Origin of the sequence: Amycolatopsis thermalba (genome assembly GCF_003385215.1) — a bacterium.
Classification (GTDB): Bacteria; Actinomycetota; Actinomycetes; order Mycobacteriales; family Pseudonocardiaceae; genus Amycolatopsis_E; species Amycolatopsis_E thermalba.
On sequence record NZ_PQHW01000037.1, the window covers coordinates 1 to 56,026 of the forward strand.

The window sequence follows — 56,026 nt, forward strand, 5'->3', positions numbered from 1 at the left end:
CCACCGCCCGGTCCAGCCGCCGCATCGGGCCCAGCACCCACCGCGTCGCACCCAGCGCGAGCCCCGCCCCCGCCCGCGTCACCAGCGCCGCCCCGGCCAGCACCGCGAACCAGCTGCGCCGCACGTCGTCGGCGGCCCTCGTCACCGACGCCCGAAGCACCACCGCCCCCGAGACCTTCGTGCCGGTGCCCGCCGGGCGGGCCAGCAGCACCGGCGTCCGCGACCACGGCCGCACGGTCGCCGCCGGCTGGCTCGGCTGGTTCCGCAGCGCCGCGTCGATCAGCTCCGCCACCGCCGGATCCGCCGCGGCCAGGCCACCGGTCTCCGCCACCGGGGCGCGCCGGGCGGTGACCACGACGATCCCCTCGCCGTACAGCTCGGTGTACCGGGTCACCTCGGCCAGCAGCGCCGACGCGTCCCCCGCGGCCACCGCCTGGTCGGCCAGCGCCGCGAACCGGTCCACGTCGGCGGTCCGGGCGAGCAGCAGCTGCTGCGTGCGCTCGGTCGCCGTCACGCTCAGCAGCGGCAGCGCGAACCCGGCGGTCGCGAGCACGACGAAGGCCAGCAGCACGGCCAGGACGCGGGTGCGCACCTACGCGCCCAGCCGGTAGCCGAACCCGCGGATCGTCGTCAGCAGCTCCGGCCGCCGCAGCTTCGCGCGCAGCTGCGTCAGGTGCACGTCCAGCGACCGCGACACGGCCACGTACGCGTCGCCCCACACCTCGTCCATCAGCTGCTGCCGGCTCACCGCGGTGCCCGCCCGCCGGGCCAGGGCCGCCAGCACGGCGAACTCCTTCGCGGTCAGCTCGACCTCCGCGCCGCCGACCACCACCCGCCGCGCGCCCAGGTCCACCTCGATGTCGCCGACCACGACCACCTGCGGTTCCGGCCGCGCGGCCGCGGCGCGCCGGGTCACCGCCTCGATGCGGGCCAGCAGCTCGCTCAGCCGCACCGGCTTGACCAGGTAGTCGTCGGCCCCGAGCCGCAGGCCCCGGACCACCGATCGTTCGTCGCCCCGGGCGGTGAGCACGATGACCGGCAGCGCGCTCACCGCCCGCAGCTTGCGCAGCACCTCCAGGCCGTCCAGGTCGGGCAGGCCGAGGTCGAGCAGCGCCAGGTCGGCGTCCCGGTGGGCGAGCAGCGCGTCCTCGCCGCGCCGCACCCGGGTGGGCTGGTGGCCGTGCGCGCCGAGGGAGTCGACGAGGGCGCCGGCCACCCCGTCGTCGTCCTCCACCAGCAACACGCGCACGGACCACACCTTAGGAGGCGTCCATCGCCGACTCCTTGCTGGTGTCGCGCATCCGGACGTAGATGACCAGCGAGATGAACACGACCGCGGTGACGTACCAGAAGAACAGCGACTCGTGCCCGGCCTGCTTGAACCACAGCGCGACGTACTCGGCGGTGCCGCCGAACACCGCGACCGCGACCGAGTAGGGCAGCCCGACGCCCAGCGCGCGGATGTTGGTCGGGAACAGCTCCGCCTTCACCACCGCGCTGATCGAGGTGTACAGGGCGCTGATCGCCAGCGGCACCACCATCAGCACGAACGCGAACACCGGGTTGCGCGTGTGCGCCAGCAGCGTCAGCGACGGCACGGTGACCAGCGTGCCCAGCACGCCGAACCCGATCAGCAGCGGCCGGCGGCCCACCCGGTCCGACAGCGCGCCGTAGAGCGGCTGCAGCACCACGAACACCACGAGCGCGAAGAAGTTGATCCACGCCGCGTCCGGCTTGCTGATGCCGCTGGTGTTGACCATGAACTTCTGCAGGTAGGTCGTGTAGGTGTAGAAGAACAGCGTGCCGCCCATGGTCAGGCCGACCACGAGGGCGACCTCCTTCGGGTGCTTGGCCAGCGCCTTGAGCGTGCCGTGCGCGGCGCTGCCCCGCTTCGCCTTGGACGCCTCGAAGTCGGCCGACTCGTCCATGCCGCGCCGCAGCCAGAACACGATCACCGCGCCGACCGCGCCGACGCCGAACGCGATCCGCCAGCCCCAGCTGTGCAGCTGCTCGGTGGTGAGCACCTGCTGCAGCACGATCTGCACCGCCAGCGCGACCAGCTGGCCGGCGATCAGCGTGACGTACTGGTAGCTGGAGTAGTAGCCGCGCTTGCCGCGGGTGGCGACCTCCGACATGTAGGTCGCCGAGGTCGAGTACTCGCCGCCGACCGAGATGCCCTGCAGCAGCCGCGCCAGCACCAGCAGCAGCGGCGCGGCGATCCCGATCGAGCCGTAGCCCGGGGTCAGCGCGATGAGCAGCGAGCCCGCGGCCATCAGGCTGACCGACAGGGTCAGCGCCGAGCGCCGCCCGAACCGGTCGGCGTAGCGCCCGAGCAGCCAGCCGCCGAGCGGCCGCATCAGGAACCCGACGGCGAACACGCCCGCGGTGTTGAGCAGCTGCGCGGTCGAATCGCCCTTCGGGAAGAACGTCGCGGCGAAGTAGACGCTGAACGCGGTGTAGGCGTACCAGTCGTACCACTCGATCAGGTTGCCGACCGAGCCGCGGAGGATGTTGCTCACCACACGGCGGCCGGCGCGCCGGTCCTCGCCGGCGTCGATGGTTGACGTCATCGAAAACTCCCTTGTCTCATGACCGCCGACCACGTTCGGTGGCCGGGGCCGCCGCGGACAAGGGAGTGCGCCGAGAGCTAACAGTTCCTTAGGACGAAGGTCCTCGTGACCGGGCTCACCGGGTTACTTCCGCGTAGGCGGCCGGGCGGTGCTGCCCCGCTCTCCGGCCGCCGGATAACCTCACCGGGCAACTGCGGGAATCGAACGAGGAGTGTCACGTGGGACGGTCCGTACTGGTCACCGGCGGCAACCGCGGCATCGGCCTGGCCATCGCCCGGGGCCTCGCCGAGGCCGGGCACCAGGTGGCGGTGACGCACCGCGGGTCCGGCGCGCCGGAAGGGCTGTTCGGCGTGCAGGCCGACGTCACCGACAGCGAGCAGGTCGACGCGGCGTTCAAGCAGGTCGAGGAGCACCAGGGCCCGGTCGAGGTGGTCGTCTCCAACGCCGGCATCACCGACGACACGCTGCTCATGCGGATGAGCGAGGACCAGTTCACCCGGGTCGTCGACGCGAACCTCACCGGCGCCTACCGGGTCGCCAAGCGCGCCTCGCGCGGCATGCTGCGCGGCAAGTGGGGCCGGTTCATCTTCATCTCGTCGGTGGTGGGGCTCTCCGGCGGCGCCGGGCAGGTCAACTACGCGGCGAGCAAGGCGGGCCTGGTCGGCATGGCGCGGTCGCTGGCCCGCGAGCTGGGCTCGCGCAACATCACCGCGAACGTGGTGGCGCCCGGGTTCATCGTCACCGACATGACCGACGCGCTCACCGAGGACCAGCGCACCGCGGCGCTGAACCAGATCCCGGCGGGGCGTTACGGCGAGACCGCGGACATCGCCGCCGCGGTGCGCTTCCTGGCCTCCGACGAGGCGGGCTACATCAACGGTGCCGTGCTGCCGGTCGACGGCGGCCTCGGCATGGGGCACTGACTTCTTCCTCCCGAACTTCACACCGAAAGGACAGGCGTGGCCGGACTTCTCGAAGGTAAGCGACTGCTGATCACCGGCGTGATCACCGACGGCTCGATCGCGTTCCACGCGGCGAAGGCCGCGCAGGAGCAGGGCGCGCAGGTCGTGCTCACCGGCTTCGGCCGGCTCTCGCTGGTGGAGCGCATCGCCAAGCGCCTGCCGCGGGAGGCGCCGGTGATCGAGCTCGACGTGCAGAACACCGAGCACCTGGACACCCTGGCCGACCGCGTGCGCGAGCACGTCGACGGGCTGGACGGGGTGCTGCACTCGATCGGCTTCGCGCCGCAGTCCTGCCTGGGCGCGCCGTTCCTGGACGCCCCCAAGGAGGACGTGTCGGTCGCCGTCGAGGTCTCGGCGTACTCGTTCATGTCGCTGACCAAGGCGCTGCTGCCGCTGCTGTCCCGGGGTTCCTCGGTGGTGGGCATGGACTTCGACGCCCGCGTGGCGTGGCCGGCCTACAACTGGATGGGCGTGGCGAAGGCGGCGCTGGAGTCGGTCAACCGCTACCTGGCGCGCGACCTGGGGCCGCAGGGCATCCGGGTGAACCTGGTGGCGGCCGGCCCGGTCAAGACCATGGCCGCCAAGTCCATCCCGGGCTTCGGTGAGCTGGAGGGCGGCTGGGGCGACCGCGCCCCGCTGGGCTGGGACGCCGAGGACCCGACGCCGGTCGCGAAGACCATCTGCGCCGTGCTGTCGGACTGGCTGCCGGCCACCACCGGCTCGATGATCATGGTCGACGGCGGGGTGCACGCCCTCGGACAGTAGGGCCGATCCAGCGTGAAGGCGGCCACAGCGGCAGAATCGTCTACCGTGAGTTACGACGCGCTGCTGTGGCTGTCCTTCGGCGGTCCGGAGGGACCGGACGACGTCATGCCGTTCCTGGAGAACGTGACCCGGGGGCGGGGGGTGCCGCGCGAGCGCCTCCTCGAGGTCGCCGAGCACTACCAGCACTTCGGTGGCGTGTCGCCGATCAACCGGCTCAACCGCGAGGCGATCGCCGCGGTGGAGAAGGAGCTGGCCGCGCAGGGCGTCGACCTGCCGGTGTACTTCGGCAACCGCAACTGGCAGCCGATGGTGGAGGACACCGTCGCCCGGATGACGGCCGACGGGGTGCGCCGCGCGCTGGTGTTCCCGACCAGCGCCTATGGCGGCTACTCGGCGTGCCGCCAGTACGACGAGGACATCGAACGGGCCCGCGCCGCCGTCGGCGCGGGCGCGCCGGAACTGGTGAAGCTGCGGCACTTCTTCGACCACCCGCTGTTCGTCGCCGCGTTCGCCGACGCGCTGCGCGCCGGGCTGGAGCAGGTCCCCGGCGCGCGGGTCGTGTTCACCGCGCACTCGGTGCCGGAGAGCGCGGACAAGGCCGCCGGGCCGCCGGAGGAGGGTGGCCGCCGGTACTCGCGGCAGATCCACGAGGCCGCGCGGCTGGTCGCCGCGCAGGCCGGGGTCGCCGAGTACGACGTGGTGTGGCAGTCGCGGTCGGGGCCGCCGCAGGTGCCGTGGCTGGAGCCGGACATCGTCGACCACCTCGACGCGCTGCACGACCGGGACGTGACGGGTGTCGTGGTGTGCCCGGTCGGGTTCGTCTCCGACCACCTCGAGGTGATCTGGGACCTGGACAACGAGGCCGCCGAGCGCGCCGCCGAGCACGGCATGGGGTTCGCCCGCGTGGCGACGCCGAACGGGGACCCGCGGTTCGCGGAGCTGGTGGTGGAGCTGGTGCGCGAGCACCTGGCGGGAGCGCCGGTGCGGAAGCTGTCGGACTTCCCGCTCGCCGGGTGCACGGTCAACGGCGTGCCGTGCGCGGTGGGGTGCTGCGAGCCGGTGAAGCGGCCCGTCCGCGCCTGACGCTCAGTCGGCGGCGGCCACCTCGTCGAGGACTTCCCGGGCCCGGTCCAGCGCGGTGTGCCAGCCGCCCGGATCGGGCCGGGGGAAGACGTACTCCAGCTCCACGTCGCCGAAGGTCCGCCCGAGGTAGCGCTCGTCCCACTGCGCGGGCTGCCAGTAGGCCTCGATGCGGATCACCTGGTCCGCGTCCACGCCGTGGTCCGCGGCGACGCGCTCCCAGGCCTGGCGGAAGGCGTCGACGGCCTGCGCGGGCGCGGACTCCGCGAAGACCGCGCCCGTGCCGGTGGTGAACGAGATCAGGTTGCGGGCCGGGTCCACGTAGTCCACGAAGTTCCCCCGTACATCACGAAACGACGCGGGAGATCAAACCACGGAACGCGCCCGCCCGCGCGTCACGACCCGCCTTCGGTGACGAGGTCGATCGCCGTCGCGGTGACCGTCAGCAGCGCGGGGCGCAGCTCGGGCGCCTGCTGCCCGGCCGCCCGCACCTCCCGCGCGAGCCGCTCGGCGTCGGGGGTGCCGGACTGCGTGATCCACGCCTCGTCGGGGCAGAGGATGGCCACCGTCAGCTCGTCCCAGCCGTGGATGCCGGACATCCGCTCGTGGAAGTCGGGCAGCATGACCGCACCCGCGGCGCCGAACCCGTCCGGGCGGTGCACGCGGAGCAGCCGCCCGGTTTCGGTGACCGCCTCCTCCAGGACCAGGCCGGACCGCACCGAGGCCAGCGCTGTGGTGACGACCTCGGTGAAGCCGCCCGCGCCGTCGAGGTGGTCGTTCAGCACGTGCCGCATCCCGACCGTGCCGCGCGGCGTCAGCGCGGTGTAGGCGAACGTGGCGAACAGGTCGCGCCCGGCCACCGGCAGCCACGGCATGGTTTGCCGCACGACGTCGCTGCCGCCGAGCGATCCGCTGCGCAGCACCGGCAGCAGCTCACCGTTCGCCTGCTTCTCGCGGGCGCGGCGGGCTTCCTCCGCCAGTTCCCCGGCCTCCTCGGCGCGCAGGACCTCGTCGAGCACCTGCTGCGCCTTCTCCAGCGCGCTGTCCCAGCCGGCCGGCTCCGGCCGTTCGAAGAGGAACTGCAGCCCGGCATCGGCGAAGGTTGTGTCGAGGAACTCCCGGTCCGCCGCCGAGGGCTCCCAGTAGGCGGCGATCCGGGTGACCCGCCCGGCGTCGGCGCCGTGCTCGGCCACGATGCGCCGCCAGGCCCGCCGGAAGCCGTCCTCGTCCCGCGCGCCGACCGGCTCGGTGAAGAACTCGTCCGCCGGTCCGAGCGTGAACGAGATGGGGTTGGTGGTGGGGTCACCCAGATCCACGGAAGCTGTCTCCTGCCACTACGACGATGTGTGGATCAAGGAAACACGCCGGTGTCAAGCCGCCGATCAGGGCTGCCGGTCACCCTGTTCGGTGAGTTGCCGGACGGCTTCGTTGATCGCCGCGTAGCGGGCCGTGCGGACCGCCGTGCTCAGCGGGCGCAGGGCGTCGGCGCGGCGCACGGCCGCGGACGACGACAGCGCGCCGCCCGGCTCGTCGATCTCCGCGATCGCCAGGATGGCGCCCACCTCGTCGGCCCGCTGCAGCACCCGCAGCGCCCGGCCCGGCGTCCCGGCGGGCCAGTCCATGCGCGGCCGCGCCCGCAGCTTCGCCGCCAGCTCCGCCCGCACCCCCGGCCGGTCCCGCGCCACGTCCAGCGCCTGCCGCGCGCCCGCCGAATCCCGGATCGCGTCGGTCAGCCCGTGCTCGGCCTCGCTCAGCCCGACGTAGTCCGGGCTCAGCGGCACCGCGGCCCGGTGGACCGACCAGCGCACCAGCCCCTCCGCGATCGGCACCGGCACCAGGCCGAACCCGAGGTCGGGCAGCAGCACCGCCTCCCCGGCGCGCATCGCGGCCTCGGTGAACGGCCCGCCGCCGCCGAGGCCACGCGGGTCGCCGGGCGCGGGCAGCACCAGCCGGGCGGGCCCGGCGCCGTGCGCGCGCAACGCGGCGAGCAGCTGGACGGGCGTGCCGGGGAAGTCACCGGTGAGCGGGAGGTCGAGCGTCACCGCCGCTTCGGCGTCGGCGGCCACCACCTCGTGCGCCTCGCCCCACGCCAGGAGCGCGTCGAGGACGTCGTCGGACGCCGCGGCTCCGGACAGCCACGCCGAGGCCCACACGGTGAGGGTCGCACTGGGACAGCACACGGCGACCCAGAATACGGCACCCGGCCGCTGGAGTTGCTCCACGTCGACGACACCGCGGGACGTGCGTAGCGTCGTAGTCGTGACACCCGTACCCGAGAACCTCCCGCGCACAGCGGGAGAGCTGCGCGCCGCCGGGCACCTGCCGCGCAGCATCAAGACCGAGATCCACGACAACCTCCTCGCCGCGCTGCGCGAGGGCCGGAACCCGTGGCCGGGCATCGTCGGGTTCGACCGGACCGTGCTGCCCCAGTTCGAACGCGCCCTGCTGGCCGGCCACGACGTCGTGCTGCTCGGCGAGCGCGGCCAGGGCAAGACGCGGCTGCTGCGCACCCTGGCCGGGCTGCTCGACGAGTGGACCCCGGTGATCGAGGGCTCCGAGCTGGCCGAGCACCCGCTGGACCCGATCACCCCGGCCTCGCGGCGCCGCGCCGCCGAACTGGGCGACGACCTGCCGGTGACCTGGCTGCACCGCGAGGCGCGCTACACCGAGAAGCTGGCCACCCCGGACACCTCGGTCGGCGACCTGATCGGCGACGTCGACCCGGTGAAGGTGGCCGAGGGCCGCAGCCTGGGCGATCCGGAGACCATCCACTTCGGACTCGTGCCGCGCGCGCACCGCGGCATCGTGGCCATCAACGAGCTGCCCGACCTCGCCGAGCGCATCCAGGTCGCGCTGCTCAACGTGATGGAGGAACGCGACATCCAGATCCGCGGCTACACGCTGCGGCTGCCGCTGGACGTGCTGCTCGTCGCCACCGCCAACCCGGAGGACTACACCAACCGCGGGCGGATCATCACCCCGCTCAAGGACCGCTTCGGCGCCGAGATCCGCACGCACTACCCGCTGACCGTGGCCGCCGAGGTGGACGTGGTCCGGCAGGAGGCGAACCTGGTCGCGGAGGTCGGCGAGCCGCTGCTGGAGGTGCTGGCCCGGTTCGTGCGCAACCTGCGCGAATCCACCGTGGTCGACCAGCGCTCCGGCGTGTCGGCCCGGTTCGCCGTGGCCGCGGCGGAAACCGTCGCGGCGGCCGCGTTGCGCCGGGCCGCGCTGACCGGCGAGCACCCGGCCGTGGCGCGCCCGGTCGACCTGGAGGCGGTGCCGGCCGTGCTGCGCGGCAAGATCGAGTTCGAGCCGGGCGAGGAGGGCCGCGAGACCGAGCACCTGGTGCACCTGCTGCGCCGCGCGGTCGCCGAGACCGCCCGCGAGCGCTTCGGCGGGCTCAACCTGCGCCCGCTGGTCGAGGCCGTGTCCAACGGGCACCTGGTCGCCACCGGCGAGCGCGTGCCGGGCGCGGACCTGCTCGCCGCGCTGCCCGAGCTGCCGGTGCTGCACGAGGTCGCCGAGCGGGCCGGGGTGTCCGCCACCGACGAGCCGGGCCGCATCGCCGCGGCCGTCGAGCTGGCCCTGGAGTCGCTCTACCTGGCGCGGCAGCTGGCGAAGGACTCCGACGACGCGACCACGGTGTACGGGCCGTGAGCACCGCACCGCAGGGCTGGTCCTACGGCCCGTGGCACGAGGGCCCCGACCCGCTCGCCCCGCCCATCGACCTGCGCGAGGCGCTGGACGAGATCGGCCGCGAGGTCATGGACGGCGCCTCGCCGCGGTCGGCGCTGGAGGAGCTGCTGCGCCGCGGCACCCGCAACACGCGCGGGCTGGACGAGATGACCCGCCGGGTGTGGCAGCGCCGTGCCGAGATCCAGCGGCGGCACCGGCTCGACGGCACCCTGCAAGAGGTACGGCGCCTGCTCGACGAGGCGCTGGATGCCGAGAAGCGGGCGCTGTTCCCCGACCCGTCCGACGACGCCCGCTTCGCCGAGGCCCAGCTCGACGCGCTGCCGCCGGGCACCGCGGCCGCGGTGCGTGAGCTGTCGGACTACCCGTGGCGTTCGGAGGAGGGCCGCGAGAAGTACGACCAGATCCGTGACCTGCTCGGCCGCGAGATGCTCGACGCCCGTTTCGAGGGCATGAAGCAGGCGTTGCAGAGCACCAGCCCGGAGGACGTCGAGCGCGTCCACCAGATGCTGTCGGACCTGAACGCGCTGCTCGACGCCCACGCCCGTGGCGTGGACGACATCGACGAGCGGTTCGCCGAGTTCATGCGCCGCCACGGCGAGTTCTTCCCGGAGAACCCGCGCGACGTCGACGAGCTGATCGACGCGCTCGCCGCGCGGGCCGCCGCGGCGCAGCGGATGCTGAACTCGATGTCGGCCGAGCAGCGGGCGGAGCTGGCCGAGCTGGCGCGGCAGGCGTTCGGCGACCCGCGCATCGGGCAGCAGCTGGCCGGCCTGGACGCCCGGTTGCAGGCGATGCGGCCGGGGGAGGACTGGACCTCCTCGGCGCGGTTCCGCGGCCAGGACCCGCTGGGGCTGGGCGAGGGCGCGCAGGCCATGCAGGACCTGGCGGAGCTGGACGCCCTGGCGGAGCAGCTGGCCCAGTCCTATCCGGGCGCGCGGCTGGAGGACATCGACCTGGAGGCGCTGGAACGCCAGCTCGGGCCGGACGCCGGGGTGGACGCGCGGCGACTGTCCGAACTGGAGCGTGAGCTGCGGTCTCAGGGCCTGTTCGAGCGGGCGCCGGACGGCTCGCTGCGGCTGACCCCGAAGGCGTTGCGGCGCCTGGGGGAGACGGCGCTGTCGGACATCGTGCACTCGCTGCGCGGCAAGACCGGCGAGCGGCAGACCGAGTCGGCCGGGGCGGCGGGGGAGCCGACCGGGGCGAGCCGGCCGTGGCAGTTCGGCGACCGGGAACCGTGGGAGGTTTCCCGCACGGTGCGCAACGCCGTGCTGCGGACCGCGTCCACGGGCGGCGGCCGCGTGCGGCTGGACGTGTCCGATGTGGAGGTCGTGGAGACCGAGCTGCGGTCGCGGGCGGCGGTGGCGCTGTGCGTGGACACGTCGTGGTCGATGGTGTCGGAGGGGCGCTGGCTGCCGATGAAGCGCACCGCGCTGGCGCTGCACCAGCTGATCTCCACGCGCTTCCGCAACGACGCGTTGCAGCTGATCACGTTCGGCCGGTACGCGACGTCGGTGGAGCTGCCGGAGCTGGTCGGGCTGGAGGGCGTGTGGGAGCAGGGCACCAACGCGCACCACGCGCTGCTGCTGGCCGGACGGCACCTGCGGCGGCACCCGGACGCGCAGCCGGTGGTGCTGATGGTGACCGACGGCGAGCCGACCGCGCACCTGGAAGCGGACGGCACCGCGGAGTTCGACTACCCGCCCCAGCCGCGGACGCTGGTCAAGACGCTGTCCGAAGTGGACCGGCTGGCGAAGATGGGGGCGTCGGTGTCGGTGTTCCGCCTCGGCGACGACCCGCGGCTGGCGGCGTTCGTGGACCTGATCGCGCGGCGGTCCGGCGGCCGGGTGGTGGCACCCGAGGCGGACGGCCTGGGCGCGGCGGTGATCAGCGACTACCTCCGCACCCGGCGCCGCTAGGTGACGCGCGCCGCCGGCCGTGCGAGTCCCACGCTCGTGCGCGCGAGTCCCACGCTCGTGCGCGCGAGTTCCGCGCTCACGGCGGTGAGTTCCGCGTCCGGCGCCCCGCCGGTGTCAGCGGAGCCCGATCCGCAGGCCCGGGCGGCGGCGGTGCACGGTGAGGTAGGACAGGCCGCCGGGGCCCGCCTCGACGGCGCGCGCCTGGCCGCGCGTCAGCCACACCAGCGAGCCGGGGCCGGCCGCCACCGCGTCCTCCCCGGTGGTCACCGTCCCGGTGCCGGTGACCACCACCAGCAGCACGTCGAGGTCGGGCTCGGTGTGGGTGCCGATCCGCTCGCCCGCCGGCAGGTGCACGAGGTTCGCGTCGAGCTGGCGGCCCTCCTCGCGCAGCCGCCACAGGACGCCCGGCGCGTCCTCGCCCGCCGCGGCGATCCGCGTGAGGTTCGCCGGGACGGTCTCGCTCGGGATCGTGGCGCTCAAGGAAACCTGCTCTGTGAGTACGGACGGACCCGCCCAGGGTAGCCGCGCTCAGCGCCGGGGGACGACCGCGATCCGGGCGCCGCGGCCGGGCACCATCGTGATGTGCCGGGGCCTGGCGTGCTCGCCGCGGGCGCGGTCCGGCTCCAGCGCGAACCGGGTGAGCACCGCCCGCAGCACGATCGTCGCCTCCAGCAGGGAGAACCCGGCGCCCAGGCAGCGCCGCACGCCGCCGCCGAACGGGAACCACGTGCCGCTCGCCGGGCCGCCGCCGAGGAACCGCTCCGGCCGGAACGCCGCCGGGTCGTCGTGGTGCGCCGGATCCCCCTGGACCAGGGCGATCGACGGCATCACCGTGTGGCCCGCGGGGATCCGGTAGCCGCCGATCTCGATGTCCCGCGTCAGCCGCCGGGCGACCTCGGAGATCACCGGGTGCTGCCGCATCGCCTCCTTCGCCACCGCCTCCAGGTACTTCTCGTCCCCGGCGTCGGCGGCCTCGATCGCGCGCCGCTGCCGCGCCGGGTCGCGCGCCAGCTCGTGGAACGACCAGGCCAGGGCCGTCGCGGTGGTCTCGTGCCCGGCCAGCAGCAGGGTGATCAGCTGGTCGCGCAGCTCGGCGTCGGAGAGCCGGTCGTCCTCGGCGGGCACGGTCAGCAGGCGGGACAGCACATCACCGCGGCCGTCGAGGTCGTCGGCCTTGCGGCGGTCGGCGATCTCGGCGTAGAGCAGCTCGTCCACCCGGTCCTGGGCCAGGCTGTACCGCCGCCACGGGCCGACCCGGCGCAGCTTGGCGTTGTGCCAGCCGAACAGCTCCAGCACACCGATGTCGACGATGCGGGTGAGCAGCTCGCGCAGCTCGTCCAGCCGCGGCCCCTCGGCGCCGCCGAACACCACGCGCAGGATGATCTCCAGCGTCAGCGCCTGCATGCGCTCGTGCGAGCGGAACACCCGGCCCGGCGTCCAGGTCGCGACCTCGGCCTCGGCGAGCTCGGTGATCATGTCCCGGTACCCGCGCAGCGCCGCGCCGTGGAAGGCGGGCATCAGCAGTTTGCGGGCGCGCAGGTGCACGTCCTCGTCGGTGAGCAGCACCGAGTGCGGGCCCATCAGCGGCTTGAGGATGACGTTGCCCTCGCCGGCGTGGAAGACGTCGGCCGGACCGCTGAACACGGCCCTGATGTGGTCGGGGTTCGCCAGCTGCACGACGTGGCGCTCGGGGTAGAGGTTGAGCCGGATGAGGTCGCCGTAGCGGCGCCGCAGCAGGGGCATCAGCACGTGCCGGAAGTTGCCGAAGAGCACCGTCTGCACGCCCGCCGGGAGCTTCGGCCCCGGCGGCAGCGGGAGCGCGCTCGTGCGGGACGGGGTTTCGACGCTCATCGCGACCTCCTCGACGTGACCGGTGCCTCATTTATACGCACGTGTAATCCGGGTGTCCAGCTAGGGTGCCGGGTGTGGGACACCGGGAAGAGCTGCTCGCCGCCGCGCGGCGGCTGCTGGAGGAGAAGGGGTACGCGCACATCACGGCGCGGGACCTGGTCGCGGCCTCGGACACCAACCTGCACTCGATCGGGTACCACTTCGGGTCCAAGGCGGGCCTGCTCAACGCCGCGATCGGCGAGGTGTTCGAGGAGTGGACCGACAAGCTGGCCTCGATCGCGATGGCCGAACCGGCGGTCCCGCCGATCGAGCGCGGGCGGCGCGCGTGGGCGGCCATGCTGGACAGCCTGCCGGCCAGCCGGGCGCTGCTGCTGTCCTACGTCGAGGCGCTGGCGCAGGCGGAGCGGACGGAGTCGCTGCGGGAGCAGTTCGCCGGGCACTACCGCCGGTGCCGGGCCAAGGTCGCCGAGCTGGTCGCCCGGTCCCTGGCCGACGGCTCCCGGCCCGACGACCCGCGGTGCCAGGCGGTGGCCAGCTTCGTGATCGCCATCTGCGACGGGCTGGCGGTGCAATGGCTGCTCGACCCGGAGGGGGCGCCGACGTCGGAGCAGCTGACGGCCGGCCTGGAGGCGATGTGGGCCGCCTCGTTCCCGGGCGCCTGACTCACCCGATGCGGTCACGCGCCGCGCGATGACCCGGAAGTGGATCTACGGTCCGGGCGTGGCTACGAAAACGATCTTCCGGGTGGTGGCGGTGGTGACGGCCCTGGTGGCCGGGTTCGCGCCGGCGGTGGCGTCCGCGCAGCCCGCGGCGCCCCTGGCCGGGTTCGACATCAGCGCCTCGCAGGGCGTGCCGGACTTCGCCGCGGCGAAGGCGGCCGGCGCGCGGTTCGTGTTCGTCAAGGACACCGCGGGCGTCGGGTACGCCAACCCGAACTTCCTGGCCCAGTTCCGCGGCGCGAAGGCCGCCGGGTTGTACCGGTCGGCCTACCACTACGCGCGCCCGGACCAGACCGGCGGCGCCGAGCAGGCCGCCTACCTGCACACGCACGACGGCAAGTGGTTCGCCGACGGCATGACCCTGCCGCCGGCGCTGGACCTGGAGGACACGCCGGGCATTCCCGCCTGTTACGGGAGGCCGCCCGCGGACATGGTCGCGTGGATCCGCGACTTCAGCACCGAGCTGAAGCGGCGCACCGGGCACACGCCGATCATCTACACGACGGCCCGCTGGTGGACGGCGTGCACCGGGAACAGCACCGCCTTCGCCGCCGACCACCTCCTCTGGCTGGCCCGCTACGACACGACGATGGGCGAGGTGCCCGGCGGCTGGACGGCGAAGTTCTGGCAGTCCGCGGTGACCGGCCCGCTGCCCGGCGACCAGGACACGTTCTTCGGCACGCTCGGCGAACTGCGGTCACTGACCGCTTCGTGACGCGAAACGTTCCCACCGGGCGGGACGGTTCACCGCGGCGCCACCTAGGGTTGGGGTATGAAGACTTGGTCCTCGGTGCCGCTGCCCTACGTGCCGGGCACGCCCCGCCCTCTCCGGTTGTACGACACCGCCACCGGGCAGGTGCGCCCCACCGCCCCGGGCAAGACCGCGCGCATGTACGTCTGCGGCATCACCCCGTACGACGCCACGCACCTCGGTCACGCGGCGACCTACCTCGCGTTCGACCTGGTCAACCGGGTGTGGCGGGACAGCGGTCACACGGTGCACTACGTGCAGAACGTGACCGACATCGACGACCCGCTGCTGGAGCGCGCCGAGCGGGACCAGGACGACTGGGTGGTGCTCGGCCTGCGGGAGACCGCCCTGTTCCGCGAGGACATGGAGGCGCTGCGGGTGCTGCCGCCGAAGCAGTTCGTCGGCGCGGTGGAGAGCATCCCGGAGATCGTCGAGGTCATCTCGAAGCTGCTGGCGCACGGCGCGGCCTACCGGGCCGACGACCCGGAGTACCCGGACGTCTACTTCGACCGCTCGGCCACCGGCCGGTTCGGCTACGAGTCGAACTACGACGGCGAGACCATGGCGAAGTTCTTCGCCGAGCGCGGCGGCGACCCGGACCGCCCCGGCAAGCGCGACCCGCTCGACGCGCTGCTCTGGCGCGCCGCCCGGCCGGGTGAGCCGTCCTGGGAGTCCGAGCTCGGCCCCGGCCGCCCCGGCTGGCACATCGAGTGCAGCGCGATCGCGGTCAACCGGCTCGGCATGGGCTTCGACGTGCAGGGCGGCGGCTCGGACCTGATCTTCCCGCACCACGAGTACAGCGCCGCCCACGCCGAGGCGCTGTCCGGTGAGCACCCGTTCGCCCGGCACTACGTGCACGGCGGCATGATCGGCCTGAACGGCGAGAAGATGTCCAAGTCGCGCGGCAACCTCGTGTTCGTGTCGCGGCTGCGGGCCGACGGGGTCGACCCCAACGCGATCCGGCTGGCGCTGTTCGCCGGCCACTACCGCAGCGACCGCTCGTGGACCGACGACCTGCTCACCACCGCCCAGCAGCGGCTGGCCCGCTGGCGCGAGGCCGCGGCGCTGCCGTCCGGGCCGGAGGCGGACGACACGATCGCCCGCCTGCGGGACCACCTCGCCGACGACCTGGACACGATCAACGCGATGCGCGCGGTCGACGCGTGGGCCGACGAGGCGCTGCGGCAGGGCGGGCGCGACACGGGCGCGCCCGCCCTGATCCGCGTCGCCGTCGACGCGCTGCTGGGCGTCGAACTCTGATCGGCGTATAACGACCTATACGGTGCGGCCCTGGTGCAGCCGCAGGGTCGCACCGTCCCACTCCCGGCGCAGCCACCGGTCGTGGCTGGCGAGGACGACCGCGCCGGGCGCGGACCCGAGCGCGTCGAACAGCTCCTCGGCGAGCGTGAGCGAGATGTGGTTGGTCGGCTCGTCGAGCAGCAGCAGGTCCGGGGGCCGGGCGATGAGGATCGCCAGCGCGAGCCGCCGCCGCTGCCCGACCGACAGCACCCCGGCCGGGCGGTCGAGGTCCCACGGCGCGATCAGGCCCAGGTCGGTCAGCTCGGGGGAGTCCGGGCCGGCCGCCTCGGCGTAGAGCCGCCGCGGGGTCTTCGCCGGGTCGGGCAGGGTGACGTCCTGCGCGAGCATCCCGGTCCGCAGGCCCGCCCGGCGCCGCACGGCGTGCGGGGCCAGACCGCCGGCGAGCACGCTGAGCAGCGTGGACTTGCCGGCGCCGTTGCCGCCGGTGACCAGCAGCCGCGCCGACGCCGTGACGTCCAGCTCGGCCAGCTCCAGCCGTCCCGGGCCGCGGATGCCGCGGGCGGAGAGGATCAGCTCGTCCTCACCCGGCGGGGCGGTGAGCGCGCCCGCGAACCGCAGCGGCGGCGGGGGTTTGCGCACCTGGTTGGCGGCCAGCTCGTCGAGCCGCTGCTGCGCGTTGCGGACCCGCCGGGAAATCTGCTTCTGCACCCGGCCGGTCTTGAAGTCGTACAGCATCTTCGCGTTGTCCCGGGGCGGCCGGTCGTGGGCGACGGCGCGCGCGGTGACCGTGACCGATTCGGCCAGCCGCTTCAGTTCCGCCTGCTCCCCGGCGTAGCGCTGCTCCCAGCGGGCGCGTTCGATGCGCTTGTGCGCCAGGTAGTCGCGGTAGGCGCCGCCGTAGCGCACCGGCCCGCCCAGCGCCGGGTCGAGGTCGACGATCGCCGTGCACACCGCGTCCAGGAAGACCCGGTCGTGCGAGGCGAGCACCACCGTGCCGGACAGCCCGGTGAGGTGGCGTTCCAGGAACTCCATCGCCGGGTCGTCCAGGTGGTTGGTCGGCTCGTCCAGCAGCAGCGTGGCCGGCTGCCGGATGAGCAGCGCGGCGAGCCCGAGCCGGGACCGCTGGCCGCCGGACAGCTCGCCGACGGGCCGCTCGATTCCGCCCAGCCCGAGACCGTCCAGGACGATCGCGGCGCGCCGGTCGGCGTCCCAGAGGTCGTGCGCCTGGGCCCACTCCAGCGCCGCGCCGTACTCGGCGAGGGTGGCCTCGGACGGGTCGTCGGCGACGGCTTCGGTGAGCCGCTCCAGGCGCCGGGTCGCGCGGCGGATGTCGGCGAGGGCGTCCTCGACGACCGCGGACACCGGGGTGCCGGCGGGGTAGGGCAGTTCCTGGTGGAGGAAGCCCACGTCCGGTCCGGTGTGGACGGTGCCGCCGTGCGGGCGTTCGAGGCCCGCGAGGAGCTTCAGCAGCGTGGACTTGCCGGCGCCGTTCTCGCCGACCAGGCCGACGCGGTGGCCCGGGTCGGCGGCGAAGTCGAAGCGGTCGAAGACGACGCGGTCGCCGTAGGAGAAGGAGAGTTCGTGAACGCGCAAAGACATGGGACATCACCGGCCGGAGTGTGACGGCGGAACCCGCCGGGCCGGCTGGCCGCGGACGCGGGTCGGACGGGATGTCAGTTCTTCATGGCGCTTCCAGGCTAGCGCGGGCGGTCAACTCTTTTTCTCGCAGCCGGATCTTGCCGACCGGGAGGGCCGGTGCGGCGCATGACTACGGTGGAGCCGTGCCCCACCTCTACGCCACCAGCGACCTCCACGTCACCCACAACGGCAACGCGCCGCTGATCGACGAAATCCGGCCGGACTCGCCGGAGGACTGGCTGCTGGTGGCCGGCGACGTGGCCGAGAGGATCGAGGCGATCACCACCACCCTGGACACCCTCAAGCAGCGCTTCGCCGAGGTGGTGTGGGTTCCGGGCAACCACGAGCTGTGGACCGTCCCCCGGGACGGCAACGATCTGCGCGGCGAGGCCCGCTACCGGCACCTCGTGCAGCGCTGCCGCGAGCTCGGCGTCCGCACCCCCGAGGACGAGTACCTGGTCTGGCCCCACGCCGGCCGGCCGCTCACCATCGCCCCGCTGTTCCTGCTCTACGACTACAGCTGGCGCACCCCGCAGGCCGAGGACGTGTCCCTGGCCGAGGCGCTCGGCCAGGCCCGCGAGGCGAACGTGGTGTGCACCGACGAGTTCTACCTGCACCCCGACCCGCACCCCACCCGCCAGGACTGGTGCGCCCACCGGCTCAAGGTCAGCGAGCAGCGCCTGGACGCCATCCCCGCCGGCCACGGCACGGTCCTCCTGTCGCACTGGCCGCTGCACCGCCACCCGACCGCGCCGCTGCGCTGGCCGGAGTTCGCGTTGTGGTGCGGCACCACCCGCACCGAGGACTGGCACCTGCGCTACCGCGCCGAGGTCGCGGTGTTCGGGCACCTGCACATCCCGCGCACCACGTGGGCCGACGGCGTCCGCTTCGAGGAGGTCTCGCTCGGCTACCCGCGCGAGTGGCGCAAGCGCGCCCGCGGCCCGATCCCGCTACGCCGCATCCTCTGACCGCGGCCGCAGCGCCAGCAGCGGCACCGTCACCACCAGCACCCCGGCCGCGACGAGGAAACTCAGCGCCGGGCTGGCGTGGTAGAGCCCGGTGAACACGGCGGGGGAGGCGGACATCCCGAGGAACCGCAGCGCGGTGACCACCGCGATCGCGCCGCTGCGCCCGCCGCCCGCCCCGCCGAGCACCGTCGCGTTGATCCCGACCAGCACCAGCTGGCCGCACACCCCGCCGACGGCCCACGCGATCGTCACCGCGGGCAGCGACGGGAACAGCCCGATCGAGGCCATCGCGGCCGCGCCGAGCAGCAGCCCGGCGTCGAGCGCCACCCGCGGCCCGAACCGGTCCGACGCGGCGCCGACCAGCCGAGCGGCGACGAACCCGGCGATCCCGTACGCGGTCAGCACCAGCCCGCGCACCCCCGGGGTGAGGGCGAACAGGTCGTCGATCCGGAACGCCACCAGGAACGGCAGCCCGGCCAGGCACGCCCAGGCCAGGAACACCACGCCCCCGGCCCACAGCACGACCGGCCGGAACGCGTCCCGCAGCCGCGATCCCGGCTCGGCCGCCGAGTGGTCCGGCGGCAGCGGGCTCGCCGCCAGCACCAGCGCGACCACCGCGATCCCGGCGAACGCCCACCGCCAGTCGCCCTCCGCGGCCAGCCCGCCGACCAGGGGCGCCGAGGTCTGCCCGAGCGCCTGCATCGCGCCGAACGCGCCGAGCGCGCGGCCGAGCCGGTCCGCCGGGGTGATCGCCGCGAGCTTGGTCAGCAGCAGCGGGGTGGTGAACGCGTTGGCCACGCCCTGCAGCCCGCGGGTGACCTGGAACAGCCAGAACCACGGCACCACCGCGGCCAGCGCCGCCGCCAGGACGTAACCGGCGTAGGCGATCCGGATCGTGCGGACCGGCCCCCACCGCGCGCCGTAGGTGCCGGACACGAGCATCACCAGCGCGAACGGCAGCAGGTACGCGGTCAGCGAGGACGCCGCGGTCGCGGGCGACACGCCGAAGCTCGCCGACAGCTCGGGCAGCATCGACGACACCACCCCGCCCCCGAACGGGCCGAGGAGGCCACCGACGTAGAGGGCGACGCGGGCGGGCCGCCCGCTCACCGGCCTGCCGGTCCCGGCCCCTCCGCGCCCGGACGGCGCCGGCGCAGGTAGCGCTCGAACTCGGCGGCGATCTTCTCGCCGCTGGACTCCTCCAGGGTGATCGCCGTTTCGGCGTCGCCGCGCTCCTCCAGCGAGCGGACGTACTCGGCGATCTCCTCGTCCTCCTCGGCCATCTCGCTGACCGTCTGCTGCCACTCCTCGGCCTGCTCGGGCAGCGCGCCCAGCGGCACCTCGACGTCCAGGACGTCTTCGAGCTTGTGCAGCAGCGCCAGCGTCGCCTTCGGTGAGGGCGGGTGCGACACGTAGTGCGGCACCGCGGCCCAGATGGAGATCGCCGGGATGCCCGCCTGCACGCACGCGTCCTGCAGGATCCCGACGATGCCGGTGGGGCCCTGGTAGCGGCTGCGTTCCAGCCCGAACCGCGCCGCGGCCTCCGGGTCGTAGGCGGTGCCGGTGACCGGGACCGGGCGGGTGTGGGCGGTGTCGGCCAGCAGGGCGCCGAGCGTGACCACGGTGGACACGCCCAGCTCCTCGATGTGGCCGAGCAGCTCGCGGCAGAAGGCGCGCCACCGCATGTTCGGTTCCGGGCCGGTCACCAGCACGATGTCCTGGTCGTAGCCGGGCGGGTGGCAGATGGACAGGCGCGTGGTCGGCCATTCCACCCGCCGGGTGACGCCGTCCACCATCCGCACCGTCGGGCGGCTGACCTGGAAGTCGTAGTAGTCGTCCGGCTCCAGCTCCGCGAGGGGCTTGGCGTCCCAGCTGAGCTGGAGGTGCTCCAGGGCGGTGCTGGCCGCGTCACCTGCGTCGTTCCAGCCTTCGAAGGCGACGACCATGACCCGTTCCCGGGACGTGGCGCCCCCGGGGACGGACTGCTCGGGCTGCGGGATCGCGTCGGCTGGGTCACTCACCCACCCAGCCTACGACCCGCCGGGCGGTGACGAGACCGTAGCCTGGTGTCATGTCCGATCGTTTCTCGTCACCGCTGCTGGACGCCCTCGCCGCCCGTGTGGTCGTGGCGGACGGCGCGATGGGCACCGCGCTGCAGGCGCACGAGTTGTCCCTGGACGACTTCGCCGGCCTGGAGGGCTGCAACGAGATCCTGAACGTGACGCGCCCGGACGTGGTGCGGGGCATCCACCGCACCTACCTGGAGGCCGGCGCGGACGCGGTGGAGACGAACACCTTCGGCGCGAACCTGGCGAACCTGGGGGAGTACGGGATCGCCGACCGCATCACCGAGCTGGCCGAGGCCGGGGCGCGGCTGGCGCGGGAGACCGCCGACTCCTACGCCACCGCCGACCGGCCGCGGTTCGTGCTGGGCTCGGTCGGCCCGGGCACCAAGCTGCCCACCCTGGGCCACGCCCCCTACGCGCGGCTGCGGGACGCCTACGCCGAGCAGGTCACCGGTCTGCTGCACGGCGGGGTCGACGCGGTGCTGGTCGAGACCTCGCAGGACCTGCTGCAGACCAAGGCCGCGATCCTGGGCGCACGCCGGGCGATGCGGGCCGCCGGCCGCGAGGTGCCGGTGATCGCGTCCATCACGGTGGAGACGACCGGCACGATGCTGCTGGGCACCGAGGTCGCCGCCGCGCTGGCCGCGCTGGAGCCGCTGGGCATCGACGTGATCGGGCTGAACTGCGCGACCGGGCCGGCGGAGATGAGCGAGCACCTGCGCACGCTGTCGAAGTCGGCGCGGGTGCCGCTGTCGGTGATGCCGAACGCGGGCCTGCCCGAGCTGGGACCGGACGGCGCGGTGTACCCGCTCTCGCCCGAGGGTCTGGCCGAGGCGCTGTCCGGGTTCGTGCGCGAGTTCGGCGTCGGCCTGGTGGGCGGCTGCTGCGGCACCACGGGCGAGCACATCCGGCAGCTGGCCGAGGCGGTGCGCGACGCCGAGCGGGCGCCCCGCCGCCCGCGGCACGAGCCGGGCGTGTCCTCGCTGTACCAGGCGGTGCCGTTCGAGCAGGACGCCTCGGTGCTGATAGTGGGGGAGCGCACCAACGCCAACGGCTCCAAGAAGTTCCGCGAGGCCATGCTCGACGGCCGCTACGAGGACTGCGTGGAGATCGCGCGCGAGCAGACCCGCGACGGCGCGCACCTGCTGGACCTGTGCGTGGACTACGTGGGCCGGGACGGCGCCGCCGACATGGCCGAGCTGGCCGGGCGGCTGGCGACCGCGTCCACGCTGCCGATCATGCTCGACTCCACCGAACCGGCGGTGCTGCAGGCGGGGCTGGAGCGGCTGGGCGGCCGGTGCGTGGTCAACAGCGTCAACTACGAGGACGGCGACGGCCCGGACTCGCGCTTCACCAAGATCATGCGGCTGGTGTCCGAGCACGGCGCCGCGGTCGTGGTGATGTGCATCGACGAGGAGGGCCAGGCCCGCACCGCCGAGTGGAAGGTCCGCGTCGCCACCCGCACGATCGAGGACCTGGTCACCAACTGGGGCATGCGGGTCAGCGACATCATCGTCGACTGCCTGACCTTCCCGATCACCACCGGGCAGGAGGAGACCCGCCGCGACGCGCTGGAGACCATCGAGGCCATCCGCGAGCTCAAGCGCCGCTACCCGGAGGTGCAGACGACGCTGGGCATCTCCAACGTCTCCTTCGGACTGAACGCGGCCGCGCGCCAGGTGCTCAACTCGGTGTTCCTGCACGAGTGCGTCGAGGCCGGGCTGACCACCGCGATCGTGCACGCCTCGAAGATCCTGCCGATGGCGCGGATCCCGGACGAGCAGCGCGAGGTCGCGCTGGACCTGGTCTACGACCGGCGCCGCGACGGCTACGACCCGCTGCAGAAGCTGATGTCGTTGTTCGAGGGCGTGTCGGCCGCCTCCAGCCGCGCCTCCCGCGCCGAGGAGCTGGCCGCGCTGCCGCTGTTCGAGCGGCTGGAGCGGCGCATCGTCGACGGCGAGCGCACCGGGCTGGAGGCCGATCTCGACGCGGCCCTGGCGGAGAAGCCGGCGCTGGACATCGTCAACGACACCCTGCTGTCCGGCATGAAGACCGTCGGCGAGCTGTTCGGGTCCGGCCAGATGCAGCTGCCGTTCGTGCTGCAGTCCGCGGAGGTCATGAAGACCGCCGTGGCCTACCTCGAACCACACATGGACAAAACGGACTCCTCGGGCAAGGGCCGGATCGTGCTCGCCACGGTCAAGGGCGACGTGCACGACATCGGCAAGAACCTGGTGGACATCATCCTGTCCAACAACGGGTACGACGTGATCAACCTGGGTATCAAGCAGCCCGTGAACGCGATCCTGGAGGCCGCCGACGAGCACGGCGCGGACGCGATCGGCATGTCCGGGCTGCTGGTCAAGTCCACGGTGATCATGAAGGAGAACCTGGAGGAGATGAACTCCCGCGGGGTGGCCCAGCGCTGGCCGGTCCTGCTCGGCGGCGCGGCCCTGACCCGCACCTACGTGGAGAACGACCTGGCCGAGCTGTACCACGGCGACGTCCGCTACGCGCGGGACGCGTTCGAGGGCCTGCGGCTGATGGACACGATCATGGCCGCCAAGCACGGGCGGGCGCCGGAGATCAGCGCGGAGGAGGCGGCGAAGAGAGCGGAGCGCAAGGCCCGCCGCGAGCGGTCCCTGCGCATCGCCGAAGCCCGCAAGTCCGCCCGAGAGCCGGAGGCCCCGATTCCCGCCCGTTCCGATGTCGCGACCGATGTGCCCGTGCCCGTGCCGCCGTTCTGGGGCACCCGCGTGGTGAAGGGCATCCCGGTCGCCGAGTACGCCGCCCTGCTCGACGAGCGGGCCACCTTCCTCGGCCAGTGGGGCCTGCGTGGCGCCCGCGGCGGGCAGGGGCCCAGCTACGAGCAGCTGGTGGAGACCGAGGGCCGCCCGCGGCTGCGGTACTGGCTGGACCGGCTGGCCACCGACGGGGTGCTGCAGCACGCCGCCGTCGTGTACGGCTACTTCCCGGCCGTCGCCGAGGGCAACGACCTGGTGGTGCTGACCGAGGCGCACGCCGACGCGCCCGAGCGGGCCCGGTTCACCTTCCCGCGCCAGACCCGCGACCGCTACCTGTGCCTGGCCGACTTCTTCCGGCCCCGCTCCACCGGCGAGGTGGACGTGCTGCCGCTGACCCTGGTCACCATGGGCCAGCCGATCGCCGACTACGCCAACGAGCTGTTCGCGAACGACGCCTACCGCGACTACCTGGAGGTGCACGGGCTGGGCGTGCAGCTGACCGAGGCGCTGGCCGAGTACTGGCACCGCCGCGTCCGGCAGGAGCTGCACTTCACCAGCGGCCGGGCGGTCGCCGACGAGGACCCGCGCGAGCTGGAGGACTTCTTCAAGCTGGGCTACCGCGGCGCCCGTTTCTCCTTCGGCTACGGCGCCTGCCCGAACCTGGAGGACCGCGCGACGATCGTGGAGCTGCTCGACGCCGAGCGCATCGGCGTGAAGCTGTCCGAGGAGTTCCAGCTGCACCCCGAGCAGTCCACCGACGCGATCGTGGCCCACCACCCCGAGGCCAAGTACTTCAACACCTGAGCAGAGGGAGAACCACTTGACGGACGGCCTGGCTGCCGTGCTCTGGGACATGGACGGCACGCTCGTCGACTCGGAGAAGCTGTGGGACGTGGCGTTGTACGAGTGCGCCGAGTGGCTGGGCGGCACGCTCACCACCGAACAGCGGCTCACGCTCGTCGGGTCCAACATGGACGCCACCGCGGGCTACCTGCTGACCGTGACCGGGCACGAGCCGGCCGCCGCGGCGATCGCGGACACCGGCGCGTGGATCCGCGACCGGACCGCGAACCTGTTCGCCGACGAGCTGGCCGGGCGGCCGGGCGCCCGCGAGGCGCTGACCGCGGTGCGCCGCGCCGGGATCCCGTCGGCGCTGGTCACCTCCACCGAGCGGTCGCTGACCGAGCTGGCGCTGGACACGATCGGGCGGGAGTTCTTCGACGTCACCGTCTGCGGGGACGAGGTGGACGGGCTGAACAAGCCGCACCCGGAGCCGTACCTGCGCGCGGCGCGGCTGCTCGGGGTGGACCCGGCACGCTGCGTGGCCGTCGAGGACTCCCCGCCGGGCACCGAGTCGGCCGCCGCCGCGGGGTGCGTCGTGCTGGTCGTGCCCAACGACGTGACCGTCGCACCGGGGCCGCGGCGGGTGTTCCGCACCTCGCTCACCGGCGTCGACGCGGACGCGCTGCGCGCCCTGGTGTGACGCCGCCGTCAGCAGCGGCGGCCCGGATCGGATGCGGTGCGGGCCGGATGGAAGGATCTACAGACCGTGAAGACCTTCGACGAGCTGTTCGCCGAGCTCACCGACCGGGCCCGCACCCGGCCCGAGGGATCGGGCACGGTCGAGGCGCTGGACGCCGGCGTGCACGCCCAGGGCAAGAAGGTGCTCGAGGAGGCCGGTGAGGTCTGGATCGCCGCCGAGCACGAGTCCGACGACCGGCTGGCCGAGGAGATCTCCCAGCTGCTGTACCGGGTTCAGGTGCTGATGCTCGGTCGCGGGCTGACCACCGAGGACGTGTACCGCTACCTGTAGCGGGACCGGAGAACGATCGAGGAGTGAGGGCATGCTGCGGGTTGCGGTGCCGAACAAGGGAGCGCTGGCCGGGCCGGCGTCGGAGATGCTCGGCGAGGCCGGTTACCGCCAGCGGCATGAGCAGCGCGACCTGACCGTGCTCGACCCGAACAACGAGGTCGAGTTCTTCTTCCTGCGCCCCAAGGACATCCCGATCTACGTCGGCTCGGGCGAGCTGGACCTGGGCATCACCGGCCGCGACCTGGCCCTGGACTCGGGCGCCCCGGTCGAGGAGGTGCTGGCGCTGGGCTTCGGCGGCTCCACCTTCCGCTACGCGGCCCCGGCCGGGCAGGACTGGAAGCCGGCCGACCTGCACGGCAAGCGGCTGGCCACCTCCTACCCGCGGCTGGTGCGCGACGACCTGGCCCGCCAGGGGGTCGAGGCCGAGGTGATCCGGCTCGACGGCGCGGTGGAGATCTCGATCCAGCTCGGCGTCGCCGACGCGATCGCCGACGTGGTCGGCTCCGGCCGGACCCTGCGGCAGCACAACCTGGTCGCGTTCGGCGACCCGATCTGCGTGTCCGAGGCGGTGCTGGTGCAGCGCGCCGGCAGCGACGCGGCGAAGGCGAAGGCGCAGCTGACCGCGCGCCTGCAGGGCGTGGTGTTCGCGCAGCAGTACATGATGCTCGACTACGACTGCCCGCGGACGCTGCTGGACCGGGCGGTCGCGATCACGCCGGGCCTGGAGTCGCCGACGGTCGCGCCGCTGGCCGACCCGGACTGGGTCGCGGTGCGGGCGATGGTGCCGCGCAAGAAGGTCAACCAGATCATGGACGAGCTCGCCGAGGTGGGCGCGAAGGCGGTCCTCGCCTCCGACATCCGCTCCTGCCGGCTTTGACCGGCGGTGTCCTGCCGGCGTTCGCGCCGATCTGGGCACTGACCGGACTGGGGTACCTGCTCGGCCGGTTCCGCGTGCTGGGCGAGGGCGCCGAGGCGGCGCTGACGAAGTACGTCTTCGTGGTGGCGATGCCCGCGGTCCTGTTCACCACGATGCAGGACACGCCGCTGACCGCCCTGCTCAACCCGGGTGTGGTCGCGTTCCTGCTCGGCACCGTCGTGGTGGGCGCGATCGGGTTCGCGCTCGGCAAGTGGGTGTTCCGGCGCAAGCTGTCGGAGTGGGCGGTCAGCGGGATGGCCTCCTGCTACGCCAACGCCGGCAACCTCGGCATCCCGGTGCTGCTGCAGCTGTTCGGGGACTCCGCGTTCATCATCGTGGTGATCCTGCTGCAGACGCTGGTGCTGATGCCCGCCCTGCTGGCGCTGCTGGAGACCGACTCGCGGGAGCCGGGCCGCTCGCGGTGGCGGACGCTGCTGATGCTGCCGGTGCGCACCCCGGTGATCGCCGCGTCGCTGACCGGGATCCTGTTCCGGGCGAGCGGGCTGCACCTGCCGCAGCTGGTGGCGCAGCCGCTGCACCTGATCGCCTCGGCCGGGGTGGGCACCGCCCTGCTGGTGCTGGGCATGTCGCTGACCTCCGGTGGCTCCCGCGAGCCGGTGGGGACGCGGCGCGCCGAGATGGCGACGGTGGTCGGGCTGAAGCTGGTCGCCCAGCCCGCCATCACCCTCGGCATCGGGCTGCTGCTCGGCCTGCCGCACCCGGTGCTGATGATCGTGACCGTGTGCGCCGGGCTGCCCACCGCGCAGAACATCTTCATCGCGACCAGCCAGTACGCCCTGGACAGCCGGTTCGTGCGCGACTGCGTGCTCGTGTCGACCCTGGTGTCGATGGGGTCGCTGTCCCTGGTGTCCTGGCTGGTCGGCGAGTTCCTCTAGGGCTGCAGGTCCAGGGCCGCGGCGAAGGTGCCGTCCATGTGGAACGGCGTGGACTGGTGCTGGTGCGTGATGAGCCACCGGTCGCCCTCGCGGCGGAGGCACACCGTCGACCGGAACCACAGGGTGAACGGCTCCGGCTGACCGGCCGGGACGGCGGTGAGCCGGTTCAGGCTGTGGGCGTAGGCGACGTCGCCGCCCACGGTGACGTGCAGGTCGCGAACCTCGTAGTCGACGGGGCCGGAGAACCCGGCGAACCAGCCGCGCAGGGTCTCCGGATCCCGGGTTTCGGCCGGGCCGTGCAGCAGCGGCGGCGCGAGCGTGAACGCGACGATGTCCGGCGCGTACCGGGCGACCACCGCTTCGGCGTCCCCGGCCCGGATCGCGGCCGCCTGGTCCGCGATCAGCGCGCGGATCTCGTTCTGCTGGTCGATGGTGCTGGTCATCGCTGGTCCTCCCACTAAGGTGTGCTTGCACGGGGGACGTCGAAGCCGAGGTGCCGGTCTCGACATCCCCGGCGACCGGATTTCTTTTCTCGGGGGAGGGCCGATGAAGTTCCTGGTGCTGATCTACCGCAACGCCGCCTCGCAGGCGGTGTGGGAGAAGCTGGCCGACGACGAGAAAGTGCAGGGCCTGAAGGCGTACGAGGCGCTCGACCGCGACCTCGCCGAGTCGGGGGAGCTGGTGACGTCGTCCTCGCTCGCGCCGCCGGAGACCGGCAAGCGGGTCCTGGTCCGCGACGGCCAGGTGATCGCGGGCGACGGGCCGTTCGCCGAGGTCAAGGAGCAGCTGGCGGGGTTCTACGTGCTGGACTGCGACGGCCTCGACCGGGCCGTGGAGTGGGCGGCGCGGATCCCGGAGGCGGCGCTGGGCCTGGTCGAGGTGCGCCCGACGCAGGACCTGAGCGTCTTCCTGCCGTGACCGAGCTGCTGCGCGAGCTGGCGCCGCAGGTGCTCGCCGCGCTGGTGCGCCGCTACGGCGACTTCGACCTCTGCGAGGACGCGGTGCAGGAGGCGCTGCTCGCGGCCGCGACGCAGTGGCCGGCGCAGGGGATGCCGGCGAACCCGAAGGGCTGGCTGATCACCACCGCGTCCCGGCGGCGGATCGAGCTGTGGCGCGCGGAGACGGCCCGCCGCCGCCGCGAGGAGCACGTCGCGATGACGACGCCACCGGACCCCGCGCCGGTGCCCGCGGTGGACGACACGCTCACGCTGCTCATGCTGTGCTGCCACCCGTCGCTGACCCCGGCGTCGCAGGTGGCGCTGGCGCTGCGCGCGGTCGGCGGGCGCACCACCGCCGAGATCGCCCGCGCCTACCTGGTGCCGGAATCGACCATCGCGCAACGCATCAGCCGCGCCAAGCAACGCATCAAGGCCGGCGGCGCCCGGTTCCGCCCGCCGTCGCGGGAGGAGTACGGGCCGCGGCTGGCGGCCGTGCTGAACGTGCTGTACCTGATCTTCACCGAGGGCCACACGGCGAGTTCGGGGGAGTCGCTGCAGCGCGTGGACCTGACGGCCGAGGCGATCCGCCTGACCCGGCAGCTGCACGCCCGGCTGCCCGATGAGGGGGAGGTGACGGGCCTGCTCGCCCTGATGCTGCTGACCGACGCCCGCCGCGCCGCCCGCACCGGACCGGACGGCGCGATGGTCCCGCTCGCCGAGCAGGACCGGTCGCGCTGGGACCGCGCGATGATCGGCGAGGGCATCGAACTCGTCACGCGGGCGCTGACCACCGCACCGGCCGGGCCGTACCAGCTGCAGGCCGCCATCGCCGCGGTGCACGGGCAGGCCGAGCGGGCCGGGGACACCGACTGGCGCGAGATCGCCGGGCTGTACGAGCTGCTCGCGGCCGTGGCGCCCGGGCCGATGGTCACGCTGAACCGGGTCGTCGCGGTGGCCGAAGTGGACGGTCCGCGGGCCGGGTTGCGGGAGCTGGCCGCGGCGGAGCGGGACCCCGCGCTGGCCGGGCACCACCGGGTGGACGCGGTGCGCGCGCACCTGCTGGAGCGGGCGGGCGATCCGGCGTCGGCGGAGCCGGCGTACCGCCGCGCGGCGGTACGCACGCTGAACGTCCCGGAGCGGCGGTACCTGGAGGCGCGGGCCCGCGCCTGCGCCGCCCGATCCGTATAACGACCTATACGGCGCGGCTCTCAGAGCTTGGCCAGCATCATCTCCACCACGTCCAGGAGGGCAGCGCGGTCCGGCTGCACACGGCCGAGCACCCGGAGGCCGTAGTAGCTGCTCAGCACGTGGTGGGTCAGGGCGGCGGCGCTCTGGTCGCGGCTGATCTCCCCGCTGCGCTGCCCTTCGTCGAGCGCGGCGCGGACCGCCCGTTCGACGGTGGTGAAGTGCCGCCGCACCTCCTGCGCCACCTCCGGGTCGGTGCCGGCCATCTCGATCGAGGCGTTGATGATCAGGCAGCCGGGGGAGGGCGGGTCCGCGAGGTCGAGGTCGATCGCCTGCACCATGAGGTTCCGCAGCCGGTCCTTGACCGGTTCGGGCTGTGCCAGGAGTTCGGTCTGCACGGCGGTGTTGGTTTCGAAGTAGCGGCGCAGCGCGCGCAGGTACATCTGCCGCTTGTCGCCGAAGGCGTTGGACAGGCTGGACAGGCCCATGCCGGTGGACTCGGCGAGATCGCGGGTCGAGGTGGCCTCGTACCCCCGCCGCCAGAACGTGTGCATGACGGCGGTGAGAGCGTGCGTCTCGTCGAACTTCCTGGGCCTGCCCATGCCGCCAACCTATTCGTGGTGGATCAGGCGCGCCAAAACGGCCGCCGGTCCGCGATCCGCGCGACGAGCAGGGTGGCCAGCGCGCCGGCCGCGAGCAGCGCGCCGACCCACATCGGGGCGTGGTAGCCGAAGGCGTCGATGCCGAGGCCGGCCAGCCAGGTGCCGAGGGTGACGCCGGCGCAGATCGTCGCGGTGTTCATGGTGTTGACCAGCGCGCCGCTGTTGGACAGCCGCATGACGCGCGAGGCCATCGCCGGGTTCAGCGGCAGCCCGGTGAAGCCCAGCAGGAACAGGGCGACGAGGGTGAGTGCCTGGTTGCTCGCGACGAGCGCGTACAGGCCCAGCAGCACCGCCAGGACCACGCCGCCGAGCCAGAGGGTGCGCATGGTGTGCGCGTCGGCCAGGCGCCCGAGGACGACGTTGCCGATGACGGTGCCCACGCCGTACAGGACGAACAGCAGCGGGACGACGGCCGCGCCGAAGCCGGCCACCTCGGTCAGCACGGGGGACAGGTAGGCGAAGGTGGCGAACACCCCGCCGATCAGCAGGGCGTTGGTGGTGAAGGCGCCCCAGAGCCGTCCGCTGCGGAAGACCGACAGCTCCGCGCGGAGGTCCGGCCGGCCCGGGGCCGCGGGGCTGCGGACGGTGACCAGGACCAGGACGAGGCACAGGGCGACCAGGACGTCCACGGTCCAGAAGGCGGCCCGCCAGCCCATCAGCTGGTCGATGAAGGTCGCCAGGGGCAGGCCGAACACGTTGGCCACCATGAAGCCGCCGAAGACGACGGCCAGTGCGCGGCCCACCCGGTCCGGCGGCACCAGGCCGGCGCACACGGACGCGGCGAGCCCGAAGAACGCCGCGGTGGCCAGCGCCGTGAGGACGCGGGCGAGCACCATGACCCAGTAGGCGCCGGCGAGGGCGCCGAGGGTCTGTCCCGCGAGGAACAGCACCAGCATCATGATCATTGCCGGCTTGCGGGGCGCCCTCATGAGCGCCAGCGTCAGCGCCGGGCCGCCGAACACCATGCCCAGCGCGAAGACGGTGACCAGGTTGCCCGCCGCGGTGGTCGAGACGCCGAGGCCGGCCGAGAGCGACGGGAGCAGCCCGGCCACCATCACCTCGGTCGTGTGGAGGCAGAAGATGGCGAGGCCGAGGACGAAGACCGCGAGCGGCATCGCCCGGCTGTCTGCCCGGGTGTGGGACGTGGTGGGCATGCGCGGGCCTTTCCGGAGTTTTGGTTCAATTGATCTAAAACTGGCGCCAGCGTGTCACCTCGCTCGGGCCGGTGTCGAGCCGGGGGTGGGGTTACCGCGTCACGGCGGGCATGATCATCGTCACGCCGTTCGGGGACACGCAGTGTGTGCGGGAAGCGCTTTCCGGCGCGGCCGGTCAGGGTTTTCGGTCAGGGGTTTTCGGTCAGCGGTGCCGGCCGGGGCCGCCAGGGCACCGCGGCCTGGACCTCATCCGGAACTTGGCCCCGCACCTCGCTCCTGCCGCTTCGCGGCGGGCATGATCATCCGCACGCCGCGGCGCATGCGGCGTGCGAGAAAGCGTTTTCCGAAGCCGCTACTCGCGGGGTCGCTTGGGCATCAGGTCGTACAGCCGCTTCCGCGCGCCGTTGTCGTTCTCGTTGCGGGCGTGCGCCACCTGGGTGATGAAGTCCTCGAACACGAAGTCGTCCTCGGCCGGGATCGGGGGCGAGGGCTGCTGGCGGGCAAGGTGGCCGTCCAGCACCGCCGCGATCTCCCGGAACGCCACCGCCTGCGTGGTCTCCGGGGCGAACGTGGTGACCGGCATGCCGTGCGCGGCCGCCTCGTTCATCACCACCCCGAGCGGCACGTGCGCCAGCAGCGGGTAGCCGAACTGCTTGAGCTCCTCCAGCGCCGCCACCGCGTACCCGGACATCGGCCGCCGGTACAGGCCCGGCACCACCCCGAAGTAGGGGATGGGCGGGCGGTTCAGCGCGGTCTGCACGTAGTACAGCTGGTCGTTGAGCAGGCGCAGCGCCCGGATGCTGGTGCGGTCCGGCTGCACCGGCACCAGGATGCCGTGCGTCGCGGCGAGGGCGTTGTTGGTCAGCACGTCCAGCGCCGGCGGGCAGTCGATGATGACGTGGTCGTAGTTGGCGAACTGCACGACCCGCGCCAGCTGCCACCCCGGCACCCGGAACTGGTCCAGCCTGCGCACCAGGTCGAACATGCCGGGCGAGGTCGGGATGACGTCGAACGCGCCGCCCGGGCCGATGTTGCTGCGCCGGTGCGGCACGATCAGCTCCTCGACCGGCCCCTTCCACATCTTGGTCAGCGCCTTGGCCAGGCTCGGCGCCTGCGCGGGCACCTCGTCCAGGCCCAGCATCTCCGTGGTCGCGTGACCCTGCGGGTCGAGGTCGATGAGCAGCACCCGGCGGCCGCGTTCGGCCAGCGCCGCGGCGGCCCCGACGCTCAGCGCCGTCTTGCCGACGCCGCCCTTCTGGTTGACCACCGAAGTGATCTGCACTCGAGCGCTCCCAGGTCAGTCGATCCCTGGCCGCAGAGTAGTGGATCTCGTGCGGCCGGCGGGGGACGGTCACGCCCGTCAGCGTGTCCGCACCATCAGCGCCTGCGCGGCCTGGCCCACCTGGCCCTGGACGTCGGACAGCGTGCTGGTGGCCGTGCCCACCCCGGTCGGGCCCACCAGCGTGCGGGCGTCCAGGGCCGTCCACTCGCCCGCCGGCGCGCGCCGCAGGTGCACGGTCAGCTCGCTGTTGATGAACCACCACTTCGCCGGGTCGAGGAAGTTCGACGCGCCGTTGCCGGTGTCGGCGACCGCGAACAGCCGCTGCAACGGCGTCGGCTTCTCCCCGGCCACCAGCTCGACCCGCTGCCTGCCCCACACCCACGCCGGGCCCGGCTCCGCGGGCGAGCCGGCGATGATCCGCCACTCCATCGCGCCCAGGTACCCGCCACGGCCCCAGGTGTCCGGCCAGGTCGCCGGACGGCAGTCCGCCGGCGGTGGTGGCGCCGGCTCCTCGGTGGCCACCGCCGTCGTGTCGGCCTCGGCGATCCGCCACGCCGACGCCCGGGCCACCGCCCGCGTGCCGTCGTGCAGCTCGGCGCCGAGCAGCTCGACCGACCGTCCCGGCCGCTCCACCCAGGACCGCAGCGACAGCTCGGTCAGCGGCGCCGGGCCGAGGATCTCCACGGTCACCCGCGCCAGCAGCCCCGGCCGGTCGGTGGTCAGGCCCTCCAGCGCGCGGGCGAGCAGCGCCGAGGGCGGCCCGAAGTGCTGCGCCTCCGGGGTCCACGGTCCGGCCGTGTGCTCGGTCGGCTGGTAGCGGTCGCCGCCCAGCGGCAGGTAGAAAGCGTTCTCCGTCATCTCCGTCCGCCTGATCCTCAGTCCGCTCGATCCAGGGCCGTTTCCACACCCGGGTCCGGCTCCGGCCAGCCCGGGTACTCCGGTGGCGTGCCGCCGAAGGACGGGCACAGCGACTGGTGCGCGCACCAGTCGCACAGCCGGCTCGGGCTGGGCCGGAAGTCGCCGGTCTTGCCCGCCTTGAGGATCGCCTGCCAGATCGCCTCCAGCGTGCGTTCGAACCGGCGCAGCTCGGCCTCGTCCGGCGCGTAGGCCAGCGACTGCCCGTCGGTCAGGTACATCAGCTTGAGCTGGCGCGGCACGACGCCGCGCAGCCGCCACAGCACCACGGCGTAGAACTTCATCTGGAACATCGCCTTGGCCTCGCCGATCTCGCGGGGCGCGGCGCCGGTCTTGTAGTCCACCACCCGGATCTCGCCGGTGGGCGCGACGTCCAGCCGGTCGACGTACCCGCGCAGCCGGACCCCCGACTCCAGCTCCAGCTCGACGTGGAGCTCGCACGCCTCCGGGTCGAACCGGCGCGGGTCCTCCAGCTGGAAGTAGCTGTCCAGCAGCTTCGTCGCCGACTCCAGCCAGCCCTGCACGTCCTCGCCGTCGAACAGCGCGGCCCACTCGGGGTTGTCGGCCGACAGCTCGCTCCAGGTGGGCGCGAGCAGCTCGCGGGCGCGGTCCGGTTCGCGGTCGGTCTTGGGCAGCGCGAACAGCCGCTCCAGCACCGAGTGCACGAGCGTGCCGCGCAGCTGCGCCTTCGTCGGCACCTCCGGCAGCCGGTCGACCGCCCGGAAGCGGTAGAGCAACGGGCACTGCTTGAAGTCGCTGGCCCGCGAAGGGGACAGCGCGGGGCGGCGCACGCCGAGCTGGGGTTCCGTGGTCGCCGTCTGAGCCATACCCCGCACCCTAAACGAGGGGTCCGACAAGATCGCGACGCCGCGCGCACCCGCGGGTCACCGCCGCCTGACACCCCACGCTCTACCCTGACGGGCATGGCCGCGACCGGCGAGCACGGGAGGAACCAGCCGAGGCGGGTGCTGACCACCGCCGACGGCGGCCTGCTGCTGTTCCGGGTCCAGGACGTGCCGGTGCTGCTCGCCCCCTCCTGGTGGATCGGCTCGCTCGTGGTGGTCGTGCTCTACCAGCCGCTCGTCGACCGGCTCCTGCCCGGCGCCACCGCGGCCACGTCGTGGGCGCTGGCCGCGGCGTTCGCGGTGCTGCTCGGGCTGTCCGTGCTGGCCCACGAGCTGGGCCACTGCGTGGTGGCGCTGCGGATGGGCATCCCGGTGCGGCGGCTGCGGCTGTTCCTGCTCGGCGGACTGTCCGAAGTGGCCCGTACCCCGCGCGAACCCGGTCAGGAGGGGCTGATCGCGGCCGCCGGGCCGGTCGTGTCGGTCCTGCTCGCGGCGTTCGGCGGCCTGCTGCTGTTCGCGGTGCCGCCGGACGGCGCGGTGTGGCTGCTGGTCGCCGAGTGCGCGGTGGCCAACCTCGCGGTCGGCGTGTTCAACCTGCTGCCCGGCCTCCCGCTGGACGGCGGGCGCCTCCTGCGCGCCGGGGTGTGGGCCCTCACCGGGCGGCGGGCCAGCGGCACCCGCGCGGCCGTCGTGGGCGGCGGGATCGTCGCCGCCGGGCTGCTGGTGTGGGCGATGCTCGGCATGGTCTCCGGCAGCGAGGACCGCTGGCTGCGACTGGGCGTGTGCGTGGTCACGGCGTGGTTCGTCGCGATGGGCGCCGGATCGGAGCTGACCGCCGAAGCCAACCGGGGCTGGCCGGAGGGGCTGGCGGTGACCGAGCTGACCCGGCCGGTGCTGCAGCTGCCCGCGGAGAGCCCGGTGTCGGACGCGCTGGCGGCCGCGGCGGGCCGGGGAGTGGTGCTGGTGCGCGCGGACGGCGTCGCGGCCGGCCTGCTCGACGAAGGCGCCGCCGAGCGGCTCGCGGAGACCTCGCCGCAGGCCCCGGCGGAGCTGGCCGCCGAGCCGATCCGCGCCGAGACCGTGCTGCTCGCCTCGGAGCCGGGGGAGGAGATCGCCGAGCGCGTCCGCGAGACCGCCGCCTGGCAGTTCCTCGTGGTCGACGACGAGGGCCGCCCGGCCGGGGTGCTGCGCCGCGAGGACCTGCGCTCGGCCCTGTCGGCCCGCCGCGTCCGCTGACGAGCCGGTCTGGGAAGATCGAGCGCTGCGTTCGCGAGTTTCGAGGAGTTCCACAGTGCAGGTGAGCGGGCCGTTCCGCCCGGGTGACAGGGTCCGTCTGACCGATCCGAAGGGACGCAACTACACGCTGGTGCTCGCCGAGGGGGAGGAGTACCACACCCACCGCGGCGCGCTGCGGCACGACGACCTGATCGGCAAGCCGGAGGGCTCGGTGATCACCTCCGTCGGTGGCACCGCCTACCTGGCGCTGCGGCCGCGGCTGGCCGACTACGTGCTGTCCATGCCGCGCGGCGCGCAGGTGATCTACCCCAAGGACGCGGCGCAGATCGTGATGTGGGGCGACATCTTCCCGGGCGCGCGGGTGCTGGAGGCCGGCGCCGGGTCCGGCGCGCTGACCTGCTCGCTGCTGCGGGCGGTGGGCCCGGAGGGCAGCGTGCTGTCCTACGAGGTGCGCGAGGACCACGCCGAGCACGCGGTCAAGAACGTCGAGCGGTTCTTCCGGGAGCGGCCGGCGAACTGGACGCTGAAGGTCGACGACCTCGCCAGCCACGAGGGCGAGGTCGACCGGGTGATCCTGGACATGCTGGCGCCGTGGGAGGTGCTGGACACCGTCCACCGCAGCCTGGTGCCGGGCGGGGTGCTGGTCGTCTACGTGGCGACGGTGACCCAGCTGTCCCGGGTCACCGAGGCGCTGCGGGAGATGCAGGGCTGGACCGAGCCCGAGTCGTGGGAGAGCCTCGTGCGGCCCTGGCACGTGGTGGGCCTGGCGGTGCGCCCGGAACACCGGATGGTCGGGCACACCGCCTTCCTGCTCACCACGCGACGGCTGGCCGACGGGGTGACCCCGCCGCGGCCGCAGCGCAGGCCGAGCCGCGGCTGAGGTTTCCGCGTCAGTTCGTGCGGTCGCCCAGGTAGCACCACACGCCGCCCTCGTTGGCGAGGCCGAGCTCGAAGTCGTTGGTGCCGCCCGGGCCGACCGCGTGCACCGGCACGTAGGCGGTGTCGCCCACGACGTCCGGGCTGCCGGTGACCGTGACGGTGATGCCGGGCGGGATGTCCGGCACCGACTGCGGCCGGCTCGCGCACACCATCGACTGGATGGTCTCCTTGTCCCCGGTGCTGTACGCGGTGGCGATCGCCTGCGCGGTCTCCTCCGGGGTGGACTTCCCGCCCGGCGCCGCGGTGCCCTCGGGCGTGGACGTCGGGGTGCGCGAGCTGCTGGACGGAGCCTCACTGGAGGCCGGGGGAGCGGTCGCGCTCGTGCTGGGCGCGGCGCTGTTGCCGTCGCCGCCGTCGTCCTTGGTGAGGAACCAGATCAGGAACGCGGCACCGGCGATGACGATCACCGCGGCGATCGCGATGCCGACGATCAGGCCGGTCTTCTTCTTCGGCGGCTCACCGCCCGGCCCGCCCGGGTACTGCTGCCCGGCGTACGGGTCGGCGTAGGGGTCCTGGCCGAACTGCTGCGGCGCGCCGGGGAAGCCGGGCGGCGGGGTCTGCGGGTAGCCCGGCTGCCCCTGTGGGTGACCGGGCTGCTGCGGCCCGCCCTGCGGATATCCGGGCTGCTGCTGGGGGTAGCCGCCGCCCGGCTGCTGCCCGTAGGGGCCCGGCCGGCCCGGCTGGCCGTGGGGGCCTTGCTGCCCGTAGGGCCCGGGCTGTTGCGGCGGGTAGGTCATGATCGGGTTACCCCTTCGTGGATCGGTTGGCTCAGGACTCGTCGACGCACCAGTTCGAACCCTGCCGTTTGAGCGGCATCTTCGCATCCTGCCGGTCACCGTTGTAACGGAGATTGACCGGCACCTTCGCGGTGTCGCCGGTGACCTCGGCCGGGCCGGAGATGCTGGCCTGCAGCTCGCTGGCCGCGTCCCACTGGGACTGCAGCGAGGAGACCTCGCTGTCGGTGGCGCCGCCGCAGGTCAGCGCGGCGTACCGGCTGGCGCTGCGGGCGTTCATGGCGTCCACGACCTGCTGGGCCACGCTGTCCGGGCCGCCCGCGGCGCCACCCCCGGCGCCGGTGGTCGCGGACGAGGACGAGCGCCGGGACGACGGCGCGGTCGCGGTCGAGGAGTTCGCGCGCGCCGTGGGGCTCGCGCTGGAGGAGGAGCCGGCGGCGGCGACGGTGTTGCCGGTGTCCTTCTCGTCGTCGCCGCCGAGCGTGACCACCAGGGTGACGGCCACCGCGGCGACCACGACCGCGGCCGCCGCGATGCCGGCGATCAGGCCGGTCTTCTTCTTCGGCGGCTCACCGCCCGGCCCGCCGGACCCGCCCGGCGCGGCGAACTGCTGCGTCGCGCCCGGGAACCCGGGCGGAGGCGTCCGCGGCGCCCCCTGCGGGTAGCCGGGCGGCGGCCCGCCCTGGGGCTGTCCGGGCTGCTGCCCGTACGGCCCGGGCTGCCCGTAGGGGCCCTGCGGCCCGTGGGGACCCGGCTGGCCCGGGCCGTGCGGCGGGTAGGTCATGGACGGACGTCTCCTCGTTCACGTCGGGTGTCTGCCTGCCTTCGACGCGCCGAAGCGGCATCCGGTTTCCCCCGGCGCGAATCCGGGGTGTAACGCGAGCGATCGTAGCGCCGATGTCCGGCAACTCGATCTTGGCCGTCCGCCGCGGTGGACGGCGATCCGGTGTGGCGACGCGAAAATCACCCGGGTTTGAAGGAGGAGGAGAAGGGGAAGACGCCCGGTGAACGTCCTGTAAAGCCTTGGTTGGGTGGTCGTGACATGAGTGAATCGCTCACCGCCCGGATGGCCGCTGTCCGTGGCCGGGTGGATACTGTCCGTAGTTTTACGAGCGGTTCGCCGACCGCTGGGCAGGACCCTCGTGTAACGGTTCCGTCCGGCTTCGTGATGCGACGCGCCGATCCTGTGATGCGGAAAGGGCTTTTCATGTCGGTGATCGCCGGTACCGTGGGTTAAAAGCACTCCGAGGAGGTGCCGACATGCAACACGACCTTCCCGGAGGTCGGCACGAGGACGCCGACCCTTCAGAGATCAGTGGAGCTGGAACGACGCCGGACGAGCAGGCGCGGCAGGTCCGCTTCCTGGAAGAGGAAGTAGCCCTGCTGCGGCGCAAACTAACCGAATCACCCCGTCAGAACCGCGTGCTGGAGCAGCGTCTCGCCGAGGCGTCGGAACGAGTCGCCCAGCTCACGGAGCGGAACAACAAGCTCGTGGAGACCCTCCGCGAGGCGCGGGGGCAGCTCCTCGCGCTGCGCGAAGAGGTCGACCGGCTCGCCCAGCCCCCCAGCGGGTACGGCGTGTTCGTCACCGCGTACGAGGACAACACCGTCGACGTGTTCACCGCCGGCCGCAAGATGCGGGTGTCGGTGTCCCCGGCGGTGGAGGTGGAGTCCCTCCAGCGCGGTCAGGCTCTCCGCTTGAACGAGGCGCTGACCGTCGTCGAGGCGGGCGACTTCGAGCTCACCGGCGAGGTCTGCTCGCTGCGTGAGGTCCTGACGCCGGCGACCGAGGGCGGCAGCGCCCGCGCGCTCGTCGTCGGTCACGCCGACGAGGAGCGGGTGGTCTGGCTGTCCGACCCGCTGGCCGCGCAGACGCTCAAGCCGGGCGACTCGCTGCTGGTGGACTCGAAGGCGGGCTACGCCTACGAGCGGGTCCCCAAGGCCGAGGTCGAGGACCTCGTGCTGGAGGAGGTCCCGGACGTCCGCTACGAGGACATCGGTGGCCTGGGCAGGCAGATCGAGCAGATCCGCGACGCCGTGGAGCTGCCGTTCCTGCACGCCGACCTCTACCGGGAGTACGAGCTGCGGCCGCCCAAGGGCGTCCTGCTCTACGGCCCGCCCGGGTGCGGTAAGACGCTGATCGCGAAGGCGGTCGCCAACTCGCTGGCCAAGAAGGTGGCCGAGGCCCGCGGCGACGGCGACTCGAAGGACGCCAAGTCGTACTTCCTCAACATCAAGGGCCCGGAGCTGCTCAACAAGTTCGTCGGGGAGACCGAGCGGAGCATCCGCCTGATCTTCCAGCGGGCCCGCGAGAAGGCCTCCGACGGCACGCCCGTGATCGTGTTCTTCGACGAGATGGAGTCGATCTTCCGCACCCGCGGCAGTGGCGTCTCCTCGGACGTGGAGACCACGATCGTGCCGCAGCTGCTGGCCGAGATCGACGGTGTCGAGGGGCTGGAGAACGTCATCGTCATCGGCGCCTCCAACCGCGAGGACATGATCGACCCGGCGATCCTGCGGCCGGGCCGGCTGGACGTGAAGATCAAGATCGAGCGGCCGGACGCCGAGGGTGCGAAGGACATCTTCTCCAAGTACCTGACGCCGGGGCTGCCGATCCACGCCGACGACCTCGCCGAGTTCGGCGGGGACGCGCAGGCCACGATCGAGGCGATGATCCAGAACACCGTCGAGCGGATGTACGAGGAGACGGACGAGAACCGGTTCCTCGAGGTCACCTACGCCAACGGGGACAAGGAGGTCCTGTACTTCCGCGACTTCAACTCGGGCGCGATGATCCAGAACATCGTGGACCGGGCGAAGAAGGCGGCGATCAAGTCGGTGCTGGAGACCAAGCAGCCCGGTCTGCGGGTGCAGCACCTGCTCGACGCGATCGTCGACGAGTTCGCGGAGAACGAGGACCTGCCCAACACCACCAACCCGGACGACTGGGCCCGCATCTCGGGCAAGAAGGGCGAGCGGATCGTCTACATCCGCACGCTCGTCACCGGCAAGAACCAGGAGTCCGGCCGCGTCATCGACACGGCCACGAACACCGGCCAGTACCTGTAACCGCAGGCACGTCAGGGGAGGCCGCCGATCCGCCCGGGTCGGCGGCCTCCGCCGTGTGACTGGCCTCCGCCGTGTGAGTGGCCTCCGCCGTGTGAGTGGCTTCGGGCCCGCGCCGCGCGCCGCCCTGCCCAGCCGGCGAGCAGCAATCCGCCGAGGACGGCCAGCGCGCAACCGATCACCACGGGCACGTCCGGCCCCGCGCACGACACCGAATCGGCCGTGCAGCTGCGGAACGGCCCGCCCTGCCCGCTGGAGTCGTACCGCCCCACCGCGAACAGCAGCATCAGCAGGGCGGCCCCGTGCACCGGAAGCAGCGCCAGCGTCACCGCCAGCGCGGTCACCACGCCACGAACCCCGCGGACGATCTTGTCGGACACGTGGTGAGGACGCTTCCCGGCGGTTTCGGTTGCCCGGCGTGTCGCTCCGCGGTGGCCGTATAACGACCTATACTGCGCGCCATGACCGAGCCCGCCGCCGAGATCCGCGCCCCGATCACCGAAGCCGACGTCCTGGCCTGGCTCGAGGAGACCGCGCAGGCGGTCCGCGCGCACGCCGTCCCGCCCGCGGAGCTGATCCGGCTGCTGGGGGAGTTGCGGCGTGCGTCGGCGGCCTGTGCCGACGCCTCGGACTGGGTGCTGCTGGCGGCCCGGGAGGAGGGAGCGAGCCTGCGGCAGATCGCGCCGGTCTTCGGCAAGGGCTACGTGCGGGCGCCGGCGGCGCGGCTGGAGAAGCTGCACCGGCAGGCGCTGAACTCCGAGCAGTGGCTGGACATCCTCCGTCAACGAGCATCAGGCGTATAACGCCCTATACGGCGCGGCTTCCGGCGAAAACCACCGGTGGCCGGCACGCCGATACACGCTGGAAAACCCGCACGGAAAGGAAAGTCCCCTGCGCATCGGACTCGGCCTGGCGGCCCTCGGGCGGCCCGCCTACATCAACCTGGGCAGAAGCAGTGAGCTCCCGGTCCGGCGGGACGTGCGCGCCATGCGCGAGGCCACGTTCGCGGTGCTCGACGCGGCGTACGCGGCCGGTGTCCGCTGGGTCGACGTCGCGCGTTCCTACGGCCGCGCCGAGGAGTTCCTCGCCGGCTGGCTGGCCGAACGCGGTCACCGCGACCTGACGGTGTCCAGCAAATGGGGCTACACCTACGTCGGCGGCTGGCGCATGGACGCCACGATGCACGAGGTGAAGGAGCACTCCGCCGGCGTGTTCTCCCGCCAGTGGACCGAAAGCCGCTCCCTGCTGGGCAACGCCATCAACCTCTACCAGGTGCACTCGCTCACCGTGGACAGCCCGCTGTTCACCGACGAGGCGCTGCAACGGGCGCTCGCGGCGCTCAGCGACGACGGCGTGCGTGTCGGGTTCTCCACCTCCGGGCCGAGGCAGGCCGAGGTGATCCGGCGGGCGTTCGAGCTGGAAGTGGCCGGGCGCCCGGTGTTCTCCGCCGTGCAGTCCACCTGGAACCTGCTCGAACCGTCGGCGGGACCGGCGCTCGGCGAGGCACACGCCGCCGGGAACCTGGTGCTGGTCAAGGAAACCCTCGCCAACGGCAGGCTCGTGGTGAGCCCGCCGCCCGCGATCACCCGTCTGGCGCAACGCTTCGGAGTCGGCGCGGACGCCATCGCGGTCGCGGCGGTTCTGGCCCAGCCGTGGGCGGACACCGTCCTCGTCGGTCCCGCCAGCGTGCCGCAGCTGACCGCGAACCTGGCGGCGAACGGCGTCGACCTGCCACGGGGCGAACTCGCGGGACTGCGGGCGCTGGCCGAGCCGCCGGAACGGTACTGGGATCGGCGATCCTCGCTGCAATGGCAGTGAAGGCTTGGACTAATCTCAGCGCCCACAACGCAGACTGAAGGGAACGTCACCGTGCGTCATGGAGGGATGGTGGTCCTGGCCGCGGTCGTGCTGACCGGGCTGACCGGGTGCGCGGATCGCCCCAACGACCTGGAGACCTACTACGACAAGCCGGCGGGCGCGGCGACGCCGTCCGCGACGACGCCGGCGACCTCGTCCAGCGTCTCGGTCGGCCAGGCGGCGGTGAACAGCCCGGTGAACCACATCGCCGAGGACGTGGCGGCGGCGGTGCTCACCAAGAGCGACCTGGCGAACGAGGGTGTGCGGGAGGCCGCCGCCCGCGCCGCCAACGGATCCTGCTTCGACGCCGTGCCCGCGGGTGACCCGCGTGGCTCGACCTGGCTCTACACCAGTGGTTCCGCGCTGACGCAGCAGGTCACCGGCTACCTGGACCGCACCGCGGCCGAGGTGCTGGCGCAGGTCGACTGCGACGGCCAGCCGCTGACGGTCACCCGTCCCGCCGGCGCGGAGGCCGCGCGCGCCTGGTGCGACGGCACCACCTGCACGGTGCTGCTGGCGGGCGGGCACGTGCTGTCCGGTCTTCAGGTCACGGCGAGCACGCAGACCCGGGCCGCGGACGCGGTGAAGGGCCTGGCCGCGCTGGCCGCGGAGAAGCTGCCCGCCAGCTGAGGAAAGCGCTACCCCTGGCGGCGGAACCACTCGCGGATCGCGTGCCTGCCGTCGGGCACGAAAGGGCTTTCCGGGTCCCGCGCCCAGGCCCGCAGCTCGTCCAGGGGCATCCAGGCGCCGGAGACGATTTCCTCCGGCTGGTGAACGACGGGACCGTCCCAGCGCACCTCGTAGGCGAAGTAGTGGCAGCGCAACGGTGGCTGCTCGAACGTGAACGTGAACAGCGGTCGCAGGGGCACGCCGCGCACGCCCAGTTCCTCGGCCAGTTCCCGTTCCGCGCCCTCGGCGGGCGTCTCGTCCGCGGCGACCACCCCGCCCGCCCAGCAGTCGTAGAGGCCCGGGAACACGTCCTTGTCCGGTGACCGCCGGTGCACGTAGACGCGGGAGCCGTCGCCGGAGCGGACCAGGACCAGCGTCGCGGCGTGCCAGAGGCCCTGTTCGCGCATGTCGGCGCGCCGCACCCGGCCCACGACCGCGCCCGCGGCGTCGTAGTGGGCGACCATTTCCCCATCGCTGTTCACCATCGGCAGCCAGCATCGCAGATCCGGGTGCTTTACCTGGTCGCAACCGGTGGCCCGCTCACCGTGGCCGCCCGGGACCCGTAGGCTTGGGACATGCGGCGGATCATGGGAACCGAAGTCGAGTACGGCATCGCCGTGCCGGGCGACGCGACGGCGAATCCGGTACTGACCTCGACGCAGGTCGTGCTGGCCTACGCGGCGGCGGCGGACATCCCGCGGGCGCGGCGGGCGCGGTGGGACTACGAGGTCGAGTCGCCGCTGCGCGACGCCCGGGGCTTCGACCTGGCCGGCCCGGGCGGTCCGGGGCACGACCCGGACGTGGAGGACCTCGGCGCGGCCAACGTCATCCTGACCAACGGCGCCCGGCTCTACGTCGACCACGCGCACCCGGAGTACTCCGCGCCCGAGGTGACCAACCCGCGGGACGGGGTCATCTGGGACAAGGCGGGGGAGCGGGTGATGGAGGAGGCCGCGATGCGGGCGGCCACCGTGCCCGGGCAGCCGCCGTTGCAGCTGTACAAGAACAACGTCGACGGCAAGGGCGCCAGCTACGGCACCCACGAGAACTACCTGATGGCGCGGTCGACGCCGTTCACGTCGGTGATCTCCGGGCTGACGCCGTTCTTCGTGTCGCGGCAGGTGGTCACCGGCTCGGGCCGGGTGGGCATCGGGCCGCAGGGCGAGGAGGCGGGTTTCCAGCTGTCGCAGCGGTCGGACTACATCGAGGTCGAGGTCGGCCTGGAGACCACGCTGAAGCGGGGGATCATCAACACCCGCGACGAGCCGCACGCCGACGCGGACAAGTACCGGCGGCTGCACGTCATCATCGGCGACGCGAACATGGCCGAGTACTCGACCTACCTCAAGCTGGGCACCACGGCGCTGGTGCTGGACATGATCGAGGCCGGTCAGCGGTTCGACGACCTGAAGCTGGACGAGCCGGTGCGCGCGGTGCACCAGATCAGCCACGATCCGACGCTGAAGACGAAGGTGTCGCTGGCCAACGGGCGCAAGTACACCGGGCTGGACCTGCAGTTCGCCTACCACGAGCTGGCCGCGGCGCACCTGGAGCGCACCGGTGGCGACCAGGTGTCCAAGGAGGTGCTGCGGGTCTGGGGCGAGATCCTGGACGCGCTGGCCCGGGATCCGGCGGAGTGCGCGGACCGGCTGGACTGGCCGGCGAAGCTGCGGCTGTTGGAGGGCTACCGGCAGCGGGACAACCTGGGGTGGGCCGCGCCGCGGCTGCACCTGGTGGACCTGCAGTACTCCGACGTGCGGCTGCAGAAGGGCCTGTACAACCGGCTGGTGGCGCGGGGCTCGATGAAACGGCTGGTCACCGAGGAGGAGGTGCAGGCGGCGATCACGAACCCGCCGGAGGACACGCGGGCCTACTTCCGCGGGCGGGCGCTGGAGAAGTACGCGACGTCGATCGCGGCCGCGTCGTGGGACTCGGTGATCTTCGACGTGGGCAAGGAGTCGCTGGTCCGCATCCCGACGCTGGAGCCGCTGCGGGGCACGAAGGCGCACGTCGGACGGTTGCTGGACGAGTCGGAGACGGCGGAGGAACTGGTCGAGGCGCTGACGGGTTCGGACTGACCGCAGCGGGAAAACCACCGATTGTCGTGGTCTCTGGGTAGGCTAGGGACAGGACTCACCGGGAGGCGAGATGGCTCAGGAGAAGATCGAGAAGCACGGTGGCGGCGGCTCCGACGACGAGGTCGAGGGTGGTGCCCCGGCCGGCCAGGAACGCCGCGAGAAGCTGGGTGAGGACGTCGACACGATCCTGGACGAGATCGACGACGTGCTCGAGGAGAACGCCGAGGACTTCGTGCGTGCCTACGTGCAAAAGGGCGGCGAGTAACCGCTCACCGGCGGCCATTAGGGTGGTCGCACTGAGTAGCTTGTAGTGCCGGTTGTCGCGCTTCCGTGGGCTCGGAGCCCGCGGGAGCGTCACACTTCGTCGATGGGAACCACGAGCACGTATGGAACACACCTCGGGCCCCACGGGCCCCGCGCTGCCCGCTGCCTTCTTCTCGAGCACGACGTCGTCGTTCGCCGAGTTCCTCCGCATGCAGGCGCCTGACCTGCTGCCGGGCCGCCGGCAGCTGCCGGGCGCCGGTCCGGTGGACGCGCCGCACGGCACCACTATCGTGGCCGTGACGTTCGCCGGTGGCGTGCTGGTCGCCGGCGACCGCCGGGCGACGTCGGGCAACCTGATCGCGTCCCGGGACATGGAGAAGGTGCACGTCGTCGACGCCTACTCCGCGGTGGGCATCGCGGGCAGCGCCGGGATCGCGCTGGAGCTGGTGCGGCTGTACGCGGTCGAGCTGGCGCACTACGAGAAGATCGAGGGCGTTCCGCTGTCGCTGGACGGCAAGACGAACAAGCTCGCCACCATGGTCAAGGGCAACCTGGACGTGGCGATGGCGGGTCTGGCGGCGCTGCCGTTGTTCGTCGGCTACGACATCGAGGCCGACGACCCGAAGCGCGCCGGGCGGATCGTGTCCTACGACGTGACCGGTGGCCGGTACGAGGAGCGCGCGGGCTACCACGCGATCGGGTCGGGGTCGCTGTTCGCGAGGTCGGCGCTGAAGAAGCTGTACGACCCGGACGCCGACGAGGAGACCGCGGTGCGCACGGCGGTGGAGTCGCTGTACGACGCGGCCGACGACGACAGCGCGACCGGTGGGCCGGACCTGGTGCGCCGGGTCTTCCCGACGCTGGTGACGATCACCGCCGAGCGCGGCGCGGTGCGGCTGCCGGACGAGCAGGCCGCCGCGGTGGCGGAGGCGGTCGTCGCGGGGCGGGCCGAGCAGGCCACCCGCGGCCGGACGTGATCGCCGCGCCCGTGGCTGAACTTCCCCTTCCTTCGAGCATCCTTGGAGCCTGACCGTGACGCTGCCGCTGTACGCCTCTCCTGAGCAGTTGATGCGCGAGCGCTCGGAGCTCGCGCGCAAGGGCATCGCGCGCGGCCGGAGTGTGGTCGTGCTGAAGTACCGCAGCGGCGTGCTGTTCGTGGCCGAGAACCCGTCGACGACGCTGCACAAGATCTCCGAGATCTACGACCGGATCGGGTTCGCCGCGGTCGGCCGGTACAGCGAGTACGAGAACCTGCGGGTGGCCGGCATCCGGCACGCGGACCTGAAGGGCTACCAGTACGACCGCCGGGACGTGACGGCGCGGGCGCTGGCCAACGCCTACGCGGCGACGCTGGGCAGCATCTTCACCGAGCAGCTCAAGCCGTACGAGGTGGAGCTGTGCGTGGCCGAGGTGGGGTCGGCGCCGGAGGAGGACCAGCTGTTCCGGCTGACCTACGACGGTTCGATCTTCGACGAGCCGCGGTACGTGGTGACGGGTGGCCAGACGGAGCCGGTGGCGAACAAGCTGAAGGAGATCTACGAGGACGGCCTGGAGCTGCGGGACGCGCTGAAGGTGGCGCTGGACGCGCTGCGGGCGGTGAGCAACAACGGGGACAGCGCGCCGCTGAAGCTGGAGGTGGCGGTGCTGGACCGCGAGCGGCCGGGCCGCAAGTTCCGGCGCATCCAGGGCGCCGCGCTGGACGCGTTGCTGCCGGAGCAGCCGGCCGAGTCCGGCGAGACGACGCCGGAGGAGGACGAGACACCCCCGGCGAGCTGAGGTTCGCGACGGGCCCCCGGACTTCGGTCCGGGGGCCCTTTCGCATGCCCGGGGCTCGGTGCCCTCGCCTGGCCGGTGGGCAGGGGTCGCGCGGGGAGCGGCTGCTTGGTGTCTCACCGGCTCGCGCGCAGGGCGCCCCCGGGTATCGGCGCCGGGATCAGGCCCAGTGGGCCGGCCGCGTGAGCCCGTCCGGCAGGCGCGTCGCGCTGTCGCCGTGGGCGGCGGTCACCTGGGCCTGCGTGAGGAACAGGCTGCCGGTCAGGTCGGCGCCCGCGAGGTTCGCCCCGCGGAAGTCCGCTCCGATGACATCCGCCTGGCGCAGGTCGGCGTGCCGGAGGTCGGCTCCGATGAGGTACGCGCCGCGCAGGTTGGCGGCCCTGAGGTCGGCTTCGCGCAGCTTGGCGCCGATCAGGTCGGCTCCGCGGCGGTTCTTGCCGCGCTTGCCGCGGACCAGTTCGCTCGCCCGCAGCAGCAGGCCGCTCACCTTCTCCCGGTGGCCGGCCACGTCGAGCTCCACCAGCTCGGCCGGGCCGCCGCGGGCCATCCGCTCGGTCTCCGCCAGCGCCGCCCGCAGCTTGTCGTGCACTGGGCGCGCGGCGGGCAGGCCGAGCGCCTCGGTGAGGTAGAACAGCAGCTCGTGCAGCTGCCGCATCACCGGGAACGCGGCGAACATCGGCTGCCGGGTCTCGGGTGCGGTGCGCCAGTCGCGGCCGCCGAAGGTGTCCTGGGAGATGCGCTGCCCGGCGCCGAAGCAGTCGAAGACGGTGCAGCCGGTGAAGCCCTTCTCCCGCAGCCGGGAGTGGATGCCGCAGCGGTAGTCGTCGAGGAGGTTGTGGCACGGTGTGCCCGCGTCCTTGTCCACCGCGAAGTCCGCCGAGGCGGCGAAGGGCAGGGCCACGCAGCACAGGCCGAAGCAGCTGGCGCAGTCGGCTCGCAGCGCGTCGCCGGTCACGGTTTCGGATCACCCCTGTCGCAGTCCGGTTCGACCCTATCGGGTGGCCCGGGCCACAACGTGGGAAACCCCTGGTAACGGCCTCGTCCGCGGTGGTCCGGCACGTGGTGCGACGATCACCCGGCGTGTCGCCGCCCGAACGGCGCACCGCGACAGGGCCAAAAGCGCCTAGCATTGAGAGATGCAGCGGCGGATTTTTGGCATCGAGACCGAGTTCGGCGTCACCTGCACGTTCCACGGGCAGCGCCGGCTCTCGCCCGATGAGGTGGCGCGCTACCTGTTCCGGCGGGTCGTGTCGTGGGGGCGCTCGTCCAACGTCTTCCTGTCCAACGGCTCCCGGCTCTACCTGGACGTCGGCTCGCACCCCGAGTACGCCACGGCCGAGTGCGACGACCTGGTGCAGCTCGTCACGCACGACAAGGCCGGCGAGCGGATCCTCGAGGACCTGCTGGTCGACGCCGAGCGGCGGCTGGCCGACGAGGGCATCGGCGGGGACATCTTCCTGTTCAAGAACAACACCGACTCGGCGGGCAACTCCTACGGCTGTCACGAGAACTACCTGGTGACGCGCGCGGGCGAGTTTTCCCGGATCGCCGACGTGCTGCTGCCGTTCCTGGTGACCCGTCAGCTGATCTGCGGCGCCGGCAAGGTGCTGCAGACGCCGCGGGGCGCGGTGTACTGCCTGTCGCAGCGGGCCGAGCACATCTGGGAGGGCGTCTCCAGCGCCACGACCCGGTCGCGGCCGATCATCAACACCCGCGACGAGCCGCACGCCGACGCCGAGCGGTACCGGCGGCTGCACGTCATCGTGGGCGACTCGAACATGGCCGAGCCGACGACGCTGCTGAAGATCGGCACGGCGAACCTGGTGCTGGAGATGATCGAGCAGGGTGTGCAGTTCCGGGACTTCACGCTGGACAACCCGATCCGGGCGATCCGCGAGATCAGCCACGACCTGACCGGGCGGCGCCCGGTGCGGCTGGCCGGCGGGCGGGAGGCCTCGGCGCTGGACATCCAGCGCGAGTACTACGGGCGCGCGGTGCAGCACGTGCAGGCCAACGACTCGGGCCCGACCGCGCAGCGGGTGGTGGAGCTGTGGGGCCGCGCGCTGGACGCGGTGGAGCAGCAGGACTTCGGCAAGATCGACACCGAGATCGACTGGGCGATCAAGCACCGGCTGGTGGAGCGGTACCGGGCCAAGCACAACCTGGACCTGTCCAGCCCGCGGGTGGCGCAGCTGGACCTGGCCTACCACGACATCCGGCGCGGGCGGGGCTTGTTCGACCTGCTGCAGCGCAAGGGCCTGGTGCGGCGGATCACCGACGACGGGGAGATCGAGCTGGCCAAGGACACGCCGCCGCAGACCACGCGGGCGAAGCTGCGGGGCGATTTCATCGCCGCCGCGCAGGCCGCCGGGCGGGACTTCACGGTCGACTGGGTGCACCTCAAGCTCAACGACCAGGCGCAGCGGACCGTGTTGTGCAAGGACCCGTTCCGCGCGGTGGACGAGCGCGTCGACCGGCTGATCAGCTCGCTGTGAACGCGTTCGCGGAGCAGTGGCGGGCCTGGCACGCCGAGCGGGAGCGGGTGCTGGCGGAGCCGCACGGGTGGCTGAGCATCACGGCGCGGCACTGGCTGACGCCGGAGCCGCGGCGGTTCGACGGCATCCCCGGCGCGTGGCGTGTCGACGGCGAGGCCGCGGTCGTGGTGGTGGAGCCGGACGAGGAGTTCGGCGTGTCCGGCACGGCGCGGTTCGAGCTGGTCAACAGCGGGCCGGGCGAGATGGTGAAGGCCGGTGACCGGGTCGTGGAGGTGGCGCGGCGCAGCGGGTACCTGCTGCGGTTGCGGGACCCGGCGGCGCCGGTGCGGGCCGCGTTCCGCGGCGTGCCGGCCTACGAACCGGACCCGGCGTGGGTGCTGCCCGGCCGGTTCGAGCCGTTCGACGAACCGCGGGCGGTGACGGTCGGGGCGGTCGTGGAAGGACTGTCGCATGTGTACTCGTCGCCGGGTGTGCTGCGCTTCGCGTACCGGGGCGAGGAGTTCGCGCTGACCGCGTTCAACGGCAAGGGCGGCGCGGCGTTCTCGGTGCTGTTCACGGACGCGACCTCGGGCGTGACGACGTACGCGGCGAACCGCAGCCTGTCGGTCGGCGCGCCGGACGCCGAGGGCCGGGTGGAGCTGGACTTCAACCGGGCGGTGAACCTGCCGTGCGCGTTCATCGACCTCGCGACGTGCCCGCTGCCCCCACGGGAGAACCGGTTGCCGTTCCCGGTGGAGGCGGGCGAGCAGATCCCGTGGGAGCGCCGTTGACGCACCGCGGCGGGTGGTCCCGCGGTCTCGTTGACGCCGACGTGCTCGTGCAGGCGGCGTAGCGGCCGCAGGCCGGCGGGCGGCAGCAGGCCGCGTACCAGGGTCGCGCGGGCCGAGACCGTGGACAGTCCGAACGCGATGCAGCACAGCAGCGTGCTGGTGCCCAGCGGCAGCGGGGTGAAGCCGAGGAAGAACCGGAGGTCGTCCTCGCCGCCGAAGTTGCTGCCCGGCGAGGGGCGTGGGCGCGGCTGGAGTCCGAGCCGAGCGAACACGGGATCCCCTCGGCAGTGCACTTGCCACCTGATGTGTACGGGTGTCAACATCGAGCCGTGAGCTCCTCGGCGCCCGTGCGAAGCGGCTACCACCACGGCGATCTGCGCAACGCCCTGATCCGCTCCGCCGCGGAACTCGCCCAGGCCGGTGGCCCTTCGTCGGTGACGATCCGGGCCGCCGCGCGCGCGGTCGGGGTCACGCCGACCGCCGCCTACCGGCACTTCGCCGGGCACGAGGAGCTGCTGGAGGCGGTCAAGACGCGGGCGATGGCGCTGCTGACCGCGTCGGTGAACGAGGCGCTGGACCGCCTGGACCCGGTCGGCGACCCGGCCGAACGGGGCCTGAGCCGGCTGGCCGCGATCGGGCGGGGGTACTTCGCGTTCGCCCTCGCCGAACCCGGGCTGTTCCGCACCGCGTTCGCCGGCGGTCTCCCGCCGATGCCGGCCGTCGCGGAGTCCGGCCCGTTCGGCAAGCTGATCGAGGCGATCGACGACCTGGCCGCGTGCGGGTACCTGCCACCGCAGCGCCGCCCGATGGCCGAGTTCGCGGCGTGGGCGTCGGTGCACGGCCTGGCGATGCTGCACCTGGACGGCCCGCTGTCCGCCGCCCCGCGGGAGGCCCGGGAGCTGGCGCTGGAGCGCACGATCGAGATCATCGCGGAGGGCCTGGGCGGGGCCGCGCTGACGGAGCGGATGCGCGAGGTGCTGCGCCGCGTCGCCCGGGGCTGAACTCTGTCACCGGCTTCGGAATTTGTTCGCGCGATGCCAGCGGAAGTACGCCTGGTGCAAACGAAGCAGGGCTTACCGCGGAGACGGTCGATCAAGGCGGCGAGGTGCCGACGTCGTTGACGCTGAGGTAGCCGAGTTCGTACCAGTCGTCGCCCCCCGCGACGCTCCGTTGCTTGATGTGCGCTGCGATCAACAGGTCGACGGGCATCTCCTCGCCGCACAGCGCGCAGGCGTTGCCACCGTCAAGTCCGAGGATGACGTTGGTGCGGCCGCTGATCGTTTCGAGCTCGACGCCGATGAGGTTCCGCAGGAGGACTTCAGCACCGTCGGCGACCTCCGCCGGCACCGTCGATGTCCCGGTGAGCACCTCCTCCGGCAGCTGGGAGTGGAAGAGCTGAGCGAACCGGCTGAACCAGTCGACGGTGACGGGGTAGAGGTACCCCTGGTGCACCTTGCCCGCAGTGGTGAACATCCGTTGGGCCTTCTCAGCTCGCATCTCGATCGGGATGTCGGTGAGCGGTATGGGGGATGCGAGTTCGGCCATGTCCACCGGCAGTTTCCAGCCGTGCTGCTCCCACGTGTCGTTGGGCAGGACCTCCGGTCGTAGAGCATCGCCGGCGGAAGACGTGGCTCGGCTGACCGCGCGAACAGCGCCCTTGGCGTAGTGGAGCACCACGTCACCGCGCCTGAGAGCGCTGATTCACCCACCAGCAGGCACTCAAGTAGTGAATCAGGTAGCGATCACGGATCGGCTTCGCGACCGGGGGCCGCAACGAGCTCATTGAGCGGCCTACGCGGCTGAAAATCGCGTCTCGCGGGGGTGTGGGTGGGTATCTCGTGGACTTCCCGGGCGCGCCGGGGTGGACCTCGGCGACTCGATCACCAGTGCGAGCTACTGTGGTCGGGTGTCCACCGCCCGCGCCGAGCGCCTGGTCAATCTGGTGCTCGCTCTGCTGTCGACCCGGCAGTACCTCACCGCTGACCGGATTCGCGGGATCGTGCCCGGATACGCCGACGCCGCGAGCGACGAGGCCTTCTCCCGCATGTTCGAACGGGACAAGACCGAGCTGCGTGAACTGGGGATCCCGCTGGAGACCGGCCGCAACTCGGCCTTCGACCCGGCCGAGGGCTACCGCATCGCCCGGCGGGACTACGAGCTGGGCGAGATCGAGCTGGCCCCGGACGAGGCCGCCGCCGTCGGGCTCGCCGTCCGGCTCTGGGACTCGCCCGAGATGACCGGCCAGGCCCAGGGCGCCCTGGTCAAACTGCGCGCCGCCGGGGTCGACCTCGACCACACCGAGCCGCCGGTCGTGGAGTCCCGCGTCCGCGCCGAACCGGCCTTCACCCCGCTGGTCGCCGCCGTGCAGGCCCGCCAGGCCGTCCAGTTCTCCTACCGCCGCTCCGGCTCGGCGGAACGGCTCACCCGCACCCTGGAACCGTGGGGCGTGGTGTCCTGGCGCGCCCGCTGGTACGTCGTGGGCCACGACCGCGACCGCGGCGCCCCACGTTGCTTCCGGCTCTCCCGCATCGTCGGCGACGTGCGCACCGCCGGGCGCCCGGGCGAGGTGCAGCGGCCGGACAACGTCAACCTGCTGGAGCTGATCGCCGGCACCACCGACCCCGACCCCGCGCCCGTCACCACCGCCAAGCTGTGGATCGCCGACCAGCACGACGCCGGGGTGCGCCGCCGCGCCCGCCTCACCGGGCGGCTCACCGTCGGCGGCATCGAGGGCGACCTCGCCGAGATCGACCTGTCCTTCCCGGAAAGCGCCGCCGACTGGATCGCCGGGCACGGCCCCGACGTGCTGGTCCTCGAGCCGGACGTGCTGGCCAAGGCGGTCCGCGGCCGCCTGGAGTCGGTGCTGCACCCCGAACTGCACCACGACCTGCACCACGAGGTGCGGCGATGAGCGGATCGACCAACCGGATGCCCCGGCTGCTGGCGCTCGTGCCCTACCTGCTCGCGCGCCCCGGCATCCGCATCGAGGACGCCGCCCGCGACTTCGGCGTCACCGCGAAGCAGCTGCGCCGCGACCTGGAACTGCTGTGGATGTGCGGGCTGCCCGGGTACGGGCCGGGTGACCTGATCGACCTGTCCTTCGAGGGCGACACGGTCACGGTCACCTTCGACGCCGGCATGAACCGGCCGCTGCGCCTGACCGGCGGGGAAGCCACCGCGCTGCTGGTCGCGCTGCGCGCGGTCGCCGAGACCCCCGGCGTGGTCGACACCGACGCGGTGCACCGCGCCATCGCCAAGATCGAGGCCGCCGCCGGGCAGGCCCAGCCCTCCGGCGTCGTGGTCGGGCTGGCCGTGCGGGAGGGCGAGAAGACCGCCGCCACCCGCCGCGTGGTGCAGAACGCGCTGCGCGCCGGGCGGGCGCTGCGCATCCGCTACTACACCGCCTCCCGCGACCAGATCACCGAGCGCACGGTCGACCCGATGCGGCTGCTGATCGTGCAGGCCGTCGGCTACCTGGAGGCCTGGTGCCGCCGCGCCGAGGGCGTGCGGCTGTTCCGCCTGGACCGCATCGACGAGGTCGAGGTCCTCGACGAGCGCGCCGCCCCGCCCCCGACAGCGCGGCCCACCGACATCTCCGACGGCGTGTTCCGGGCCCGGCCCGGCCAGCCCGAGGCGCGGCTGGTGCTGGAACCGGACGCGCGCTGGGTCGCCGAGTACTACCCGTGCGAGGAGCTGGCCGAGCTCGACGGCGGCAGGCTGCGGGTGCGGATGCGCTACGGCGACGAGTCCTGGATGGTGCGGCTGGTGCTCGGCCTCGGCGGCGACGCGCGCGTGGAAAGCCCGCCCGAGCTGGCCGAGGCTGTCCGTAGCCGGGCCGCCGCCGCACTGGAAAGGGCACGTCACCTCCCGGCCACCTTGGGCCAGTAGGGTGACGCCGTGTCGTACCTGCCGAGCATTCTGCTCGCCGCCGTGGGCCTCCTGGCGCTGATTGTTGTCCTGATCCGGACATTCGGGGTCTTGCGCCGGTTCCGGAAGGCATCGAGCATGGTTACGGCGAGTGTCACCGATCGCACCGGTCTGTTGAAGGCCCGGTCGGCCGGTCTGCGCGTCGCGCTCGAACAACGGCGGCGTCCCGCCCCTGAGCAAGTAGAGTTGGTCACAAGCAAGGAAGGAGGCCACTGATGTTCAACGCGATGCAGCCGTGGCACTTGATCGTCTTGGTGCTCGTCGTGATCCTGCTGTTCGGCGCGAAGCGCCTGCCGGACGCCGCGCGGTCCATCGGCAAGTCCATGAAGATCTTCAAGGCCGAGACCAAGGACCTCCGTGAGGACGGCAAGGCCGAGGAGCCCGAGAAGAAGCAGATCACGGCCTCCGACACCACTGCCACCACTGCCACCACCGCCTCCGCGGCCTCCCCGGCCGACGACCAGGTCGCGCAGCTGCAGAAGCAGCTCGACGAGCTGAAGCGGCAGCAGGCGGCGGAGAAGGCCGACCAGGCTCACAAGCACGCCAGCTGAGGCGAGGACGGAGCCTGTCGTGGCGGACTCCGCCCCCAAGAGCCGGAGGGACCGGCGGCGCAAGCGCAGCCGCCGGCTCAACCCCGACGGCACGATGACGCTCATCGAGCACATCTACGAGTTCCGGCGCCGCCTGGGCTGGGCCCTGCTCGCCGTGCTCGCCGGCGGGATCTTCGGCTTCATCTGGTTCAACACCAGGATGGGTCCGGTCCCGTCGCTCGGGTCGATCATCAACGACCCGTACTGCGCCATCCCGGCCGACCGGCGGCTCGGCAGCACCGAAGGCTGCTACCTGCTGCAGACGGTGCCGTTCGAGGCGTTCATGATCCAGCTGAAGGTCGGTCTCGCCGGGGGCGCGGTGCTGACCTCACCGCTGTGGCTGTACCAGCTGTGGGCGTTCATCGCCCCCGGCCTGTACACCAAGGAGCGCAAGTACGCGCTCACCTTCGTCGGCTTCGCGAGCGTGCTGTTCGCCGGTGGCGCCGTCCTGGCCTACCTGCTCATCCCGCACGCCCTGCAGCTGCTGATGGGCTTCGGCAACGACTTCTTCATCACCGGCCTCACCGGCGACAAGTACATCTCGTTCGTGCTGTCGCTGCTGATCATCTTCGGGGTCAGCTTCGAACTGCCGCTGCTGCTGGTGATGCTGAACTTCGTGGGCGTGCTCAAATACGCCCAGCTCAAGAGGTGGCGCCGCGGGATCATCATGGCGGTGTTCGTCTTCGCCGCGTTCGCCACGCCCGGATCGGACCCGTTCTCGATGATCGCCCTGGCCGGCGCGCTGACCGTGCTCGCCGAGCTGGCCATCCAGATCGCGCGCGTGCACGACAAGCGCAAGTACCGGGGCAGCGAGAGCGAGGAGTGGGCGGGCCTGGACGACAACGAGGCCGCGCCGTTCGACTACACCCCGAGCAGCATCGACGACACCCCGGCCAAGCCGAAGACCGAGGACGTGACCTAGCCGGTCCGCCCCACCATGGGTATCCGCGCGGCCCTGGCCGTCCACCCCGACACCGGCCGCGGTGCGGCGGCCAGGATCGCCGGCACCGTGGCCGCCCGGCTGCGTGCCGGGGTGGACCGCCTGGACCTGCTCGGCACCACGGCCCCGGGGGATCTGCCGGACGGGCTCGACGCGCTGGTCGTCCTCGGCGGCGACGGGGCCGTGCACCACGCCGTCCAGTACTGCGCCGCCACCGGCACCCCGCTCGGGCTCGTCCCGACCGGCTGCGGCAACGACCTCGCCCGCGGGCTCGGCGTCCCCCTCGACCCGCTGGCCGCGACCGACGCCGTCGTGACCGCGCTGCGGCAGCGGCGCCACCGCGCCGTCGACCTCGGCCACGCCGGCGGCACCTGGTTCGCCACCGTCCTGTGCACCGGGTTCGACGCCGCCGTCAACGCCCGCGCCACCCGCCTGCGGTGGCCGTCCGGCCCGCACCGCTACGACGTCGCCGTCCTGGCCGAACTCGCCGCGTTCCGGGCCCGCCCGGTCACCCTCACCACCGACACCGGGCGCCTCGACCTCGACGCCACCCTCGTCGCCATCGGCAACACCCCGTTCTACGGCGCAGGCATGCGGATCTGCCCGCACGCCGACCCCGCCGACGGGCTCTTCGACATCACCGTCGTCGGCCGCGCCACCCGCGCCGACCTGCTGCGGATCCTACCCGGCCTGCGCCACGGACGGCACCTGCGCCACCCGGCCGTGCGCACCCTGCGCGCCCGCGAGGTGCGCATCGAGACCACCGGCTGGCCCCTCTGCGCCGACGGCGAGATGCTGCCCGGCGGCGCGGTCACCGCCCGTTGCCACCGCGGCGCGCTCACCATCCTGGGGTGACACCCACCGCATGCGTCCCGGACACCGCATGTGACACCCTGACAAGGTGGCCCCTCGCCCTTCCGTGTCGCCGGCCGAGGCCTACCAGGCTTCCAAGCGCCGCGCCCAGTACCCCCAGCTGACCCGCTTCGCCGACGAGGCGGAGTTCGGCTTCGACGACTTCCAGATCCGCGGCTGCCGCGCGCTGGAGGACGGCCACGGCGTGCTCGTGTGCGCGCCGACCGGCGCGGGCAAGACCGTG

Annotated in this window: 58 protein-coding genes and 1 pseudogene (1 of these 59 cut by a window edge); 36 read left to right on the forward strand and 23 right to left on the reverse strand. The window is 72.8% G+C overall.

The window, feature by feature from the left end; genetic code table 11:
• The 3 genes and pseudogenes from D0D15_RS37575 to D0D15_RS16705 all read right to left on the reverse strand — a co-directional run.
• Positions 1–592: pseudogene (locus D0D15_RS37575) on the reverse strand (sensor histidine kinase); the annotation flags it as partial.
• Positions 593–1,249: a response regulator transcription factor gene (locus D0D15_RS16700; protein ID WP_094003123.1), complete on the reverse strand. Its 657-nt coding sequence runs from the start codon at positions 1,247–1,249 to the stop codon at positions 593–595. It lies immediately after the preceding pseudogene.
• 10 nt (positions 1,250–1,259) lie between these two features.
• Positions 1,260–2,570: an MFS transporter gene (locus D0D15_RS16705; protein WP_094002886.1), complete on the reverse strand. Its 1,311-nt coding sequence runs from the start codon at positions 2,568–2,570 to the stop codon at positions 1,260–1,262.
• Positions 2,571–2,788: 218 nt separating this feature from the next.
• Here D0D15_RS16705 and fabG point away from each other — a divergent pair, with 218 nt between their 5' ends.
• Genes fabG through D0D15_RS16720 form a run of 3 tightly spaced genes read left to right on the forward strand, consistent with a single transcriptional unit; the run spans position 2,789 to position 5,380 of the window.
• Positions 2,789–3,493 carry a beta-ketoacyl-ACP reductase gene (gene fabG, locus D0D15_RS16710; RefSeq protein ID WP_094002887.1) on the forward strand — a complete coding sequence of 235 codons (705 nt, stop codon included), beginning with the start codon at positions 2,789–2,791 and terminating at the stop codon, positions 3,491–3,493.
• A 36-nt stretch (positions 3,494–3,529) separates the two neighbouring features.
• A complete protein-coding gene (gene fabI, locus D0D15_RS16715; protein WP_094002888.1) occupies positions 3,530–4,297 on the forward strand; it encodes an enoyl-ACP reductase FabI in 768 nt (255 codons plus the stop codon).
• Positions 4,298–4,342: 45 nt separating this feature from the next.
• Complete coding sequence (locus D0D15_RS16720; RefSeq protein WP_115944551.1) at positions 4,343–5,380, forward strand: ferrochelatase; 1,038 nt, start codon at positions 4,343–4,345, stop codon at positions 5,378–5,380.
• A 3-nt stretch (positions 5,381–5,383) separates the two neighbouring features.
• Here D0D15_RS16720 and D0D15_RS16725 read toward each other — a convergent pair whose 3' ends face one another.
• The 3 genes from D0D15_RS16725 to D0D15_RS16735 form a co-directional block, all read right to left on the reverse strand.
• A complete protein-coding gene (locus tag D0D15_RS16725) occupies positions 5,384–5,707 on the reverse strand; it encodes a hypothetical protein (protein ID WP_094002890.1) in 324 nt (107 codons plus the stop codon).
• Between the two features lie 65 nt (positions 5,708–5,772).
• A complete protein-coding gene (locus D0D15_RS16730) occupies positions 5,773–6,693 on the reverse strand; it encodes a hypothetical protein (RefSeq protein ID WP_094002891.1) in 921 nt (306 codons plus the stop codon).
• A gap of 66 nt (positions 6,694–6,759) precedes the next feature.
• Entirely contained in the window at positions 6,760–7,557 is a 798-nt protein-coding gene (locus D0D15_RS16735) for a hypothetical protein (RefSeq protein ID WP_162830592.1), read from the reverse strand.
• A 79-nt stretch (positions 7,558–7,636) separates the two neighbouring features.
• On the opposite strand from D0D15_RS16735, the gene D0D15_RS16740 reads away from it, so the two are divergent.
• Both D0D15_RS16740 and D0D15_RS16745 read left to right on the forward strand, forming a co-directional pair.
• Positions 7,637–9,034 carry an ATP-binding protein gene (locus tag D0D15_RS16740; protein ID WP_094002893.1) on the forward strand — a complete coding sequence of 466 codons (1,398 nt, stop codon included), beginning with the start codon at positions 7,637–7,639 and terminating at the stop codon, positions 9,032–9,034.
• Positions 9,031–10,989 carry a VWA domain-containing protein gene (locus D0D15_RS16745; RefSeq protein ID WP_094002894.1) on the forward strand — a complete coding sequence of 653 codons (1,959 nt, stop codon included), beginning with the start codon at positions 9,031–9,033 and terminating at the stop codon, positions 10,987–10,989. Before D0D15_RS16740 ends, D0D15_RS16745 begins: the two co-directional genes overlap by 4 nt.
• A 114-nt stretch (positions 10,990–11,103) precedes the next feature.
• On the opposite strand, the gene D0D15_RS16750 is transcribed toward D0D15_RS16745, so the two are convergent.
• Positions 11,104–11,469 carry a cupin domain-containing protein gene (locus D0D15_RS16750; protein WP_094002895.1) on the reverse strand — a complete coding sequence of 122 codons (366 nt, stop codon included), beginning with the start codon at positions 11,467–11,469 and terminating at the stop codon, positions 11,104–11,106.
• Positions 11,470–11,517: 48 nt separating this feature from the next.
• On the reverse strand, positions 11,518–12,840 hold the full coding sequence (locus D0D15_RS16755; RefSeq protein ID WP_115944553.1) for a cytochrome P450: 1,323 nt from the start codon (positions 12,838–12,840) through the stop codon (positions 11,518–11,520).
• A gap of 74 nt (positions 12,841–12,914) precedes the next feature.
• Here D0D15_RS16755 and D0D15_RS16760 point away from each other — a divergent pair, with 74 nt between their 5' ends.
• Genes D0D15_RS16760 through mshC form a run of 3 tightly spaced genes read left to right on the forward strand, consistent with a single transcriptional unit; the run spans position 12,915 to position 15,570 of the window.
• Positions 12,915–13,502: a TetR/AcrR family transcriptional regulator gene (locus tag D0D15_RS16760; RefSeq protein ID WP_094002897.1), complete on the forward strand. Its 588-nt coding sequence runs from the start codon at positions 12,915–12,917 to the stop codon at positions 13,500–13,502.
• Positions 13,503–13,560: 58 nt separating this feature from the next.
• A complete protein-coding gene (locus D0D15_RS16765; RefSeq protein ID WP_233157004.1) occupies positions 13,561–14,274 on the forward strand; it encodes a GH25 family lysozyme in 714 nt (237 codons plus the stop codon).
• A gap of 57 nt (positions 14,275–14,331) precedes the next feature.
• On the forward strand, positions 14,332–15,570 hold the full coding sequence (gene mshC, locus D0D15_RS16770) for a cysteine--1-D-myo-inosityl 2-amino-2-deoxy-alpha-D-glucopyranoside ligase (RefSeq protein WP_094002898.1): 1,239 nt from the start codon (positions 14,332–14,334) through the stop codon (positions 15,568–15,570).
• A 15-nt stretch (positions 15,571–15,585) separates the two neighbouring features.
• On the opposite strand, the gene D0D15_RS16775 is transcribed toward mshC, so the two are convergent.
• Entirely contained in the window at positions 15,586–17,169 is a 1,584-nt protein-coding gene (locus tag D0D15_RS16775; protein ID WP_115944554.1) for an ABC-F family ATP-binding cassette domain-containing protein, read from the reverse strand.
• 182 nt (positions 17,170–17,351) lie between these two features.
• Here D0D15_RS16775 and D0D15_RS16785 point away from each other — a divergent pair, with 182 nt between their 5' ends.
• Positions 17,352–18,176, forward strand: coding sequence for a metallophosphoesterase family protein (locus D0D15_RS16785; protein ID WP_094002900.1), 825 nt, complete (start codon positions 17,352–17,354; stop codon positions 18,174–18,176).
• Here the strand turns inward: D0D15_RS16785 and D0D15_RS16790 are convergent.
• Together D0D15_RS16790 and D0D15_RS16795 are read right to left on the reverse strand one after the other, a co-directional pair.
• Positions 18,159–19,286, reverse strand: coding sequence for an MFS transporter (locus tag D0D15_RS16790; RefSeq protein WP_115944555.1), 1,128 nt, complete (start codon positions 19,284–19,286; stop codon positions 18,159–18,161). The genes D0D15_RS16785 and D0D15_RS16790 overlap by 18 nt on opposite strands.
• Entirely contained in the window at positions 19,283–20,197 is a 915-nt protein-coding gene (locus D0D15_RS16795; RefSeq protein WP_094002902.1) for a PAC2 family protein, read from the reverse strand. The genes D0D15_RS16790 and D0D15_RS16795 overlap by 4 nt, the downstream gene beginning before the upstream one ends.
• A 50-nt stretch (positions 20,198–20,247) precedes the next feature.
• On the opposite strand from D0D15_RS16795, the gene metH reads away from it, so the two are divergent.
• The 5 genes from metH (at position 20,248) to D0D15_RS16820 (ending at position 26,611) form a co-directional block, all read left to right on the forward strand.
• On the forward strand, positions 20,248–23,790 hold the full coding sequence (gene metH / locus D0D15_RS16800) for a methionine synthase (RefSeq protein WP_094002903.1): 3,543 nt from the start codon (positions 20,248–20,250) through the stop codon (positions 23,788–23,790).
• 16 nt (positions 23,791–23,806) lie between these two features.
• Positions 23,807–24,469, forward strand: coding sequence for an HAD family hydrolase (locus D0D15_RS16805; RefSeq protein ID WP_115944556.1), 663 nt, complete (start codon positions 23,807–23,809; stop codon positions 24,467–24,469).
• Between the two features lie 66 nt (positions 24,470–24,535).
• The gene (locus D0D15_RS16810) at positions 24,536–24,799 is read left to right on the forward strand and encodes a phosphoribosyl-ATP diphosphatase (RefSeq protein WP_094002905.1); all 264 of its coding nucleotides are present in this window, start codon (positions 24,536–24,538) and stop codon (positions 24,797–24,799) included.
• 31 nt (positions 24,800–24,830) lie between these two features.
• Entirely contained in the window at positions 24,831–25,676 is an 846-nt protein-coding gene (gene hisG, locus D0D15_RS16815) for an ATP phosphoribosyltransferase (protein ID WP_094002906.1), read from the forward strand.
• Positions 25,673–26,611 (forward strand): AEC family transporter, encoded by a 939-nt coding sequence (locus D0D15_RS16820; RefSeq protein ID WP_094002907.1) that lies wholly within the window; start codon positions 25,673–25,675, stop codon positions 26,609–26,611. The genes hisG and D0D15_RS16820 overlap by 4 nt, the downstream gene beginning before the upstream one ends.
• On the opposite strand, the gene D0D15_RS16825 is transcribed toward D0D15_RS16820, so the two are convergent.
• The gene (locus D0D15_RS16825; RefSeq protein ID WP_094002908.1) at positions 26,608–27,054 is read right to left on the reverse strand and encodes a YybH family protein; all 447 of its coding nucleotides are present in this window, start codon (positions 27,052–27,054) and stop codon (positions 26,608–26,610) included. The genes D0D15_RS16820 and D0D15_RS16825 overlap by 4 nt on opposite strands.
• A gap of 103 nt (positions 27,055–27,157) precedes the next feature.
• Here D0D15_RS16825 and D0D15_RS16830 point away from each other — a divergent pair, with 103 nt between their 5' ends.
• Together D0D15_RS16830 and D0D15_RS16835 are read left to right on the forward strand one after the other, a co-directional pair.
• Entirely contained in the window at positions 27,158–27,529 is a 372-nt protein-coding gene (locus tag D0D15_RS16830) for a YciI family protein (protein WP_094002909.1), read from the forward strand.
• The gene (locus tag D0D15_RS16835; protein WP_115944557.1) at positions 27,526–28,737 is read left to right on the forward strand and encodes an RNA polymerase sigma factor; all 1,212 of its coding nucleotides are present in this window, start codon (positions 27,526–27,528) and stop codon (positions 28,735–28,737) included. The genes D0D15_RS16830 and D0D15_RS16835 overlap by 4 nt, the downstream gene beginning before the upstream one ends.
• Positions 28,738–28,757: 20 nt before the next feature.
• Here the strand turns inward: D0D15_RS16835 and D0D15_RS16840 are convergent, their stop codons facing one another.
• The 5 genes from D0D15_RS16840 to D0D15_RS16860 form a co-directional block, all read right to left on the reverse strand.
• Positions 28,758–29,336: a TetR/AcrR family transcriptional regulator gene (locus D0D15_RS16840; RefSeq protein WP_094002911.1), complete on the reverse strand. Its 579-nt coding sequence runs from the start codon at positions 29,334–29,336 to the stop codon at positions 28,758–28,760.
• A gap of 23 nt (positions 29,337–29,359) precedes the next feature.
• Positions 29,360–30,550 carry an MFS transporter gene (locus D0D15_RS16845; RefSeq protein WP_198958092.1) on the reverse strand — a complete coding sequence of 397 codons (1,191 nt, stop codon included), beginning with the start codon at positions 30,548–30,550 and terminating at the stop codon, positions 29,360–29,362.
• A gap of 352 nt (positions 30,551–30,902) precedes the next feature.
• Entirely contained in the window at positions 30,903–31,832 is a 930-nt protein-coding gene (locus D0D15_RS16850) for a ParA family protein (RefSeq protein ID WP_094002912.1), read from the reverse strand.
• A 78-nt stretch (positions 31,833–31,910) separates the two neighbouring features.
• Complete coding sequence (locus tag D0D15_RS16855) at positions 31,911–32,690, reverse strand: thioesterase family protein (protein WP_094002913.1); 780 nt, start codon at positions 32,688–32,690, stop codon at positions 31,911–31,913.
• 17 nt (positions 32,691–32,707) lie between these two features.
• Positions 32,708–33,574, reverse strand: coding sequence for a RecB family exonuclease (locus D0D15_RS16860; protein WP_094002914.1), 867 nt, complete (start codon positions 33,572–33,574; stop codon positions 32,708–32,710).
• Positions 33,575–33,670: 96 nt separating this feature from the next.
• Between D0D15_RS16860 and D0D15_RS16865 the strand changes: the two genes are divergently transcribed.
• The gene (locus D0D15_RS16865) at positions 33,671–34,828 is read left to right on the forward strand and encodes a M50 family metallopeptidase (protein ID WP_094002915.1); all 1,158 of its coding nucleotides are present in this window, start codon (positions 33,671–33,673) and stop codon (positions 34,826–34,828) included.
• 55 nt (positions 34,829–34,883) lie between these two features.
• The gene (locus tag D0D15_RS16870) at positions 34,884–35,708 is read left to right on the forward strand and encodes a tRNA (adenine-N1)-methyltransferase (RefSeq protein WP_094002916.1); all 825 of its coding nucleotides are present in this window, start codon (positions 34,884–34,886) and stop codon (positions 35,706–35,708) included.
• 10 nt (positions 35,709–35,718) lie between these two features.
• On the opposite strand, the gene D0D15_RS16875 is transcribed toward D0D15_RS16870, so the two are convergent.
• On the reverse strand, positions 35,719–36,504 hold the full coding sequence (locus D0D15_RS16875) for a hypothetical protein (protein ID WP_094002917.1): 786 nt from the start codon (positions 36,502–36,504) through the stop codon (positions 35,719–35,721).
• A gap of 31 nt (positions 36,505–36,535) precedes the next feature.
• Entirely contained in the window at positions 36,536–37,285 is a 750-nt protein-coding gene (locus D0D15_RS16880; RefSeq protein ID WP_094002918.1) for a hypothetical protein, read from the reverse strand.
• A 476-nt stretch (positions 37,286–37,761) separates the two neighbouring features.
• On the opposite strand from D0D15_RS16880, the gene arc reads away from it, so the two are divergent.
• A complete protein-coding gene (arc, locus tag D0D15_RS16885; RefSeq protein ID WP_094002919.1) occupies positions 37,762–39,570 on the forward strand; it encodes a proteasome ATPase in 1,809 nt (602 codons plus the stop codon).
• An 11-nt stretch (positions 39,571–39,581) separates the two neighbouring features.
• Here arc and D0D15_RS16890 read toward each other — a convergent pair whose 3' ends face one another.
• Complete coding sequence (locus D0D15_RS16890) at positions 39,582–39,947, reverse strand: hypothetical protein (RefSeq protein WP_233157005.1); 366 nt, start codon at positions 39,945–39,947, stop codon at positions 39,582–39,584.
• 81 nt (positions 39,948–40,028) lie between these two features.
• On the opposite strand from D0D15_RS16890, the gene D0D15_RS16895 reads away from it, so the two are divergent.
• From D0D15_RS16895 to D0D15_RS16905, 3 genes are all read left to right on the forward strand, one after another.
• Entirely contained in the window at positions 40,029–40,370 is a 342-nt protein-coding gene (locus D0D15_RS16895; RefSeq protein ID WP_094002920.1) for a hypothetical protein, read from the forward strand.
• A gap of 184 nt (positions 40,371–40,554) precedes the next feature.
• Complete coding sequence (locus tag D0D15_RS16900; RefSeq protein WP_094002921.1) at positions 40,555–41,385, forward strand: aldo/keto reductase; 831 nt, start codon at positions 40,555–40,557, stop codon at positions 41,383–41,385.
• Positions 41,386–41,451: 66 nt separating this feature from the next.
• Positions 41,452–42,054: a hypothetical protein gene (locus tag D0D15_RS16905; RefSeq protein ID WP_094002922.1), complete on the forward strand. Its 603-nt coding sequence runs from the start codon at positions 41,452–41,454 to the stop codon at positions 42,052–42,054.
• 8 nt (positions 42,055–42,062) lie between these two features.
• On the opposite strand, the gene D0D15_RS16910 is transcribed toward D0D15_RS16905, so the two are convergent.
• The gene (locus D0D15_RS16910; protein WP_162830593.1) at positions 42,063–42,578 is read right to left on the reverse strand and encodes an NUDIX hydrolase; all 516 of its coding nucleotides are present in this window, start codon (positions 42,576–42,578) and stop codon (positions 42,063–42,065) included.
• A 90-nt stretch (positions 42,579–42,668) separates the two neighbouring features.
• Between D0D15_RS16910 and dop the strand changes: the two genes are divergently transcribed.
• From dop to prcA, 4 genes are all read left to right on the forward strand, one after another.
• Positions 42,669–44,171, forward strand: a complete 1,503-nt coding sequence (dop, locus tag D0D15_RS16915; RefSeq protein WP_094002924.1) for a depupylase/deamidase Dop — start codon at positions 42,669–42,671, stop codon at positions 44,169–44,171.
• A 70-nt stretch (positions 44,172–44,241) separates the two neighbouring features.
• Entirely contained in the window at positions 44,242–44,436 is a 195-nt protein-coding gene (locus D0D15_RS16920; RefSeq protein ID WP_017982463.1) for a ubiquitin-like protein Pup, read from the forward strand.
• 121 nt (positions 44,437–44,557) lie between these two features.
• Positions 44,558–45,412 (forward strand): proteasome subunit beta, encoded by an 855-nt coding sequence (prcB, locus tag D0D15_RS16925; RefSeq protein ID WP_115944558.1) that lies wholly within the window; start codon positions 44,558–44,560, stop codon positions 45,410–45,412.
• Positions 45,413–45,467: 55 nt separating this feature from the next.
• Complete coding sequence (gene prcA / locus D0D15_RS16930; protein WP_094002926.1) at positions 45,468–46,211, forward strand: proteasome subunit alpha; 744 nt, start codon at positions 45,468–45,470, stop codon at positions 46,209–46,211.
• A 157-nt stretch (positions 46,212–46,368) separates the two neighbouring features.
• Here the strand turns inward: prcA and D0D15_RS16935 are convergent, their stop codons facing one another.
• Complete coding sequence (locus tag D0D15_RS16935) at positions 46,369–47,163, reverse strand: pentapeptide repeat-containing protein (RefSeq protein ID WP_094002927.1); 795 nt, start codon at positions 47,161–47,163, stop codon at positions 46,369–46,371.
• A gap of 181 nt (positions 47,164–47,344) precedes the next feature.
• Between D0D15_RS16935 and pafA the strand changes: the two genes are divergently transcribed.
• The 3 genes from pafA to D0D15_RS16950 all read left to right on the forward strand — a co-directional run bounded on the left by pafA (position 47,345) and on the right by D0D15_RS16950 (position 50,474).
• Entirely contained in the window at positions 47,345–48,703 is a 1,359-nt protein-coding gene (pafA, locus tag D0D15_RS16940; protein WP_094002928.1) for a Pup--protein ligase, read from the forward strand.
• Positions 48,700–49,473, forward strand: a complete 774-nt coding sequence (locus D0D15_RS16945) for a DUF1684 domain-containing protein (RefSeq protein ID WP_094002929.1) — start codon at positions 48,700–48,702, stop codon at positions 49,471–49,473. Before pafA ends, D0D15_RS16945 begins: the two co-directional genes overlap by 4 nt.
• Positions 49,474–49,802: 329 nt before the next feature.
• Positions 49,803–50,474 (forward strand): TetR/AcrR family transcriptional regulator, encoded by a 672-nt coding sequence (locus tag D0D15_RS16950; protein WP_094002930.1) that lies wholly within the window; start codon positions 49,803–49,805, stop codon positions 50,472–50,474.
• 91 nt (positions 50,475–50,565) lie between these two features.
• Here D0D15_RS16950 and D0D15_RS16955 read toward each other — a convergent pair whose 3' ends face one another.
• Positions 50,566–51,147, reverse strand: a complete 582-nt coding sequence (locus tag D0D15_RS16955; protein WP_143266125.1) for a hypothetical protein — start codon at positions 51,145–51,147, stop codon at positions 50,566–50,568.
• A 232-nt stretch (positions 51,148–51,379) separates the two neighbouring features.
• On the opposite strand from D0D15_RS16955, the gene D0D15_RS16960 reads away from it, so the two are divergent.
• The 7 genes in view from D0D15_RS16960 to D0D15_RS16990 are tightly spaced (at most 46 nt apart) and all read left to right on the forward strand, a layout consistent with a single transcriptional unit that may run on beyond the window.
• Entirely contained in the window at positions 51,380–52,384 is a 1,005-nt protein-coding gene (locus tag D0D15_RS16960) for a helix-turn-helix transcriptional regulator (RefSeq protein WP_115944561.1), read from the forward strand.
• Positions 52,381–53,361, forward strand: a complete 981-nt coding sequence (locus tag D0D15_RS16965; RefSeq protein ID WP_094002932.1) for a helix-turn-helix transcriptional regulator — start codon at positions 52,381–52,383, stop codon at positions 53,359–53,361. Before D0D15_RS16960 ends, D0D15_RS16965 begins: the two co-directional genes overlap by 4 nt.
• A 9-nt stretch (positions 53,362–53,370) precedes the next feature.
• Positions 53,371–53,616 (forward strand): bacteriophage holin, encoded by a 246-nt coding sequence (locus D0D15_RS16970; RefSeq protein ID WP_094002933.1) that lies wholly within the window; start codon positions 53,371–53,373, stop codon positions 53,614–53,616.
• On the forward strand, positions 53,616–53,951 hold the full coding sequence (gene tatA, locus D0D15_RS16975; protein WP_094002934.1) for a Sec-independent protein translocase subunit TatA: 336 nt from the start codon (positions 53,616–53,618) through the stop codon (positions 53,949–53,951). Before D0D15_RS16970 ends, tatA begins: the two co-directional genes overlap by 1 nt.
• Before the next feature lie 19 nt (positions 53,952–53,970).
• Positions 53,971–54,912: a twin-arginine translocase subunit TatC gene (tatC, locus tag D0D15_RS16980; protein ID WP_094002935.1), complete on the forward strand. Its 942-nt coding sequence runs from the start codon at positions 53,971–53,973 to the stop codon at positions 54,910–54,912.
• A 15-nt stretch (positions 54,913–54,927) separates the two neighbouring features.
• Positions 54,928–55,785 (forward strand): diacylglycerol/lipid kinase family protein, encoded by an 858-nt coding sequence (locus D0D15_RS16985; RefSeq protein ID WP_115944559.1) that lies wholly within the window; start codon positions 54,928–54,930, stop codon positions 55,783–55,785.
• Positions 55,786–55,831: 46 nt separating this feature from the next.
• Positions 55,832–56,026, forward strand: the beginning of a protein-coding gene (locus D0D15_RS16990; RefSeq protein WP_115944560.1) for a DEAD/DEAH box helicase. The gene runs 2,556 nt beyond the window's last position; 195 of the gene's 2,751 nt are visible here — the first part of the coding sequence; its start codon is at positions 55,832–55,834; the stop codon falls past the right edge of the window.

Excerpts from the sequence above, each read along its gene's own strand:
- D0D15_RS16705 (WP_094002886.1), bottom strand. The coding sequence starts at position 2,570 with ATGACGTCAACCATCGACGCCGGCGAGGACCGGCGCGCCGGCCGCCGT.
- D0D15_RS16755 (WP_115944553.1), bottom strand. The coding sequence starts at position 12,840 with ATGAGCGTCGAAACCCCGTCCCGCACGAGCGCGCTCCCGCTGCCGCCG.
- mshC (WP_094002898.1), top strand. The coding sequence starts at position 14,332 with ATGAAGACTTGGTCCTCGGTGCCGCTGCCCTACGTGCCGGGCACGCCC.
- D0D15_RS16775 (WP_115944554.1), bottom strand. The coding sequence starts at position 17,169 with ATGTCTTTGCGCGTTCACGAACTCTCCTTCTCCTACGGCGACCGCGTC.
- metH (WP_094002903.1), top strand. The coding sequence starts at position 20,248 with ATGTCCGATCGTTTCTCGTCACCGCTGCTGGACGCCCTCGCCGCCCGT.
- hisG (WP_094002906.1), top strand. The coding sequence starts at position 24,831 with ATGCTGCGGGTTGCGGTGCCGAACAAGGGAGCGCTGGCCGGGCCGGCG.
- D0D15_RS16825 (WP_094002908.1), bottom strand. The coding sequence starts at position 27,054 with ATGACCAGCACCATCGACCAGCAGAACGAGATCCGCGCGCTGATCGCG.
- D0D15_RS16830 (WP_094002909.1), top strand. The coding sequence starts at position 27,158 with ATGAAGTTCCTGGTGCTGATCTACCGCAACGCCGCCTCGCAGGCGGTG.
- D0D15_RS16840 (WP_094002911.1), bottom strand. The coding sequence starts at position 29,336 with ATGGGCAGGCCCAGGAAGTTCGACGAGACGCACGCTCTCACCGCCGTC.
- D0D15_RS16845 (WP_198958092.1), bottom strand. The coding sequence starts at position 30,550 with ATGCCCACCACGTCCCACACCCGGGCAGACAGCCGGGCGATGCCGCTC.
- D0D15_RS16855 (WP_094002913.1), bottom strand. The coding sequence starts at position 32,690 with ATGACGGAGAACGCTTTCTACCTGCCGCTGGGCGGCGACCGCTACCAG.
- D0D15_RS16860 (WP_094002914.1), bottom strand. The coding sequence starts at position 33,574 with ATGGCTCAGACGGCGACCACGGAACCCCAGCTCGGCGTGCGCCGCCCC.
- D0D15_RS16865 (WP_094002915.1), top strand. The coding sequence starts at position 33,671 with ATGGCCGCGACCGGCGAGCACGGGAGGAACCAGCCGAGGCGGGTGCTG.
- D0D15_RS16875 (WP_094002917.1), bottom strand. The coding sequence starts at position 36,504 with ATGACCTACCCGCCGCAACAGCCCGGGCCCTACGGGCAGCAAGGCCCC.
- D0D15_RS16880 (WP_094002918.1), bottom strand. The coding sequence starts at position 37,285 with ATGACCTACCCGCCGCACGGCCCGGGCCAGCCGGGTCCCCACGGGCCG.
- arc (WP_094002919.1), top strand. The coding sequence starts at position 37,762 with ATGCAACACGACCTTCCCGGAGGTCGGCACGAGGACGCCGACCCTTCA.
- D0D15_RS16895 (WP_094002920.1), top strand. The coding sequence starts at position 40,029 with ATGACCGAGCCCGCCGCCGAGATCCGCGCCCCGATCACCGAAGCCGAC.
- D0D15_RS16900 (WP_094002921.1), top strand. The coding sequence starts at position 40,555 with ATGCGCGAGGCCACGTTCGCGGTGCTCGACGCGGCGTACGCGGCCGGT.
- D0D15_RS16905 (WP_094002922.1), top strand. The coding sequence starts at position 41,452 with ATGGTGGTCCTGGCCGCGGTCGTGCTGACCGGGCTGACCGGGTGCGCG.
- D0D15_RS16910 (WP_162830593.1), bottom strand. The coding sequence starts at position 42,578 with ATGGTGAACAGCGATGGGGAAATGGTCGCCCACTACGACGCCGCGGGC.
- dop (WP_094002924.1), top strand. The coding sequence starts at position 42,669 with ATGCGGCGGATCATGGGAACCGAAGTCGAGTACGGCATCGCCGTGCCG.
- D0D15_RS16920 (WP_017982463.1), top strand. The coding sequence starts at position 44,242 with ATGGCTCAGGAGAAGATCGAGAAGCACGGTGGCGGCGGCTCCGACGAC.
- prcB (WP_115944558.1), top strand. The coding sequence starts at position 44,558 with ATGGAACACACCTCGGGCCCCACGGGCCCCGCGCTGCCCGCTGCCTTC.
- pafA (WP_094002928.1), top strand. The coding sequence starts at position 47,345 with ATGCAGCGGCGGATTTTTGGCATCGAGACCGAGTTCGGCGTCACCTGC.
- D0D15_RS16965 (WP_094002932.1), top strand. The coding sequence starts at position 52,381 with ATGAGCGGATCGACCAACCGGATGCCCCGGCTGCTGGCGCTCGTGCCC.
- tatA (WP_094002934.1), top strand. The coding sequence starts at position 53,616 with ATGTTCAACGCGATGCAGCCGTGGCACTTGATCGTCTTGGTGCTCGTC.
- D0D15_RS16985 (WP_115944559.1), top strand. The coding sequence starts at position 54,928 with ATGGGTATCCGCGCGGCCCTGGCCGTCCACCCCGACACCGGCCGCGGT.